General features: G+C 40.3%; 57 protein-coding genes (1 of these 57 cut by a window edge). 21 read left to right on the top strand and 36 right to left on the bottom strand.

The window, feature by feature from the left end; translation table 11 throughout:
- Positions 1 to 573 precede the first annotated feature (573 nt).
- The 9 genes from HMPREF9184_RS06215 (at position 574) to HMPREF9184_RS06175 (ending at position 9,808) form a co-directional block, all read left to right on the top strand.
- Positions 574 to 2,034, top strand: a complete 1,461-nt coding sequence (locus tag HMPREF9184_RS06215; RefSeq protein ID WP_001228364.1) for an aminotransferase class I/II-fold pyridoxal phosphate-dependent enzyme — start codon at positions 574 to 576, stop codon at positions 2,032 to 2,034.
- On the top strand, positions 2,035 to 2,895 hold the full coding sequence (gene speE, locus HMPREF9184_RS06210; protein ID WP_000366730.1) for a polyamine aminopropyltransferase: 861 nt from the start codon (positions 2,035 to 2,037) through the stop codon (positions 2,893 to 2,895).
- Complete coding sequence (locus HMPREF9184_RS06205; RefSeq protein WP_000088763.1) at positions 2,892 to 4,151, top strand: saccharopine dehydrogenase family protein; 1,260 nt, start codon at positions 2,892 to 2,894, stop codon at positions 4,149 to 4,151. Before speE ends, HMPREF9184_RS06205 begins: the two co-directional genes overlap by 4 nt.
- On the top strand, positions 4,151 to 5,278 hold the full coding sequence (nspC, locus tag HMPREF9184_RS06200; protein WP_001047589.1) for a carboxynorspermidine decarboxylase: 1,128 nt from the start codon (positions 4,151 to 4,153) through the stop codon (positions 5,276 to 5,278). Before HMPREF9184_RS06205 ends, nspC begins: the two co-directional genes overlap by 1 nt.
- Positions 5,275 to 6,360 carry an agmatine deiminase gene (gene aguA, locus HMPREF9184_RS06195; RefSeq protein ID WP_000969485.1) on the top strand — a complete coding sequence of 362 codons (1,086 nt, stop codon included), beginning with the start codon at positions 5,275 to 5,277 and terminating at the stop codon, positions 6,358 to 6,360. The genes nspC and aguA overlap by 4 nt, the downstream gene beginning before the upstream one ends.
- Before the next feature lie 9 nt (positions 6,361 to 6,369).
- Positions 6,370 to 7,245, top strand: coding sequence for an N-carbamoylputrescine amidase (gene aguB, locus HMPREF9184_RS06190; RefSeq protein ID WP_001246744.1), 876 nt, complete (start codon positions 6,370 to 6,372; stop codon positions 7,243 to 7,245).
- Positions 7,246 to 7,389: 144 nt separating this feature from the next.
- Positions 7,390 to 8,127: a TraX family protein gene (locus HMPREF9184_RS06185; protein WP_000759199.1), complete on the top strand. Its 738-nt coding sequence runs from the start codon at positions 7,390 to 7,392 to the stop codon at positions 8,125 to 8,127.
- A gap of 104 nt (positions 8,128 to 8,231) precedes the next feature.
- Entirely contained in the window at positions 8,232 to 8,933 is a 702-nt protein-coding gene (locus HMPREF9184_RS06180) for a response regulator transcription factor (protein ID WP_001062870.1), read from the top strand.
- Entirely contained in the window at positions 8,930 to 9,808 is an 879-nt protein-coding gene (locus HMPREF9184_RS06175; RefSeq protein WP_000639373.1) for a sensor histidine kinase, read from the top strand. The genes HMPREF9184_RS06180 and HMPREF9184_RS06175 overlap by 4 nt, the downstream gene beginning before the upstream one ends.
- A gap of 42 nt (positions 9,809 to 9,850) precedes the next feature.
- On the opposite strand, the gene HMPREF9184_RS06170 is transcribed toward HMPREF9184_RS06175, so the two are convergent.
- The 3 genes from HMPREF9184_RS06170 to HMPREF9184_RS06160 form a co-directional block, all read right to left on the bottom strand.
- On the bottom strand, positions 9,851 to 10,606 hold the full coding sequence (locus tag HMPREF9184_RS06170; protein WP_000581975.1) for an ABC transporter permease: 756 nt from the start codon (positions 10,604 to 10,606) through the stop codon (positions 9,851 to 9,853).
- A 10-nt stretch (positions 10,607 to 10,616) separates the two neighbouring features.
- Entirely contained in the window at positions 10,617 to 11,525 is a 909-nt protein-coding gene (locus HMPREF9184_RS06165; RefSeq protein ID WP_000859669.1) for an ATP-binding cassette domain-containing protein, read from the bottom strand.
- Between the two features lie 144 nt (positions 11,526 to 11,669).
- A complete protein-coding gene (locus HMPREF9184_RS06160; protein ID WP_000593609.1) occupies positions 11,670 to 12,479 on the bottom strand; it encodes a Cof-type HAD-IIB family hydrolase in 810 nt (269 codons plus the stop codon).
- 122 nt (positions 12,480 to 12,601) lie between these two features.
- Between HMPREF9184_RS06160 and rexB the strand changes: the two genes are divergently transcribed.
- The 3 genes from rexB to HMPREF9184_RS06145 all read left to right on the top strand — a co-directional run bounded on the left by rexB (position 12,602) and on the right by HMPREF9184_RS06145 (position 20,829).
- On the top strand, positions 12,602 to 15,877 hold the full coding sequence (rexB, locus tag HMPREF9184_RS06155) for an ATP-dependent nuclease subunit B (RefSeq protein WP_000772395.1): 3,276 nt from the start codon (positions 12,602 to 12,604) through the stop codon (positions 15,875 to 15,877).
- A complete protein-coding gene (gene addA, locus HMPREF9184_RS06150) occupies positions 15,874 to 19,527 on the top strand; it encodes a helicase-exonuclease AddAB subunit AddA (RefSeq protein WP_000991541.1) in 3,654 nt (1,217 codons plus the stop codon). Before rexB ends, addA begins: the two co-directional genes overlap by 4 nt.
- Positions 19,528 to 19,650: 123 nt before the next feature.
- Positions 19,651 to 20,829: a hypothetical protein gene (locus HMPREF9184_RS06145; RefSeq protein ID WP_001130894.1), complete on the top strand. Its 1,179-nt coding sequence runs from the start codon at positions 19,651 to 19,653 to the stop codon at positions 20,827 to 20,829.
- 33 nt (positions 20,830 to 20,862) lie between these two features.
- Here the strand turns inward: HMPREF9184_RS06145 and HMPREF9184_RS06140 are convergent, their stop codons facing one another.
- Entirely contained in the window at positions 20,863 to 21,219 is a 357-nt protein-coding gene (locus tag HMPREF9184_RS06140; RefSeq protein WP_000560805.1) for a type II toxin-antitoxin system PemK/MazF family toxin, read from the bottom strand.
- Positions 21,203 to 21,418 (bottom strand): type II toxin-antitoxin system PemI/MazE family antitoxin, encoded by a 216-nt coding sequence (gene mazE / locus HMPREF9184_RS06135; RefSeq protein WP_001098937.1) that lies wholly within the window; start codon positions 21,416 to 21,418, stop codon positions 21,203 to 21,205. The genes HMPREF9184_RS06140 and mazE overlap by 17 nt, the downstream gene beginning before the upstream one ends.
- A 209-nt stretch (positions 21,419 to 21,627) precedes the next feature.
- Here mazE and ylqF point away from each other — a divergent pair, with 209 nt between their 5' ends.
- The 8 genes from ylqF to xerS all read left to right on the top strand — a co-directional run bounded on the left by ylqF (position 21,628) and on the right by xerS (position 28,512).
- The gene (ylqF, locus tag HMPREF9184_RS06130) at positions 21,628 to 22,479 is read left to right on the top strand and encodes a ribosome biogenesis GTPase YlqF (RefSeq protein ID WP_000201287.1); all 852 of its coding nucleotides are present in this window, start codon (positions 21,628 to 21,630) and stop codon (positions 22,477 to 22,479) included.
- On the top strand, positions 22,466 to 23,245 hold the full coding sequence (locus tag HMPREF9184_RS06125; RefSeq protein WP_000207528.1) for a ribonuclease HII: 780 nt from the start codon (positions 22,466 to 22,468) through the stop codon (positions 23,243 to 23,245). Before ylqF ends, HMPREF9184_RS06125 begins: the two co-directional genes overlap by 14 nt.
- 16 nt (positions 23,246 to 23,261) lie before the next feature.
- Entirely contained in the window at positions 23,262 to 24,812 is a 1,551-nt protein-coding gene (locus HMPREF9184_RS06120; protein ID WP_000392524.1) for a ClC family H(+)/Cl(-) exchange transporter, read from the top strand.
- 142 nt (positions 24,813 to 24,954) lie between these two features.
- On the top strand, positions 24,955 to 25,398 hold the full coding sequence (locus HMPREF9184_RS06115) for a hypothetical protein (protein WP_001066075.1): 444 nt from the start codon (positions 24,955 to 24,957) through the stop codon (positions 25,396 to 25,398).
- Positions 25,398 to 26,654, top strand: coding sequence for a hypothetical protein (locus HMPREF9184_RS06110; RefSeq protein ID WP_000231745.1), 1,257 nt, complete (start codon positions 25,398 to 25,400; stop codon positions 26,652 to 26,654). The genes HMPREF9184_RS06115 and HMPREF9184_RS06110 overlap by 1 nt, the downstream gene beginning before the upstream one ends.
- Positions 26,636 to 27,028, top strand: a complete 393-nt coding sequence (locus HMPREF9184_RS06105) for a hypothetical protein (RefSeq protein WP_000439966.1) — start codon at positions 26,636 to 26,638, stop codon at positions 27,026 to 27,028. Before HMPREF9184_RS06110 ends, HMPREF9184_RS06105 begins: the two co-directional genes overlap by 19 nt.
- Positions 27,009 to 27,299: a hypothetical protein gene (locus tag HMPREF9184_RS06100; RefSeq protein WP_001148767.1), complete on the top strand. Its 291-nt coding sequence runs from the start codon at positions 27,009 to 27,011 to the stop codon at positions 27,297 to 27,299. The genes HMPREF9184_RS06105 and HMPREF9184_RS06100 overlap by 20 nt, the downstream gene beginning before the upstream one ends.
- 142 nt (positions 27,300 to 27,441) lie before the next feature.
- The gene (gene xerS / locus HMPREF9184_RS06095; RefSeq protein WP_000817866.1) at positions 27,442 to 28,512 is read left to right on the top strand and encodes a tyrosine recombinase XerS; all 1,071 of its coding nucleotides are present in this window, start codon (positions 27,442 to 27,444) and stop codon (positions 28,510 to 28,512) included.
- 68 nt (positions 28,513 to 28,580) lie between these two features.
- Here xerS and HMPREF9184_RS06090 read toward each other — a convergent pair whose 3' ends face one another.
- The 26 genes from HMPREF9184_RS06090 to eno form a co-directional block, all read right to left on the bottom strand.
- Positions 28,581 to 29,213 carry an ABC transporter ATP-binding protein gene (locus HMPREF9184_RS06090; RefSeq protein ID WP_000590109.1) on the bottom strand — a complete coding sequence of 211 codons (633 nt, stop codon included), beginning with the start codon at positions 29,211 to 29,213 and terminating at the stop codon, positions 28,581 to 28,583.
- Between the two features lies 1 nt (position 29,214).
- A complete protein-coding gene (locus HMPREF9184_RS06085; RefSeq protein ID WP_000825231.1) occupies positions 29,215 to 31,224 on the bottom strand; it encodes a DUF1430 domain-containing protein in 2,010 nt (669 codons plus the stop codon).
- Between the two features lie 18 nt (positions 31,225 to 31,242).
- Positions 31,243 to 31,494, bottom strand: a complete 252-nt coding sequence (locus HMPREF9184_RS06080) for a lactococcin 972 family bacteriocin (RefSeq protein WP_033585958.1) — start codon at positions 31,492 to 31,494, stop codon at positions 31,243 to 31,245.
- Positions 31,495 to 31,679: 185 nt separating this feature from the next.
- Entirely contained in the window at positions 31,680 to 32,669 is a 990-nt protein-coding gene (locus HMPREF9184_RS06075; RefSeq protein WP_000874000.1) for a lipoate--protein ligase, read from the bottom strand.
- A gap of 59 nt (positions 32,670 to 32,728) precedes the next feature.
- Positions 32,729 to 34,432 (bottom strand): dihydrolipoyl dehydrogenase, encoded by a 1,704-nt coding sequence (lpdA, locus tag HMPREF9184_RS06070; RefSeq protein WP_001162882.1) that lies wholly within the window; start codon positions 34,430 to 34,432, stop codon positions 32,729 to 32,731.
- A gap of 41 nt (positions 34,433 to 34,473) precedes the next feature.
- Positions 34,474 to 35,517 (bottom strand): dihydrolipoamide acetyltransferase, encoded by a 1,044-nt coding sequence (locus tag HMPREF9184_RS06065; protein ID WP_000752723.1) that lies wholly within the window; start codon positions 35,515 to 35,517, stop codon positions 34,474 to 34,476.
- Between the two features lie 328 nt (positions 35,518 to 35,845).
- On the bottom strand, positions 35,846 to 36,838 hold the full coding sequence (locus HMPREF9184_RS06060; protein WP_000448714.1) for an alpha-ketoacid dehydrogenase subunit beta: 993 nt from the start codon (positions 36,836 to 36,838) through the stop codon (positions 35,846 to 35,848).
- Positions 36,839 to 36,853: 15 nt separating this feature from the next.
- Positions 36,854 to 37,822: a thiamine pyrophosphate-dependent dehydrogenase E1 component subunit alpha gene (locus tag HMPREF9184_RS06055; RefSeq protein ID WP_000105364.1), complete on the bottom strand. Its 969-nt coding sequence runs from the start codon at positions 37,820 to 37,822 to the stop codon at positions 36,854 to 36,856.
- A 179-nt stretch (positions 37,823 to 38,001) separates the two neighbouring features.
- On the bottom strand, positions 38,002 to 39,342 hold the full coding sequence (locus tag HMPREF9184_RS06050) for an MATE family efflux transporter (protein WP_000283616.1): 1,341 nt from the start codon (positions 39,340 to 39,342) through the stop codon (positions 38,002 to 38,004).
- A gap of 41 nt (positions 39,343 to 39,383) precedes the next feature.
- Positions 39,384 to 40,652, bottom strand: coding sequence for a dihydroorotase (locus tag HMPREF9184_RS06045; protein ID WP_000924475.1), 1,269 nt, complete (start codon positions 40,650 to 40,652; stop codon positions 39,384 to 39,386).
- Between the two features lie 12 nt (positions 40,653 to 40,664).
- The gene (locus HMPREF9184_RS06040) at positions 40,665 to 41,129 is read right to left on the bottom strand and encodes an NUDIX hydrolase (protein WP_001135757.1); all 465 of its coding nucleotides are present in this window, start codon (positions 41,127 to 41,129) and stop codon (positions 40,665 to 40,667) included.
- Between the two features lie 9 nt (positions 41,130 to 41,138).
- Positions 41,139 to 41,792 (bottom strand): uracil-DNA glycosylase, encoded by a 654-nt coding sequence (locus tag HMPREF9184_RS06035; RefSeq protein ID WP_033585989.1) that lies wholly within the window; start codon positions 41,790 to 41,792, stop codon positions 41,139 to 41,141.
- A gap of 126 nt (positions 41,793 to 41,918) precedes the next feature.
- Positions 41,919 to 42,212 carry a hypothetical protein gene (locus HMPREF9184_RS06030; protein ID WP_000448759.1) on the bottom strand — a complete coding sequence of 98 codons (294 nt, stop codon included), beginning with the start codon at positions 42,210 to 42,212 and terminating at the stop codon, positions 41,919 to 41,921.
- Positions 42,213 to 42,235: 23 nt separating this feature from the next.
- A complete protein-coding gene (locus HMPREF9184_RS06025; RefSeq protein ID WP_001146407.1) occupies positions 42,236 to 42,928 on the bottom strand; it encodes a YjjG family noncanonical pyrimidine nucleotidase in 693 nt (230 codons plus the stop codon).
- A gap of 246 nt (positions 42,929 to 43,174) precedes the next feature.
- A complete protein-coding gene (locus tag HMPREF9184_RS06020) occupies positions 43,175 to 43,480 on the bottom strand; it encodes an immunity protein Imm33 domain-containing protein (RefSeq protein WP_000522676.1) in 306 nt (101 codons plus the stop codon).
- Positions 43,481 to 43,534: 54 nt separating this feature from the next.
- Positions 43,535 to 43,852: an Imm40 family immunity protein gene (gene imm40 / locus HMPREF9184_RS06015; RefSeq protein WP_000418848.1), complete on the bottom strand. Its 318-nt coding sequence runs from the start codon at positions 43,850 to 43,852 to the stop codon at positions 43,535 to 43,537.
- 200 nt (positions 43,853 to 44,052) lie between these two features.
- Positions 44,053 to 44,499 (bottom strand): hypothetical protein, encoded by a 447-nt coding sequence (locus HMPREF9184_RS06010; protein WP_001013109.1) that lies wholly within the window; start codon positions 44,497 to 44,499, stop codon positions 44,053 to 44,055.
- A 4-nt stretch (positions 44,500 to 44,503) separates the two neighbouring features.
- Positions 44,504 to 44,995 carry a hypothetical protein gene (locus HMPREF9184_RS06005; protein ID WP_033585988.1) on the bottom strand — a complete coding sequence of 164 codons (492 nt, stop codon included), beginning with the start codon at positions 44,993 to 44,995 and terminating at the stop codon, positions 44,504 to 44,506.
- Positions 44,996 to 45,290: 295 nt separating this feature from the next.
- Positions 45,291 to 45,833, bottom strand: a complete 543-nt coding sequence (locus tag HMPREF9184_RS06000) for a ClbS/DfsB family four-helix bundle protein (RefSeq protein WP_001137897.1) — start codon at positions 45,831 to 45,833, stop codon at positions 45,291 to 45,293.
- 138 nt (positions 45,834 to 45,971) lie between these two features.
- Entirely contained in the window at positions 45,972 to 46,886 is a 915-nt protein-coding gene (locus HMPREF9184_RS05995) for a hypothetical protein (RefSeq protein ID WP_001178520.1), read from the bottom strand.
- A 154-nt stretch (positions 46,887 to 47,040) separates the two neighbouring features.
- Entirely contained in the window at positions 47,041 to 47,448 is a 408-nt protein-coding gene (locus tag HMPREF9184_RS05990) for a hypothetical protein (protein ID WP_009444272.1), read from the bottom strand.
- Entirely contained in the window at positions 47,423 to 48,334 is a 912-nt protein-coding gene (locus tag HMPREF9184_RS05985) for a phosphodiester glycosidase family protein (protein WP_000866188.1), read from the bottom strand. The genes HMPREF9184_RS05990 and HMPREF9184_RS05985 overlap by 26 nt, the downstream gene beginning before the upstream one ends.
- Entirely contained in the window at positions 48,331 to 49,374 is a 1,044-nt protein-coding gene (locus HMPREF9184_RS05980) for a bifunctional glycosyltransferase family 2/GtrA family protein (RefSeq protein ID WP_001108589.1), read from the bottom strand. The genes HMPREF9184_RS05985 and HMPREF9184_RS05980 overlap by 4 nt, the downstream gene beginning before the upstream one ends.
- A 181-nt stretch (positions 49,375 to 49,555) precedes the next feature.
- The gene (locus HMPREF9184_RS05975; RefSeq protein WP_000972218.1) at positions 49,556 to 50,392 is read right to left on the bottom strand and encodes an AraC family transcriptional regulator; all 837 of its coding nucleotides are present in this window, start codon (positions 50,390 to 50,392) and stop codon (positions 49,556 to 49,558) included.
- Positions 50,393 to 50,555: 163 nt separating this feature from the next.
- Entirely contained in the window at positions 50,556 to 51,050 is a 495-nt protein-coding gene (locus HMPREF9184_RS05970) for a YkgJ family cysteine cluster protein (RefSeq protein WP_000031469.1), read from the bottom strand.
- A gap of 174 nt (positions 51,051 to 51,224) precedes the next feature.
- Complete coding sequence (eno, locus tag HMPREF9184_RS05965; RefSeq protein ID WP_000022821.1) at positions 51,225 to 52,529, bottom strand: surface-displayed alpha-enolase; 1,305 nt, start codon at positions 52,527 to 52,529, stop codon at positions 51,225 to 51,227.
- Positions 52,530 to 52,691: 162 nt separating this feature from the next.
- Here eno and HMPREF9184_RS05960 point away from each other — a divergent pair, with 162 nt between their 5' ends.
- On the top strand, positions 52,692 to 53,138 hold the full coding sequence (locus HMPREF9184_RS05960; RefSeq protein WP_000131083.1) for a DUF1694 domain-containing protein: 447 nt from the start codon (positions 52,692 to 52,694) through the stop codon (positions 53,136 to 53,138).
- Here HMPREF9184_RS05960 and HMPREF9184_RS05955 read toward each other — a convergent pair.
- The 5 genes from HMPREF9184_RS05955 to HMPREF9184_RS05935 form a co-directional block, all read right to left on the bottom strand.
- Positions 53,135 to 54,250, bottom strand: a complete 1,116-nt coding sequence (locus HMPREF9184_RS05955; protein ID WP_000706394.1) for a glycerate kinase — start codon at positions 54,248 to 54,250, stop codon at positions 53,135 to 53,137. The genes HMPREF9184_RS05960 and HMPREF9184_RS05955 overlap by 4 nt on opposite strands.
- Positions 54,251 to 54,259: 9 nt before the next feature.
- Positions 54,260 to 54,904, bottom strand: coding sequence for a phosphoserine phosphatase SerB (gene serB, locus HMPREF9184_RS05950; protein WP_000195444.1), 645 nt, complete (start codon positions 54,902 to 54,904; stop codon positions 54,260 to 54,262).
- A gap of 61 nt (positions 54,905 to 54,965) precedes the next feature.
- On the bottom strand, positions 54,966 to 56,399 hold the full coding sequence (gene glgA / locus HMPREF9184_RS05945) for a glycogen synthase GlgA (RefSeq protein WP_000697317.1): 1,434 nt from the start codon (positions 56,397 to 56,399) through the stop codon (positions 54,966 to 54,968).
- On the bottom strand, positions 56,396 to 57,535 hold the full coding sequence (gene glgD, locus HMPREF9184_RS05940) for a glucose-1-phosphate adenylyltransferase subunit GlgD (protein WP_000687023.1): 1,140 nt from the start codon (positions 57,533 to 57,535) through the stop codon (positions 56,396 to 56,398). The genes glgA and glgD overlap by 4 nt, the downstream gene beginning before the upstream one ends.
- Positions 57,525 to 57,671, bottom strand: partial view of a glucose-1-phosphate adenylyltransferase gene (locus HMPREF9184_RS05935; RefSeq protein WP_000787254.1) — the 3' end only. It continues 996 nt past the right edge of the window; only the last 147 of its 1,143 coding nucleotides appear in the window; the start codon falls outside the window, past its right edge; its stop codon occupies positions 57,525 to 57,527. The genes glgD and HMPREF9184_RS05935 overlap by 11 nt, the downstream gene beginning before the upstream one ends.

The raw sequence follows: 57,671 nt of genomic DNA, 5'->3' as shown, positions 1-57,671 counted from the left end.
TTTTAAATCATCATATGAAGAATAGGAGCTACCAAACCTAGTTCCTATTTTATTATTTAAAGGCAAATTTGAAATAGTTTTTAATTTTTAGATATATTAAAAATACGAACAAAAATTATTTTTTTAAAAAAAACTTTCACAAAATACTTTACAAACTTGTGTAAACATGATATAGTTATGAGGCTTAGAAAATGAGAAGATGTTTTCTAGCAAATATAAACCCGAGTAAAAAATGCCTACGGACAGGCAGGGTTGAATGCCGAAGCGTGGTTGAAAAGCCACATTATTGATAGGGTTAAAAGCCTACTTTTATAAGTTGATGTTAGGACACTTGTCCTAATTCATAAATTTTAGTGTGGTGAAAGCACACGTCATCTTGTGAAACGATCAATAAAGTACGTAATATTTGCTACTAGAGAGTTAGGAAACATCGGGAACAGACATACTCAACAGAAACCAAAATAAACACGTCAGAAGATTGCAGAGCAGGTGAAAACCTGCTCTTTTTTCATAAGTCAAGCTTTGGTCGCCTTCATCTTTTAAGGCTTTAAAAATATGGTAAAGGAGTATGTCTTGAGAAAGTTAGATCAGAATCAGGCACCTATTTATGAAGGTCTGATTAAGCTACGAAAAAAACGGATTGTTCCCTTTGATGTACCAGGTCACAAACGCGGACGGGGAAATCCAGAACTTGTTGAATTGTTGGGAGAAAAATGTGTTGGCATTGATGTCAATTCTATGAAACCCTTGGATAATTTAGGCCATCCCATTTCGATTATTCGGGATGCAGAGGAGCTAGCAGCTGATGCTTTTGGAGCAGCCCACGCATTCTTAATGATTGGGGGAACAACATCATCTGTTCAAACCATGATTCTTTCTACCTGCAAGGCTGGAGATAAGATTATTCTGCCGCGTAATGTCCACAAATCTGCTATTAATGCATTGGTTCTATGTGGTGCCATTCCCATCTATATCGAGATGAGTGTAGATCCTAAAATCGGAATTGCTTTGGGACTCGAAAATGACCGAGTAGCTCAAGCTATAAAGGAACATCCAGATGCCAAGGCTATCCTAATCAACAATCCAACCTACTATGGGATTTGTTCAGATCTTAAAGGTTTGACGGAAATGGCTCATGAAGCTGGCATGCTTGTTTTAGTGGACGAAGCCCATGGAGCTCATCTGCATTTTACAGATAAATTGCCACTATCTGCTATGGACGTTGGCGCTGATATGGCAGCGGTCTCTATGCATAAGTCTGGTGGGAGTTTGACCCAAAGCTCCATTTTACTTATCGGGGAGCAGATGAATCCTGAGTACGTTCGTCAGATTATAAATCTGACCCAGTCAACATCCGCCTCATACTTGTTAATGTCTAGTTTGGATATTTCACGTCGCAACCTGGTTCTTCGTGGTAAAGAGTCATTTGAGAAAGTCATTGAGCTATCCGAGTACGCTCGTCGTGAAATCAATGCTATCGGTGGTTACTATGCCTACTCAAAAGAGTTAATAGACGGAGTGTCTGTTTGTGATTTTGACGTGACAAAGCTGTCAGTTTACACTCAGGGTATTGGCTTAACAGGTATTGAGGTTTACGACCTCCTACGAGACGAATACGACATTCAGATCGAGTTTGGTGATATCGGCAATATCTTAGCCTATATTTCGATTGGTGACCGCATCCAAGACATCGAGCGTTTGGTCGGCGCTTTGGCTGATATTAAGAGACTTTATTCGAGAGATGGAAAAGACTTGATAGCTGGAGAATATATTCAGCCCGAGTTAGTACTGTCTCCACAAGAAGCCTTCTATTCAGAGAGAAGAAGTTTGACCTTAGATGAGTCTGTTGGACAGGTCTGTGGAGAATTTGTCATGTGCTATCCTCCAGGGATTCCAATCCTAGCACCAGGTGAACGCATTACACGAGAAATTGTAGACTATATCCAGTTTGCCAAGGAACGTGGTTGCTCCCTTCAAGGGACGGAAGATCCAGAGGTCAATCACATCAACGTCATTAAGAGAAAGGAGAACTAGATGGATTTATGGTTTTCTGAAGTTCATACTCCAGATGTGAAATTATCCCTGAGAACAGCCAAGCAACTCTACGCTGGTAAAAGTGAATGGCAGGATATCGAAGTCTTGGATACGCCAGCTTTTGGGAAAATACTGATTTTAAATGGGCATGTCTTGTTTTCAGATGCGGATGATTTTGTTTACAACGAAATGACCGTTCACGTTCCCATGGCTGTGCATCCCAATCCCAAGAAAGTCTTGGTTATTGGGGGTGGTGACGGTGGTGTTGCTCAAGTATTAACTCTCTATCCTGAACTGGAGCAAATTGATATTGTGGAACCAGATGAGATGTTGGTTGAGGTCTGTCGTGAGTATTTTCCAGACTTTGCTGTGGGGCTAGATGATCCTCGTGTTACCATTTATTATCAAAATGGGCTACGCTTTTTACGAAACTGTGAAGATGACTACGATATTATCATCAACGATGCGACAGATCCATTTGGACATACGGAAGGGCTCTTTACCAAGGAATTTTACGGAAACAGTTACAGAGCCTTGAAAGAAGACGGCATCATGATTTATCAGCATGGGAGTCCCTTCTTTGACGAGGATGAGTCAGCTTGCCGAAGCATGCACCGTAAGGTCAATCAAGCCTTTCCAATCAGTCGGGTTTATCAGGCGCACATCCCAACCAGTCCAGCTGGCTATTGGCTATTTGGATTTGCATCGAAAAAATACCACCCTGTTAAAGATTTTGATAAGGAAGGCTGGAAAAAACGCCAGCTTTTCACAGAATACTACACTGCAAACTTACATGTGGGAGCCTTTATGTTGCCTAAGTATGTAGAAGACATTTTAGAAGAAGAGGAAGGGAAAAAATGAGTCGTCTATTAGTTATCGGATGTGGGGGCGTTGCCCAAGTTGCTATTTCAAAGATTTGCCAAGATAGCGAAACATTTACAGAGATTATGATTGCTAGTCGTACAAAGTCAAAATGTGATGATTTGAAGGCTAAATTAGAAGGCAAAACAAGTACAAAGATTGAAACAGCTGCCCTTGACGCTGACAAGGTTGAAGAAGTGATTGCTTTGATTGAAAGCTACAAGCCAGAAGCCGTTTTGAACGTAGCTTTACCATACCAAGACTTGACCATTATGGATGCTTGTTTAGCAACTGGAGTCCACTATATCGATACTGCCAACTATGAGGCAGAGGACACAGAAGATCCTGAATGGCGTGCTATTTATGAGAAACGCTGTAAGGAGCTTGGTTTTACAGCCTACTTTGATTACTCATGGCAATGGGCTTACCAAGATAAATTCAAAGAAGCAGGCCTGACTGCTCTGCTTGGTTCTGGTTTTGACCCAGGGGTGACTAGTGTCTTTTCAGCTTATGCTCTCAAACACTACTTTGACGAAATCCACTATATCGACATTTTAGACTGTAATGGTGGGGACCACGGTTATCCATTTGCGACAAACTTTAACCCAGAAATCAATCTACGCGAGGTTTCTGCGCCAGGTTCTTACTGGGAAGATGGAAAGTGGGTAGAAGTCGAAGCCATGTCTATCAAACGTGAGTATGATTTCCCTCAAGTTGGACAAAAAGACATGTATCTCCTTCACCATGAAGAAATCGAATCATTGGCGAAGAACATTCCAGGTGTCAAACGGATTCGTTTCTTTATGACCTTTGGTCAATCTTATCTCACGCACATGAAATGCTTAGAAAACGTTGGTCTCCTTCGTACAGATGCGATCAATTTTAACGGACAAGAAATCGTTCCAATTCAATTCTTGAAAGCCTTGCTTCCAGATCCTGCAAGCCTTGGCCCACGCACTGTTGGTAAAACCAATATTGGTTGTATCTTTACAGGGGTCAAAGATGGTGTTGAAAAGACCATCTACATCTACAATGTTTGCGACCATCAGGAATGCTACGCTGAGGTTGGTTCACAAGCAATTTCTTATACAACAGGTGTTCCAGCTATGATTGGGACAAAATTAGTGATGGATGGCACTTGGAAACAACCCGGGGTCTATAACCTTGAAGAATTGGATCCAGATCCATTCATGGAAGCTTTGAATGAGTATGGTTTGCCATGGGTTGTGGTTGAAAATCCACAAATGGTGGACTAATGAATCTAGAACAAGTACCAACACCAGCCTATGTCATTGACTTAGCAAAGTTAGAAGCCAACTGCCGCATTCTACAATATGTACAAGAAGAAGCTGGTTGCAAGGTTTTGCTTGCCCAGAAGGCATATTCTCTTTATAAAACCTATCCTTTGATTAGCCAGTATCTCACTGGTACGACGGCTAGTGGTCTCTATGAAGCCAAGCTAGCTAGAGAAGAATTCCCAGGGGAAGTCCATGTCTTTGCGCCAGCTTTCAAGGATACGGACTTGGAGGAATTGCTGGAGATAACGGACCATATTGTTTTCAACTCGGAGAGACAGTTGCGTAAACACGGTCCCTGTTGCCGTGAGGCTGGTATTAGTGTGGGTCTGCGCATCAACCCTCAATGTTCAACGCAAGGTGACCACGCGCTCTATGACCCTTGTGCACCTGGCTCCCGTTTTGGAGTTACCCTAGACAAGATACCGAGTGATTTGCTGAACTTGGTGGATGGTCTTCATTTTCATACCCTTTGTGAGCAAGGGGCAGATGATTTAGAGACAACCTTGAAAGCAGTAGAAGAGCAGTTCGGTTCGTACTTACATCAAGTTAAATGGCTCAATATGGGTGGCGGACACCACATCACAAGAGAAGACTATGATGTGGATCTGTTGATTTCTGAAATCAAGCGTATCCGAGAAACTTACAATCTTGACGTCTATATCGAGCCGGGTGAAGCTATTGCGCTCAATGCGGGTTATCTAGCAACTGAAGTATTGGATATTGTAGAAAACGGTATGGATATCTTGGTTTTAGATGCGTCCGCGACATGCCATATGCCAGATGTACTTGAGATGCCCTATCGTCCACCTTTGAGAAATGGATTTGAGGCTCAGAAAAAAGCCCATACCTATAGACTTTCTTCCAATACCTGTCTAACGGGTGATGTGATTGGCGACTATAGTTTTGAAAATCCTGTCCAAATCGGTGACAGACTCTATTTCGAAGACATGGCTATTTACTCTTTTGTAAAAAATAATACCTTTAACGGTATTGGCTTGCCAAGTCTCTATCTCATGGACGAGCAAGGTAACTGCAGCTTAGTCAAAGCCTTCGACTATCAAGACTTTAAAGGGAGATTATCATGATGGACAGTCCAAAAAAATTAGGCTATCGTATGCCAGCAGAGTACGAACCACATCATGGAACCCTCATGATCTGGCCGACTCGATCAGGTTCATGGCCCTTTCAAGGAAAGGCTGCCAAAAAAGCATTTAGCCAGATTATCAAGACCATAGCAGAAAGGGAAAGAGTTTATCTTTTGGTGGAGCAGGATTATCTATCTGAAGCCCAATCTTATCTAGGAGACAAGGTTGTTTATTTAGATATTCCGACAAATGATGCCTGGGCGCGTGATACTGGTCCGACCATTCTCGTCAATGATAAAAGGGAAAAGTTGGCAGTGGACTGGTCTTTTAATGCTTGGGGTGGAGCTGTAGATGGTCTCTATCAAGACTATGAAGCAGATGACCAAGTAGCTAGTCGTTTTGCTGAGGCCTTGGAAATGCCCGTTTATGATGCTAAACCTTTTGTACTAGAAGGCGGCGCAATACATAGCGATGGTCAAGGAACGATTCTCGTGACTGAAAGTTGCTTGCTTAGTCCTGGTCGTAATCCTCACCTGACTAAAGAGGAAATCGAGAATACCTTATTAGAGAGCCTTGGAGCTAAAAAAGTTATTTGGCTTCCTTATGGTATTTATCAGGACGAAACCAATGAACACGTTGACAACGTTGCTGCCTTTGTTGGTCCTGCAGAGCTTGTCTTGGCATGGACAGACAATCAAAACGATCCCCAGTATGCTATGTCAAAAGCAGATTTCGAACTGTTAGAGCAAGAGACAGATGCAAAAGGCCGTCCCTTCACAGTTCATAAGCTTCCTATCCCAGCTATTCGTCAGGTTGTTACTAAAGAGAATTTACCAGGCTATACCTATGAAGAAGGGGAAGAGGAGCGTTATGAGGGCGAGCGTCTTGCAGCTTCCTATATCAATTTCTATATTGCCAACAAGGCTGTCTTAGTCCCACAGTTTGAGGATGTAAACGACCAAGTGGCCTTAGATATCCTCAGCAAGTGTTTCCCAGACCGCAAAGTTGTCGGAATTCCAGCCAGAGATATTCTGTTAGGTGGTGGCAATATCCACTGTATCACCCAACAAATCCCAGAATAGGAGAAAAAGATGAGAAATGTAAGAGTTGCAGCGATCCAGATGCAATGTGCTAAGGATGTGGAAACGAATATCCAAACAGCGGAACGTTTAGTTCGCCAAGCTGCAAAACAAGGCGCACAAATCATTCTCTTGCCGGAGCTGTTTGAACGTCCCTATTTCTGTCAGGAACGCCAGTATGACTACTACCAGTATGCCCAGTCGGTGACAGAAAATACAGCCATTCAGCATTTTAAAGTGCTTGCTAAAGAACTAGAAGTTGTTTTACCGATCAGTTTCTATGAAAAAGATGGCAATGTCTTGTATAACTCTATCGCTGTCATTGACGCAGATGGGGAAGTGTTAGGAGTTTATCGGAAGACCCACATACCAGATGATCATTACTATCAAGAAAAGTTTTATTTCACGCCTGGTAACACTGGTTTCAAAGTCTGGGATACGCGCTACGCTAAGATTGGCATCGGCATCTGTTGGGATCAATGGTTCCCTGAAACAGCCCGTTGTCTTGCGTTAAATGGAGCAGAATTACTCTTTTATCCTACAGCCATTGGTTCAGAACCAATTTTAGATACAGATAGTTGTGGTCATTGGCAACGTACCATGCAGGGGCACGCAGCAGCAAATATTGTTCCAGTCATTGCAGCCAATCGTTATGGTTTGGAGGAAGTCTCTCCTAGTGCGGAAAATGGTGGACAAAGTTCTAGTCTTGACTTCTACGGTTCGTCCTTTATGACGGATGAAACAGGAGCTATTCTAGAGCGAGCTGAAAGGCAAGGTGAGGCTGTTCTGTTAGCAACTTATGACCTTGACAAGGGAGCAAGCGAACGCCTCAACTGGGGACTATTTCGAGATAGAAGACCAGAAATGTACCAACGGATTACCGACTAGAAAGTAAATTTCATAATAAACTTTTGATATTCACGCCTGTCTTACAAAAATGTAAGATAGGCTTTTTAAATGTAAGATGGGTGTACGATTATACGTGGAAATGTATGCTATACTCTATGTAGATCAAAAAGAAAGAGGTTTATTATGAAAAAATGGAATGCGACGCAGTTGAAGTATCTGATGGCTGCAATAATGGTTTTAGACCATATTCCTCATATCACCGGAATTATTTCTCCTATGTGGGAAGGTATTCTTCACGCCTTGACCCGTTGTGTGGGAGTTTGGTTTGCCTATATGGCTATGGAAGGCTTCATCCATACTCGAAATTTGAAAAACTACCTCATTCGTCTCTGGAGTTGGGCGCTTATCATGTTCGCAGGCAATAGTCTGCTCAATGCCCTGTTTGCCTCTAAGGGAGTAATGGTTAATAATAACATTTTCTTAACTTTGTCCATCGGTGTCACCATGCTTTGGCTTGGTTTTCCTCGAAAAGAGATGAATCAAAAAGAGAGGTTATGGCGTCGGATTGGAGTTGCTGGTCTCTTGATTTTCGGTTGTCTTTTTACTGAGGGTGGCATTACCATGCTACCATTTCTCTTGATTAGTTACTCTTGTCGAAATCGTAAGGGATTGCGAAATCTCCTCTATACTCTCCTTTGGGCCTTCCTATTAGTGACTTCTATCCAAATCTATGACACATGGTATCAAACACTGGAAATGATGCTTTACAACTCTGACTGGCTCTTTATCACTGTTTTTCCTTTTATGGCCTTGTATAATGGGGAGCGTGGTGAACAAACTATATGGAATAAGTATTTCTTTTATATTTTCTACCCAGCCCATTTATGGATTATTACCCTGATTGCTTATTTGGTTAAATAGATTCAATTTATTAGCTCTTTCTTGCTTAAAATGTGAGAGGAGTTTTTCTGTATCTGGAATTCCTAATAAAACATGTTATAATAGTTTTAGAAAGGACGTTATTTATGGCTAAGATATTGGTTATTGAAGATAATAATGAAATTCAGGAGATTTTAAAAATCCTTCTTACTGAGGAACATGAGGTGATTCAAGCATTTTCAGGCACAGAAGGTATCATGCAATTTGATAAAGGTGGCATTGATCTCGTTTTGCTAGATATCATGCTTCCTGGGAAAAATGGTGACCAAGTCTTGCAAGCTATTCGACAAACTAGTCAGACTCCGGTCATCATGCTTACTGCTTTAGGTGATAAAAAGCTCATCAGCCAATATCTACTAGACGGTGCCAATGATTATGTAGTAAAACCTTTTGATTTGGACGAAGTCTTTGCCAGAGTCACCGTGCAATTACGCCAAAGTGGTGAACATCAGTCAGGAGATCGAAGAGAAATTGATAACCTCGTACAAAACTTTAAAAATATCCAGTTTGATGCAGATAGTTTTGAAATAAGTAGCGTAACTGAAACCATTCGCCTTGCAAAGAAAGAATGTCAAATTCTCCAAATCTTGCTCCATCATCCTAAAAAGATCTTCACAAAGGAAGAACTCTATGAATTGATTTGGGAAGAAAGTTACCTGCCTGGAGATAATACACTCAACACCCATCTAAGCAATCTCCGTAAAAAACTGCATCAACTGGATCCAAATCACGAATACATCGAAACCATTTGGGGAGTTGGTGTACGATTAAAAGGAGACAAGCAATGATTTATATTTTGCTATCTCTGGTGTTCCTCATTAACATCATTTTGTCAGTGTCTTTGATTCGCTATCATCTAGCAGTTAGAGATTTAAGCAGACAAATTGAAGAGAAGATTCGCTCTGGTAGCATGAAGAGGATCGGTGTAAATTTCTTTTCAAAGACTATTTTGCGTCTACATAACCAAATTGAAAATCTATTTCAAGAAGTGGAACAGAATCAGCTCATCATGAAGCAGGAAAAACGCACCCTAGATATGGCAATCAGTAACATCGCTCATGATATTCGGACACCTTTAACAATCGCTTCAGGATATACTCAGCAACTGATAAAAAATCCTGAACCTAATCCAGAAACGTTAAACAAAATAGCCCATCACCTTGATTTGGTTTCTAAACGTTTGGAGGCTCTCCTTGAATACCGTCATTTGATGGAAGGAGCAGTCAAACCGAAACTGGAAGAACTTGATTTATCAACTTTTATAACAAAGAAGACTTTAGCCTATTATGACGTTTTTCAGTCTTCACATATTGTTCTTGATTTTAACGTTGAACCAGGATTGAAAACGACGACTGATGAAGACTTACTGGATAGAATTTTACAAAACCTCCTTGGAAATGTTTTCAAGCACGGCAAGGAAAAGGCTCGGCTTTCTTTGAAAAAGGGAGAAAAAGGGATTGTTTTAGAAATCGATAATCTTGTTAAAAAACCTATCAAGAATATAGACAATCTCAGCAATCGTTTTTATTCTGAAAATCTATCAGACACAGAAGAATCCTCTGGTTTAGGTCTCTATATTACCGAGGAATTGGTTCATCTTCTTGGAGCGGAGATGAAACTGAGCACAGATGGGCAGTGGTTGTCGGTTTTCATTTATTTTTAACGAAAAGAAACCTCCTCTGTAGGCATAGAGGAGGTCATTTTTTTATAGACTTTTCTTTTTGAAAACTGTCAGTCCACTCATATTAAAGATTACAATAACAGCTAGGCTAACTATAAATGTGTAGAAAATTGACTCACTATTAGCAGTCATATCATAGGCGAATTGCAATGATAAATATGGTAAAATTTTGATATTTGGAAAAATGAGCATTGGCATAGAAAGTAAGATAGAGCTGACCAAATAACCAATAAATACCGCTAGATAAGAGTGACTAACATAGAGAATGAAGGAAACGATGGAAAGCCAAGCAAGGAGGCAAAGAAATTGAAGGGAAATGGTTATCAATAGATTGCCAATAAATCCATCAGGCATGGTTCCAAATCCATTTAAGATAGTTGCTGGAATAAAGGCAATAACAAGGCTAAGGATAAGTTGTAAGAAAGCGATACTTGCTAGAACAAAGGATTTAGCAAGGAAAAACTCTGTACGAGAAACGCCAACTGTCAAACTATTTTTATAGAGTTTGCCGATTAAATCAACTCCAAGAACGAGGCATGCCAGAATGATGCAGAGAAAAACGAGATTTGAACCATTGCTAGACGCGTTGATAAGAGCTTGGATGCCGTCCCAACCTTTTGTCGGAAATTCTGTTTCAGGTGTAGTATTTACTGACATCAGATGTCCTGTAGCGCCAATAGTAGCACCCATTAACATAAGTACAAAGAGAATGAATTCTGTAATCCAGAATCCTTTGGAGCGAAAGAGACGGTAAAAATCTGCTTGAATGGTGTGTATCATGATTTTTCTCCTATTCTACCAATTGTGTGAAGTATTCTTCTAGGTTTTGACGGGCAAAGTATATCTCATCAATAGCAACATCGGCCAAAGTTAGTTGCTTAAGAATCTGTTTGACATCTTGTTCATTACCAAAGATATGGATTTCATTTTCAGGATTGACAACCTTAAACTGGAGTTGGATTTGTTCTTTCAATACCTGACAAGCTCTTTCTTTGTCGCTTGTTTTAAGCACAATATAATCCTCACTCAGTGTTTCAAATTCAGCTTTACTGATTTCACGGATAATCTTACCTTGATCCAGAATACCAAAGCGATTAGCTAAGAGATAGAGTTCTGACAAGATATGGCTAGAGATGAGGATAGTTATGCCTTTTTCTTGATTGAGCCGGTGAATCATGAGACGAAATTCTTTGATTCCAATTGGGTCGAGACCATTAATGGGTTCATCAAGAATCAGGAAATCAGGTTTGGATAGGAGGGCAATGGCGATGCCAAGTCTTTGTTTCATTCCTAGTGAAAAATCACGAAAGACTTTTTTTCCTGTATCTGACAACCCAACATAGTCCAAAGTCTCATGAATCACCTTATCAGCATTTGGAATATGACGTATCATACAATAATATTTCAGATTCTGGTATGCTGTTAAGTGATTATGAGCTACAGGTGATTCGATAACCGAACCTACTCGAGATAGGGACTTGATCCACTCCTTTTCCGATTGACTAGAAAAGAGGGAAACAGTTCCTTTATCCGCAAACAGTAGTTGTGTAATTATTTTGATAAGAGTAGTTTTACCTGCTCCGTTTTTCCCAATTAGACCATAAATATCTCCCTCTTTTATCGTTAGACTAAGATCTTGAAGAATAGCTTGTTTGTCAAAGTTTTTGGACAATCCATGAATTTCAAGTACTGTTTTCATGATTATCTCCTTTTGATTTATTTTGATAACTTTAGTATAAAGCATAGAAATCAAGGAAAGCTCAAGTATTTCTAAAGAGTTTCTAAAGTTTTCAGATTTTTAAAATGTCAAAAACCCAGTTAAGGATTTAACTGGGGATTTTCTCTATAAAATATACTTCTCAATGGCACGCGCGACGCCGTCTTCTTCATTGCTTTCTGTAACGTCATCAGCTAGAGATTTGACATGGTCACTAGCATTTCCCATAGCAATACCAAGGCCTGCAAACTGGAGCATTTCGATATCATTATTAGCATCGCCCATAGCCATGATTTCTGAAGGCTCAATCTGCAAAATCTCTGCTAGTCGTGAAAGAGCAGTAGCCTTTGTGGTTCCAAGTGGCATGGCTTCATAAATGACAGGCTGCGAACGAACGCCGCTGAATCTTTGGCAGAGTTCCTCAGCAAAACGCTCTTCAAAATCGTCTGTTTGTTCTTTAGTGCCTAAAAACATGCCTTGGAACATACGATGCTTACCACTGGTGGCTTCCTCAAGGGAAATTTCAGTCAGGTCTGAAAAGACTAGTTTTGCATCGTTTTGAACGATTTCATTTGGCTTGCCACCAAGGACAAAATAGTGTTCCTCATCAAAAAGAGTCAACTGGACATCGCTTTTTTCAGCTAGGTCATAGAGGTATTCAATGTCAGCTGGACTGAGTTCTTGCCAGTCAACTAGACTCCAATCACTGGTCTGGTGGGTTGAGCACCCATTATTGACAATGACATACTCATTCTGGAGGTCCAGTCCCAATTTTTTGTAATAAGGAAGGACACCGAAAAGTGGGCGGCCCGTACAGAGAACCAGTTTTACCCCTTTCTCAATAGCTTGGTGAATGGCAGTAATGTGGGCTTGTGGGATTTTCTTGGCTTCATTGAGGAGGGTTCCGTCCATATCTAAGGCTAGTAGTTTAATCATAAGGCTTCCTTTTCTAGGTGTTTTTGCTTTTATTATAGCATATTTTGGTTAGAAAGAGGCAGAATCTTCGGCTAAATCATGGTATAATATAGGATAATGACAGAAAATGTAACGAGGCAGAGATGAAATTACTTTATACTGATGTTCGGACTTCTTTGACAAAAATCCTAACCAGAGAGGCAGAAGAGCTGGTTGCTGCTGGCAAACGGATCTTCTACATTGCCCCCAACTCTCTTTCATTTGAAAAGGAACGTGCCGTGCTGGAATGCTTGTCCCAGCAGGCTTCTTTTGCCATTACTGTCACGCGCTTTGCTCAAATGGCTCGTTACCTGGTTTTAAATGACTTGCCTACAAAGACCAGTCTTGATGACATCGGCCTTGGGATGGCCTTTTATAAATGCCTGGCTGAACTTGATCCCAAAAAGTTACGAGTTTATGGTGCTATTAAACAAGACCCTCAATTTATCCAGCAGTTGATTGAACTCTATCACGAGATGACGACTGCTCAGATGAGTTTTTTGGACTTGGAAAGTTTGACCGATGAGGACAAGCGAGCAGATTTACTTTTGATTTTTGAGAAAGTAACGGCCTATCTCAATAAAAGCCAGTTGTCTCAGGGAAGTCAGTTGTCCCATTTGATTGAGGCTATTGAGAATGAAAAGGTAAGTAGTGATTTCAGTCAGCTGGCTTTGGTTATCGACGGTTTTACCCGTTTTTCCGCTGAGGAGGAGCATGTGGTGGATCTGCTCCATCGTAAAGGTGTTGGGATTGTTATTGGTGCTTATGCAAGTAAGAAGGCCTATACCAGTCCCTTCGCTGAGGGCAATCTCTACCAGGCCAGTATAGAATTTCTTCATCATTTAGGTTCTAAATATCAAACGCCTGCCCAAGACCGCTCTCAGACTCATGAGAAAATGGATAGTTTTGACAAGGCCTCTCGTTTGCTGGAGTCTTCTTATGACTTTTCAGAAGTCACCTTAGATATCGATGACAAGGACCGTGAAAATCTGCAAATCTGGTCTTGCTTGACACAAAAGGAAGAGTTGGAGTTGGTAGCCCGCAGCATTCGTCAAAAACTACATGACAATCCAGACTTGAGTTACAAGCATTTTCGGATTCTGTTAGGAGATGTGGCTTCTTATCAGTTGTCCTTAAAGACCATTTTTGACCAGTATCAGATTCCATTCTATCTAGGTAAAAGCGAATCCATGGCTCATCATCACTTGACCCAGTATGTGGAGTCTATTTTACGATTAAAACGCTACCGTTTCCGTCAGGAGGATTTGATTAACCTCCTCAGAACCGGCTTGTATACTGATCTTAGTCAAGCTGATATCGATGCCTTTGAACAATACCTCCTCTATCTTGGTATCAACGGCTTGCCAGCCTTTCAGCAAACCTTCACCAAATCCCACCATGGAAAGTTTGATTTGGAACGTTTGAATGCCATTCGTTTACGAGTTTTGGCTCCTCTAGAAACCTTGTTTGCCAGTCGGAAACAAAAGGCTGAAAATCTCTTGCAAAAGTGGAGTACTTTTCTAAAAAATGCTGCTTTAAGCAAGCAGATGCAAGGTTTAACATCCACTATGGAAGCCATAGAACAGGAGAGACAAGCCGAAGTTTGGAAAGCTTTCTGTCATGTTTTAGAACAATTTGCGACCGTTTTTGCTGGTTCACAAGTAAGTCTGGAGGACTTCTTAGCCTTACTCCACTCAGGAATGACTTTATCTCAGTATCGAACCATTCCAGCGACAGTGGACACTGTTCTGGTGCAGAGTTACGATTTGATTGCACCACTGACTGCTGACTTTGTCTATGGCATTGGACTCACTCAGGATCATTTACCAAAAATCGCTCAAAATACCAGCCTTTTGACAGACGAAGAGAGAGAGACCTTAAACCAAGCGACAGAAGAGGGGGCTCAACTGCTGATTGCCAGCAGTGAAAATCTCAAGAAAAATCGCTATACCATGCTTTCCTTGGTCAATTCTGCCCGTAAGCAATTGATTTTGTCAGCACCAAGTCTTCTCAATGAAAACGAGAGCAAGGAATCTGCCTATCTTCATGAACTGGTAAGTTTTGGATTTTGCCGAAGAGAAAAGAGGATGAACCATAAAAATCTTAGCAAAGAAGATATGGGTTCTTATCACAGTCTCTTGTCTAGTCTGGTTGCCTATCATCAGCAGGCTGCTTCTAGTGAAAATGAACAAGATTTAACTTTTGTCAAGGTGCTGGCGCGTGTCATGGGGAAAAAACTTGACCAAAAAGGCCTTGCCAATCCTGCCCTCCCAACCAGCCCAAGCAGCAAGCCATTAGCAAAGGATACCTTGCAAGCTCTTTATCCAGCTGACAAGGAGTTTTATCTGTCTACCTCTGGTTTGACAGAGTTTTACCGCAATGAATATAGTTATTTCCTCCGTTATGTCCTTGGTTTGCAGGAAGAATTGCGCCTGCGTCCAGATGCTCGCAGTCATGGGAATTTCTTACACCGTATTTTTGAACGTGCCTTGAAACTGCCTGCTGAAAATTCGTTTGACCAACGTCTGGAGCAAGCTATTAAGGAAACCAGTCAAGAACGGGAATTTGAAGCCATTTATCAAGAAAGTTTGGAAGCCCAGTTTACCAAGGAAGTTCTTCTTGATGTCGCTCGGACTACTGGCCACATCCTTCGTCATAATCCAGCCATCGAAACCATCCAAGAAGAGGCAACATTTGGCGGCAGAGACCAAGCATTTATTCAGCTGGATAATGGTCGCAGTGTCCATGTGCGAGGTAAGGTGGACCGGATTGACCGCCTGAAAGCTGATGGAGCACTAGGGGTGGTAGACTACAAGTCTAGTTTGACTCAGTTCCAGTTTCCTCATTTCTTTAATGGGCTTAATTCCCAACTGCCAACCTATTTAGCAGCCCTAAAAAGAGAAGGGGAGCAGAACTTTTTCGGTGCCATGTACTTGGAAATGGCTGAGCCTGTCCAATCTCTCTTGACCGTTAAAAGTCTGGCAGGAGCAGTAGTAGAAGCCAGCAAGTCTATGAAATACCAAGGAATCTTTTTAGAGAAAGAAAGTAGTCATTTGGGCGAATTTTACAACAAAAACAAGGCCAATCAGCTGACAGATGATGAATTTCAGCTCCTACTGGACTACAATGTTCATCTTTACAAGAAAGCGGCTGAGAAGATCTTAGAAGGCCAGTTCGCCATCAATCCATACACAGAGAACGGCAGAAGTATTGCCCCATACGTGCAGCAACATCAAGCCATTACAGGATTTGAAGCCAATTACCATTTGGGTCAAGCTCGTTTCCTAGAAAAGTTAGACCTAGAGGATGGCAAACGTCTGGTCGGAGAAAAACTCAAGCAAGCTTGGTTTAAAAAAATGAGAGAGGAGTTGAATCGATGAATGCTATTCCCTTTTTAACTGAGGAAGAAATTCAAAAAATGCAAGAAGCAGAAGCGAATTCGAGTAAGGAACAAAAGAAAACTGCCGAGCAAATCGAAGCCATTTATACGGCAGGGCAAAATATCCTTGTTTCAGCGTCTGCTGGTTCAGGGAAGACCTTTGTCATGGCCGAGCGCATTCTTGATCAATTGGCGCGTGGTGTGGAAATTTCTCAACTCTTTATCTCAACCTTTACCGTTAAGGCTGCGACTGAACTCAAGGAACGCTTGGAGAAAAAAATCAGCCAGCAAATCCAAGAAACCGATGATGTTGATCTCAAACAACACTTGGGACGTCAGTTGGCGGATCTGCCAAACGCGGCCATCGGAACCATGGACTCCTTCACACAAAAATTCCTTGGCAAACACGGCTATCTGATTGATATCGCACCGAACTTCCGTATTCTGCAAAATGAAAGTGAACAGCTATTCTTAAAGAACGAAGTTTTTCATCAGGTTTTTGAAGACCATTACCAAGGTGAGAATAAAGAGAAATTTAGCCGTTTGGTGAAGAACTTTGCTGGGCGAGGCAAGGATGAACGAGGTCTGCGCCAGCAAGTCTACAAAATCTATGATTTTCTTCAATCCACCAGTAGCCCCCAAAAATGGTTGAGCAACTCCTTCCTCAAAGGATTTGAAGAAGCTGACTTTGCAAATGAAAAAGACAAACTAACTGAGCAAATCAAGCAGGCGCTTTGGGACTTGGAAAGTTTCTTCCGTTATCATCTGGATAATGATGCCAAGGAGTTTCCCAAAGCTGCCTATTTAGAAAATGTGCAGTTGGTTCTGGATGAAATTGGCTCCTTAAATCAAGAGTCCGATAGCCAGGCTTATCAAGCAATTCTTGCGCGTGTTGTTGCCATTTCGAAGGAGAAAAACGGTCGAGCTCTGGCTAATTCCAGTCGTAAGGCCGATTTGAAGCCACTGGCTGATGCCTATAACGATGAGAGAAAGACCCAGTTTGCTAAACTAGGACAACTGGCGGACCAGATAACGATTCTCGACTACCAAGAACATTATTATAAAGACACTTGGGAGCTAACTAAAACCTTCCAAACCTTTATGAGTGATTTTGTGGAGGCTTATCGTGAACGTAAACGTCAGGAAAATGCCTTTGAATTCGCTGATATCAGTCATTACACCATTGAGATTTTAGAGAATTTCCCGCAAGTTCGTGAGGCTTATCAGGATCGCTTCCACGAAGTCATGGTCGATGAGTATCAGGATACCAACCACATTCAAGAACGGATGTTGGAATTGCTGTCGAATGGTCACAATCGCTTTATGGTGGGAGATATCAAGCAGTCCATCTATCGTTTCCGTCAGGCAGACCCGCAGATTTTCAATGAAAAATTCCAACGCTATGCGCAAAATCCTCAAGAAGGCAAGTTGATTCTCCTCAAGGAAAATTTCCGTAGTAGTTCAGAAGTGCTATCAGCAACCAATGATGCTTTTGGACGCCTTATGGACCAAGAGGTCGGCGAAATCAACTATGATAGCATGCACCAGCTTGTTTTTGCCAATACCAAACTGACTCCTAATCCAGACAACAAGGCAGAATTTCTCCTCTACGATAAGGACGATAGCGGACAAGAGGAAGAAGAGAGTCAAGCAGAAACGAAACTAACTGGGGAAATGCGCTTAGTCATAAAGGAAATCTTGAAACTTCATCAGGAAAAAGGTGTTTCCTTTAAAGAAATTGCCCTTTTGACTTCCAGTCGCAGTCGAAATGACCAGATTCTACTCGCCCTGTCTGAGTACGGAATTCCTGTTAAAACAGACGGCGAGCAAAACAATTACCTCCAATCCCTAGAAGTACAAGTCATGCTGGATACCCTTCGTGTCATTCACAATCCCCTGCAAGACTATGCCTTGGTAGCTCTGATGAAGTCTCCTATGTTTAGCTTTGATGAGGACGAGTTGGCACGCTTGTCCCTTCAGAAAGTAGAAGATAAACTCCAAGAAAATCTCTATGAGAAACTGGTCAATGCTCAAAAACAAGCAACTAGCCAGAAAGATTTAATTCACAAGGATCTAGCTGAAAAACTCAATCAATTCATGGATATTTTGGATTCTTGGCGCTTATATGCCAAAACCCACTCTCTCTATGACTTGATTTGGAAGATTTACAACGACCGTTTTTATTATGACTATGTTGGGGCCCTGCCAAACGGTCCAGCTAGACAAGCCAATCTTTATGCCCTAGCTCTGCGAGCAGATCAGTTTGAAAAGAGTAATTTCAAGGGCTTGTCACGTTTTATTCGTATGATTGATCAGGTTTTAGAAGCCCAGCATGATCTCGCAAGCGTAGCCGTCGCACCGCCTAAAGATGCCCTGGAACTCATGACAATTCACAAGAGCAAAGGACTGGAGTTTCCTTATGTCTTTATCCTCAACATGGATCAGGACTTCAATAAACAAGACTCTATGTCAGACATCATTCTCAGTCGAAAAAATGGGCTTGGTGTCAAATACATTGCCAAGGTGGAAACAGGAGCAGTTGAAGCTCACTATCCTAAAACCATTAAACTCTCCATTCCTAGCCTTACTTATACGCAGAATGAAGAAGAACTGAAACTGGCTAGCTATTCAGAGCAGATGCGTCTGCTGTATGTTGCCATGACACGGGCTGAGAGAAAGCTCTATCTTGTCGGTAAGGGCTCTCGTGAAAAGCTGGAAGCCAAGGAATATCCAGCTGCTGAAAACGGAAAACTAGATAAAAATACCAGACTGCAAGCCAAGAATTTCCAAGATTGGATTTGGGCTATCACTAAAGTGTTTGCCAAAGATAATCTCAACTTTAGCTATCGCTTTGTTGGTGAAGACCAGCTGACCAGAGAAGCTATTGGTCAATTGGAAAACATGGGCCCTCTACAAGATAGTTCCCAAGCAAGCAACCGTCAGTCAGATACCATTAAAGAAGCTCTTGAAATGCTCAAAGAGGTGGAAGTCTATAATACTCTTCACCGTGCGGCTATTGAGCTCCCAAGTGTCCAAACACCGAGTCAAATCAAGAAATTCTATGAACCGGTGATGGATATGGAAGGGGTACAAATTGCTAACCAAACCAAATCACCAGAGAAACATATCAGCTTCGATTTACCAGATTTTTCAACTAAAGAAAAGGTAACTGGAGCGGAGATTGGTAGTGCAACCCACGAACTCATGCAAAGAATTGACCTCAGTCAGCAACCAACACTTGCTAGCCTGAAAGATACTCTCAAACAAGTTCAAACCAGCCAAGCTGTCAGAGGCAAGATCAATCTTGCTAAAATCCTAGCTTTCTTTGATACGCCACTTGGTCAGGAGATTCTCGCCAATACAAACCATCTCTATCGCGAACAACCCTTCTCCATGCTCAAACGAGACCAAAGGAGTCAGGAAGACTTCGTTGTCCGTGGTATCCTTGATGGCTATCTGCTTTACGAGGACAAAATCGTTCTGTTCGACTATAAGACAGACCGCTATGATGATCCAAGTCAACTCATAGACCGTTATCGTGGTCAGTTAGCCCTCTACGGAGAAGCTTTATCACGAACTTATTCGATTGAAAATATTGAAAAATACTTGATCTTACTCGGAAAAGAAGAGGTTCAAGTTGTAAAAGTATAATTTATACTCAATGAAAATCAAATTCAAACCACGTCAGCTTCACCTTGCCGTACTCAAGTACAGCCTGCGGCTAGCTTCCTAGTTTGCTCTTTGATTTTCATTGAGTATTAGAAAGGAGACCTCATGCCACTTCCAGTTAGAAAATCCCTGCATGATGCGGTGTTACAGGCTTCAAAAGCTGATACTTGGGATCAAGCTACCAAGGAATGGAATGAAGTTTCCTTGATTTTTAATGGTATTGGCCGTAGCAATTGTATCTGCGGAAATGCCATTAAATATGCTTACGAACTCTTTAACAATGTCACAGGTCAACGTCTCTTTCCTATCGGAAGTGACTGTGTTCGCCATTTTCACCGTATTAGTCTCGACCAGCAACTAGAAGAGGAAGAAAAACTTCTCAGAAAGCTCGAAAATCTGACTAGAAAGGTCAAGAAAAAGGAAAAAATCAAGGTCAATAAAAGCGATTTTGATGAACGACTTCTAAATTGGTTTTGGGAAAAAGGTGTTTTCAAAGCCAATCGTGGCAATCAATTTGCACCTGAGAAAGATTACCAGCTCTTCCTAGAAGTCTTTCAAGGTGGAAGTTGGACCAAGGCAGAGCCAAAGAAGAAGGCTCGTATGGAAGAAGTGCTGGAAAAGTGTATCAAACCTTTTTTACTTGGTAAGACCGACGACCAACTCTACCTTATCAGACTAGGTAAGGAGAAAATAGACTACGAGCAGAATTTACGGATTCAGGCAGAGAAAGAACGTAAGAAAAGAGATAAAATCGCCAAGCAATACGCAGATAATCTCATCCTAGCCATGGGGCCTGCTGAACGAGCTTATCAAGATTACTTCGGTTTTACAGAAACCCTAACCCAAGAAGAACGAAAGTGGGAGAAAATCCTTTTTGGTAAAAATAGAGAAGAACGGGTCATCAAGGCAAAGCAAAATCAAAAAGAGCTTGAAAAAGACCAGAGAATTGCAAATCAGGATCCTATTGAAAGAAAGCAAAAGCAGACTTGGATTCTTAATTCTTATTTTCGTGATTTACCAGATGAAAAAGCCAGATTCTCTCGACTCTTACTAGAATATCGAAAAACTGGAGAAGTGCCCTTTTCAGAAGATTACATGTCTGAGCAACTCGTCGACTTTTTCTACAAGATGAAAGCCTTTGAGTTTGAGATTGCTCCAGAACAAGTTCGAGATTTTCTAAAAGAATGCCTTCAGACAAAACATCTATCGTCAGCACAAGAAAGCTGGATTAGAGGGATTCTCCTCAATTGCCTTCACCCATTTTTAGATAGATTGCTCATATAGAAAAAATCCTACCTTGTCTATGCATGGTAGGATTTAAGCATCTCCAAAGATGTACTGGTAAAGTTGAACAACTTTCTGAAAACACTGAGTGTCCATTCTAGTTATTTTTTGAGCATTGCGCATCCGAAAATCAAAGGTATACAGTTGAAATGGGTTGACAGCACCATCTACCTTATCCAACGAGACAGGAACGAGCAGGCCTTTTTCTGCTAAATGCTGCTGACCATGGGTGATAGGACAGACAGCCACAAAACCAGTTTGCAAAGCATATTCTCTCCTAGACACAACCAAGGCAGGGCGCCGTTTTTGAATTTCCCGACCAACTGATGGATCAAAGTCCAGCCAAATGATATCTTGCTTTTCAGGAATATACTCAGATTTCGCTATCAAGTGACCTTACTCCTTCAAAATCATTTGCCATTCTTAAATCAGCAATCCCATCAAAAGGATCTTTTAGTTTCGGAGCCAAGACAATGACTCCGTCAATCCCTTTGTAGACAACCATTTCTTGACCTTCAGTCATCCCCAAATTTTTAGGAATGGTCACTGTGAGAGAATTTCCCACCTTCCGAGTCTTTACCGTATTCATCACTCCACCTCCACGAAATCGTATATACAAAGTATATACCAAACAGCAAATAACGTCAAGCAAACACTAACATACATAAATTAAGTTATGTATGTTAGTGTGATTTTATTTTAGTCAAAGCTTGTGCAAAAGCACCTAATTTATGATAGAATAGATGGTGAGAAAGAAAACGTTTTATTACGTTTTTTTAGTCGGAAGGGGAAAATATTATGGCTACTATTCAATGGTTTCCGGGCCACATGTCTAAGGCTCGGCGACAAGTTCAGGAGAATTTAAAATTTGTCGATTTTGTGACGATTTTGGTAGATGCACGTCTACCTTTATCTAGTCAAAACCCTATGTTGAACAAGATTGTGGGTGATAAACCCAAACTTTTGATTTTAAACAAGGCAGACCTTGCAGATCCAGCAATGACCAAAGAATGGCGTCAGTACTTTGAATCACAAGGAATTCAAACACTGGCCATCAATTCCAAAGAGCAAGTTACTGTAAAAGTTGTGACTGATGCAGCGAAAAAGCTCATGGCTGATAAGATTGCACGCCAGAAAGAACGCGGTATCAAGATTGAAACCTTGCGGACTATGATTATCGGAATTCCAAACGCTGGTAAATCAACCCTGATGAATCGTTTGGCTGGAAAAAAAATTGCGGTTGTCGGCAATAAACCAGGTGTTACCAAGGGGCAACAATGGCTCAAAACCAATAAAGACCTTGAAATCTTAGACACACCAGGTATTCTTTGGCCTAAGTTTGAAGATGATACTATCGCACTTAAACTAGCCTTAACTGGAGCTATTAAGGACCAGTTACTTCCAATGGATGAAGTGACCATTTTTGGTCTCAATTATTTCAAAGAACATTATCCAGATAAGCTAGCTGAACGCTTTAAACAAATGAAAATTGAAGAAGAAGCTCCTGTAATCATCATGGATATGACACGTGCTCTTGGTTTCCGAGACGACTACGACCGTTTTTACAGTCTCTTCGTGAAGGAAGTCCGCGATGGAAAGCTCGGTAACTATACCTTAGATACATTGGACGATATCGATGACGACGATTAAAGAAATCAGAGAACTTCTTGCTACTGTCAAAGACTTAGACAATCCCCTTTTTCTTGAACTGGAAAAAGATAGCCGAACTGGAGTTCAAAAGGAAATCAGCAAGCGGAAAAAAGCCATTCAGGCAGAACTGGATGAAGACCTTCGCTTGGAATCTATGCTTTCCTATGAAAAAGAGCTTTATAAACAAGGATTAACCTTAATTGCAGGCGTTGACGAGGTCGGCCGTGGTCCTCTTGCTGGACCTGTAGTCGCTGCAGCCGTTATTTTACCTAAAAATTGTAAGATTAAAGGCCTTAACGATAGCAAAAAAATCCCTAAAAAGAAACATGTGGAGATTTTTCAAGCCGTTCAAGACCAAGCCTTGGCAATCGGCATTGGAATCATGAATAATCAAGTCATTGACCAAATCAATATCTATGAAGCGACCAAACTCGCCATGAAAGAAGCAATCTCCCAGCTCAGTCCTCAACCTGAACACCTCCTGATTGATGCCATGCAACTTGATTTACCAATTTCCCAAACAGCAATTATCAAGGGAGATGCTAAGTCGCTCTCTATCGCAGCCGCTTCTATAGTTGCCAAAGTGACACGGGATAGTTTAATGAAGGATTATGACAACCAGTTTCCTGGATATGATTTCGCTGCAAATGCTGGATATGGAACAGCAAAACACTTAGAAGGTCTTGATAAACTAGGAGTTACTCCCATTCATCGGACCAGTTTTGAACCGATAAAATCACTGGTTTCAGCAAATAAAGAAAGTTAAGTTGGAGGAAATGATTATGGAGGAACAGTCAGAAATACTCCGGTCTAAGAAAGAATTTGCCTTTGCCTCAAGTACCATATTATCCCAAGTTGGGCGAGGAATTATCGTCGGGCTAGTTGTCGGGCTAATCGTCGGATCCTTTCGTTTCTTAATCGAAAAAGGCTTCCACCTGATACAAGGCCTCTATCAAGATCAAGCGCACCTAGTGCGCAATCTTTTTGTCCTTGTTCTATTTTACATACTCATCTGCTGGCTCAGTGCTAAATTAACTCGCTCGGAGAAAGATATCAAAGGCTCAGGAATCCCACAGATTGAGGCCGAATTAAAAGGACTCATGTCGCTTAATTGGTGGAGTGTTCTCTGGAAGAAATATATTCTAGGTATTCTAGCTATTGCCAGCGGACTCATGCTGGGTCGAGAAGGTCCGAGTATTCAACTTGGAGCAGTTGGTGGTAAGGGAATTGCTAAATGGCTCAAATCCAGTCCAGTTGAGGAACGTTCCTTAATTGCCAGTGGAGCAGCTGCTGGTCTTGCTGCAGCCTTTAACGCCCCAATAGCAGGCCTTCTCTTTGTAGTTGAAGAAGTCTATCATCACTTTTCACGATTTTTCTGGGTTTCCACTCTAGCAGCCAGCATTGTAGCAAACTTTGTCTCTCTACTCATATTTGGCCTAACACCCGTACTGGATATGCCTGACAATATCCCTCTCATGACTCTAGACCAGTATTGGATTTATCTTTTCATGGGTATTTTTCTCGGATTATCAGGTTTTCTTTATGAGAAAGCTGTACTAAATGTCAGCAAAGTTTATGACTGGCTTGGTCAAAAAATCCATTTAGATAGAGCTTATTATCCAATCTTAGCTTTTATCCTTATCATACCAGTGGGAATCTTCTTACCACAAATACTTGGTGGTGGAAATCAGCTGGTTCTTTCCCTAACTGAGCAAGATTTTAGTTTCCAAGTTCTATTAGCTTACTTTCTGATTCGTTTTGTTTGGAGCATGATAAGTTACGGAAGTGGATTACCTGGTGGAATTTTCCTACCTATTCTGGCTCTTGGTTCCTTACTTGGTGCCCTAGTTGGAGTTATTTGTGTCAATCTTGGTCTTGTCAGTCAGGAACAATTTCCAATATTCATCATTTTAGGAATGAGTGGCTACTTTGGAGCAATATCCAAGGCTCCCCTAACAGCTATGATCCTTGTAACCGAAATGGTAGGAGATATCCGAAATCTCATGCCCCTCGGACTTGTGACCTTAGTAGCTTACATTATCATGGATTTACTAAAGGGGGCCCCAGTGTACGAAGCCATGTTGGAGAAAATGCTGCCAGAAGAAGCGACAGACGAAGGAGAAGTGACTCTTATCGAAATCCCTGTTTCAGATAAAATAGCAGGTAAACAAGTCCATGAACTCAACTTACCACACAACGTACTCATCACCACGCAAGTCCATAATGGGAAAAGCCAAACCGTTAATGGCTCAACCAGAATGTATCTGGGCGATATGATTCATTTGGTTATTCCAAAAAGTGAAATTGGGAAAGTCAAAGATTTGTTGTTGTAGTATTTTGCATAACATAAATTATGTAAAATACTTTCTTAATGTATTTAGAAAACCGATTCTCAGTGATGAGATCGGTTTTTACTTCTTGTTTCGTTAAAATTAATTAAAATATTGTATAATAAGAAAAAGGAGAAAATCTTAAATGAACAATTCCAGCATCAAAAAAAGTCATAAAAAGCTACTAATCGTTTTATCACTCGTAATCATCACAGCAGGAGGTGTTTTTATGTTTAGTATGTTAGGGAAGTCTCAAGAAGAGCGTCGAAATAGAGAATATGAAGTTAGTCTGGTTAATGCGTTAAAGAATTCCTACCAAGGGATTGAGGAGATTAAGATTATGGATCCTTACTATAATGACAAACCGGGTTCGTGGTCTTGTGATATTTCAGTACAGTTCAATGATAGTCAAACTATTACTTATGGAATTAATCACAGATTAACCTATAAAGAAAATCATGATGGTCTTATGAAAGGAAATACTAATGAAGAAATTGATCAACAATGGTCGATACTTCAAAAACACATTGGTAAAACAGAATCTACAATATTAGTACGATATTCAAATGGTGAAACAGGAGAGCAATAATGGTATTTAATTATACTGATAATCAATTGAATAATTTAAACCAAGATTTTGCGGTCTATAGTGTTAATAAAGAGTTTTCAGAACGCAATAAAAAGAAATTTGTGACTGATAATCCAAATAATAAAAACGAAACCAACACTATAACCACCTCAGATAGTCAAGAATTCCGTGTTGTTGCCACTAAGTCTGACACTGAAACTGGTTTTGATGGGCTGGCGGTAGCTCCTATAGTCAATGGCAAACCAGATTATAAAAATGTAGCCGTGATTGCTGCTGGAACGGATCCTGATAGTCCAGTGAATAAAAATGTTTTCATTGCACGCGATGTCAATAGTGCCATAATTGCAAGGCAAACTTATTTATCTCCACAATATAAGGTTGCTGATCAATTTGTAAAAGAGATTATGGACGATCCCAGATATGAAGTCAGTCAACTATCAGGCTATTCACAAGGGGCTTATATGCTGAAAGTAGGGGCTAAATATCACATACCTACAACTACCTTTAATGCTTGGTTCAAATATGGAGCTCTCTCATTAAAAGAAAAAGCATTTATTGAAAGTAACCCTTCTATGTTTATAGATTACCGTAGAAAAAATGATGACGTAGTAGTCTGGAATGATTTCAACCATCCAGAATGGTATAATACTACCACTACAAATTCTATGCCTAATACGATTCACTGGCTTGATGGCTCTAGTCACAAAATTGCTGATTGGGAATTTGATCCTGTAACTGGTCAAGTTGTTGATGGTAAAGGAGGAAACCCCTTAATTAGTGGCGTTTATCGAGCTTATGCCAACAGTCTCCGAGGAATGGCTAGTTACAAGGACTTGAAATCAAAATGGTCATCAGATGGCATTAGTAGTTCTGAGGAAATATACTTAGATGCAGCCCAAGGTTCTATCTTATCATCATCTATGGCTACAGCAGCCAGAACTGGAGCTGATGAAGTAAGTGCCTTAGCAAAAAAAGCCAATCAAGAATTACAAGAAATTTGGTCCAAAATCGACTTTACGAGTTACACAGCATTAGCTCCCTATGAGGTTGAGGCCCTTTTTGCTAGCCAAGGTATCACTCAAGCACAGTTTATCAATACTTTTCAGGCAGAAACGGATCAAACAGTCACTAAGATGAATGCTTCCGCCCAAGCATTTGAAAATTTGGATAAACAATTACAGGAAGTCATCGAAAAAACAGTAGCAACAGACAAACAATTGGCCAAGGAGTTTCGACAATGGAAAGAAAAGATGTAAAATGGGAGGAAATCAGAGAGAAAAAGAGAGAACTGTTTAATCTAGAAGAACAATATTATCAACAAAAGAAAGAACTCGATAACAAAGTATTCGATTTAGACGAACGAAATGCAAATTTAGAAAAACTGATGTCCGAAGAAGTTGATAAAATGTATCAAGTCTTGAGGAAATTTGATTCAACTGCTGATGATGTTAGAGAGTACTTTACAGAAATAGAAAATCTGAGACACTTTTCAGATCAAGTATACCGAGAACATAGAATTAAACTCGAAGATGAGATAGAAAAATACGATAAGGAATTTCGCAAAAAAAGAAATGATTTAGATGAAGAATTTTACAGATTAAGGAGAGATTATGCAAGCACCAATGAATGAATACTACACAGATGAAGAATATCAATATGCACTGAAACAAATGTATCGAATGATGGAACGAAACCGAATTATTACGGAAGCAAAGTTAGCAATAACAGCAAAAAATAAATTAAAAGAAAACTTTAATAAGGCAGCTAAGAAAATTGCTACAGAAACCAAATCAACCATTACAAGCATAAACAGCCAAATGGACACTGCAATTCAAGGAAAAGTTCGCAAGAGTCTTGAAGAAAAGATTCCTAATATGTTGCTCAAGTATGATGAAATTTAATAAAGTGGTTCAGAGTGATGAATGCTTTATGGTTAGTTTTTTTAAAAGTTTCTTATATCATCTTTCCGAAAAACTATAATTTTCTTGAAAAATATATAAGTCTATGCTATACTACTAGTAGACTGATTTATGGAGAAAATAGATGAAACGTGAGATTTTACTGGAACGAATCGACAAACTAAAACAAATCATGCCCTGGTATGTTCTGGAATACTACCAATCTAAGCTTGCTGTTCCTTATAGTTTTACAACCTTGTACGAATACCTCAAGGAATATGATCGTTTTTTCAGCTGGGTTTTAGAGTCTGGAATTTCTAATGCTGAGGCTATTTCAGATATTCCCTTAGACGTTCTGGAACATTTGACCAAGAAAGACATGGAATCTTTTATCCTTTATCTACGAGAACGTCCTTTGCTGAACGCCAATACAACCAAACAAGGTGTCTCTCAGACAACCATCAATCGGACCTTGTCAGCACTTTCAAGTCTTTATAAGTATCTGACCGAGGAAGTCGAAAATGACCAGGGAGAACCTTATTTCTATCGTAATGTAATGAAGAAAGTTTCAACCAAGAAAAAGAAAGAAACCCTTGCTTCCAGAGCTGAAAACATCAAGCAAAAACTTTTTTTAGGTGATGAAACAGAAGGTTTTCTAACTTATATCGATCAAGAGTACCCTAAACAACTCTCTAATCGAGCTCTCTCGTCATTCAATAAAAATAAAGAACGTGATTTGGCCATTATCGCCCTTCTATTGGCGTCTGGTGTTCGCTTATCTGAAGCTGTTAATCTGGATCTAAGAGATCTCAATCTCAAAATAATGGTTATCGATGTCACTCGAAAAGGTGGTAAACATGACTCGGTCAATGTCGCTGCCTTTGCAAAGCCTTATTTAGAGAATTATCTAGCCATTCGAAATCAACGCTATAAGACGGAAAAAACGGATATAGCACTCTTTTTGACACTCTATCGTGGTGTTCCCAATCGTATCGATGCTTCCAGTGTTGAAAAAATGGTTGCTAAGTACTCAGAGGATTTTAAAGTCCGTGTAACACCCCATAAACTACGCCATACCCTAGCAACTAGGCTCTATGATGCGACTAAATCGCAAGTTTTAGTCAGTCACCAGCTAGGTCACGCCAGTACACAAGTCACTGACCTCTATACCCATATTGTCAATGATGAACAAAAGAATGCTCTAGATAAGCTCTGATTTACATAATTAAAATTATGTCATATACAGAAAATACTCTACGATTTTTAATCATAGAGTATTTTTACTTAGATAGTATTTAACCGAATCACTTCATCGGCCTTTTCCCAAATCACTGGATTATGAGTTGCAAGAATTATCAAGCGGTCTGGCTTTTTCAATGATAAAAGCAAGTTCATAATTTCTTGTGAAGTTTCTGGATCAAGTGCTGCAGTCAGTTCATCTGCCAAAATCAAAGGAGGATCCTTGAGGATGACTTTGGCCAAGGCGACACGTTGCGCTTCTCCGCCTGATAATTCATAGATCTTTTGATCGAGTGTGAGATAATCCAATCCCACCTTTTCTAAGACTTCTTCTTCTCGCTGCTTCTTCTCTTGTTTAGTCCATTTTTGACCAATCAATCCAAGTTCTAAATTGGAAGCCACGGTCTCATTTTCAAGAAGGCCAAAATTTTGAAAGAGATAGCCTAATTCATTTTTAAAAAAGTGATGAGATTTGATTTGCTTAAGTTCTTGCCCTCGATAGCTGATGCTTCCCTTTTCATAAGGTTCCAGCTTAGCCAGAATATTGAGTAGGGTTGTTTTGCCACAACCGCTATTTCCGATTAGGGCATAGACCTTTCCTGCTGCAAATTGCAGATTGATATCCTGAAAGACAGTCCGTTCTCCAAATGATTTTGCCAGATGTTCTATTTTAATCATATTAGGCTCCTTTCAGAATAATGGGCAAGAAATGCTCTTCTTTATGCGAGCGGTAAAGGAGAATCAGCCATGCATTAATCGTAAATAATAAAAGAGTGACGAGAGCGATCCACCATTCCTGTGTGAGAAAGAAAATCAGGACACTACCTAATAGCAGCATGGCAATCTCTGATATGAGCATACTTTTGTGAATTTTCAAAAAGTCCATACCCGCAATCTTCTTCAGGAAGATCGGTCTTCTAAACTCTTCAAAATAGAGGAAATTCATAGTGTTAAAGAGTAGAATGGAGGTCGCCATTCCGAAAACACCTCCAGCAATGGTCATGAGGTTCTCTAATTGAATGGATTGCATCATCTGCTGATAGACAGCTACTGCATAGTCATATTGACTAACGTTTTTTTCAAGGCCATTCTCAGCTACTAGCTTCTTGCTTTTTTCGAGTCCATCAAAATACAGATAAGAATTGAGGTGAGAGAAATAAGGATTGTCGTAGCCACCAAAGCTCCCAGGTCGAACAACAACTAAAATCGGGTCTGTCAGAAATTGCTGATAGTTCATCGGTGTATTATTATAGATAAAGCGTTTTTGGTTGTTAGGAAGATAGGTCACCCGTGCTTTCATAGGCAACTGGCTCTTTCCTTGATCATCTCTAGGAGTCAAATAATCTTCATAGCATTTTTTCAACTCCTCTTCTTGCCCTATCAACTTTTCAGGGAGCAAGAGTCCAAATTCTCCAGCTTGCAAGTGATTCAAGCGCTTTTTTTCCTCAGGGGAAACTGAGATCCTTTGGATATCAAGGTAATTTGGAGTGACATACAGGGTATTGGCAAGAGGATCGTAATCTGTGATCGAAAGCTCTCTCCCTGTTCTAGGATCGTTCATGAAGCCTTTTGAATTAAAAGATGCAAGCTGATGATAGACCAAGAGACCACCTTTTTCGATGCCAGACTCGATGAGCTTAGACCATTTGGCTCTGTTCTCAATTCGCGTCTCTTTGTTTGTACTCTGTGAAAAATCCTCCCGATTTACACCAATTTGAACCCAATTCGTCTCTTTAGACCAAGCCACTTTCCCCTCTTGGTAAGTCTGCCAGACAGAACCATAGATACTGACTCGATGGATAGCAAGGCCAATGAGAGCAACAGCGAGAAATTGACAGGTAAAGAGAAAAACTAAAATCCTTTTTACTGGAATTTTCCCTTTTAAAAGGTTAACCAAGTGCACCGTCTGGATGCTGAAAGCAAAGATAAAGGACAGGAGAGCTGATACGATGAGTAAGAGCATATTGTAAATGATACTACTCGTAATAATGAAGGAATAGGCAAAGGGGGTTAATTGTAAACAATAAATCAAAATGGATCCTAAGGCACTGGCTCCAATACATCCTAAAAGCAGCTCTCTGCTGTCTTCCATGAGAGAACGTCCAAAGAGTTGGTACCGTCTCATCCCTGCAATGTAACGAATCCCTGCACTCCTCAATTCAAGTGTTTTTTGAATAATGGCCAATGCACTAAAGCTAAGAATAAAAATAACCAAGGCTAAGGATTGGGAACCGGAACCAAAAAATGCCATAAAATTCTGCAAGAGATTAGGCTTATTCATGAAACTTTTTGAAAAACCAAGATCGTGGAGTTTTTGATCCAATTTTTCAAGGGTTAAATTCCCAGATAGTATATAGTAATTGGTAAGCAAACTTTCCTTTGCAGCGAATTCTTTCTCTTCTTTTTTGATGCCATTAGGAAGTGCTCCTTCTCCGTAGATATCATACGAAAACTTAACTTGCCCTTTAGAATCCGTTTTTTGAATCTGGCGAGCGATTACACTATTGCTTTCCCTTGCTAACTGATCTAAGTTGGCCGAAAGCTCCTCATTGGTGATATTTCTTTCTTGTTTAAGAACTCCTACCACAGGGAGGCTTCGGTAGATGACCGTATTTGGTGAAATAAAGGCAATCCAAAGCAGAAAGATTAGAATAAAAAGGTTCGAAAAAAGTATAAATAAACGTTTCATAATTCTACTCTTTCTAGTTTATCCTAAATTAAAGTATACAAATTCATCAAAACTTGTATTTATGAACGATTTTGATGTGTAATGAGCAGAAGCATAACCTACATTAGATTTGCTGTCACTTGCTCGAGCCACACTTGACCAATGCCAACGATAGTCGTGGAAATAACTTGAGAATGCTCCCCAATTGCCTGAATCATGATATCCTCCGTAACTCCAGTTACCACCAGATACCCAATCAGCAAAGACAGGACACGCTAAGCTACAACTCAACTTCCATAATTAAAAGCTTTATTTAACAATAAAATTATGAATTGCTCAAAATATAGTTTCCGTTTTTTTCTCCTTTCCAGAGCAACTCTTTACAACTGTATTATATCACTTTTTCAAAAAAATACAAATTATTATATATAAGATGACCAAAAAACGAAGCTGGTTCTGCAACCAACTTCGTTTGATTATCCTACTACTGCTTCAGCGATTTCTTCTCGGCTAATACCAGCGAAGTAGCGTGTAATATCAATAGTTTCTAGTGCCTTAAGGACATCTTCGCGTTCGTATTTCACTCCACGAAGGACATCTTCTACAGCTACAACGTCTTCTATACCAAAGAAGTCACCATAAATCTTGATGTCTTGGATTTTTGATTCGAGAACATTGGCAAAGATTTCGACTTTACCACTAGTGAATTTTGTTCCACGACGAATGTTAAATTCAGGTGATTTACCATAGTTCCAGTCCCAAGTTCCAAACTTAGTATCCTTGATGCGATTGATTTCAGCCAATTCTTGCTCAGAAAAAACGTATTCTGTCATTTCTGGGTACTCTTTTTTCATGTATTCCAATAGCAAATCACGGAATTCTTCAACAGTGATTTTTTCTGGTAATTCATTGACAATATTGGTTACTCGAGCACGGACGGATTTCACACCTTTTGATTCAAATTTATCTTTTGAAACCTTAAGGGCATTTGCTAGGACTGACAAATCAACGTCAAATAACAAGCAACCGTGATGCATGATACGTCCATTGATATAGGCTTGGGCATTGCCACAGAATTTTTTGCCATCAATCTCAAGGTCATTACGGCCTGTAAACTCAGCTTTAACGCCTAGTTGAGCCAAGGTATTGATAACTGGAGTTGAGAAGCTCTTGAAGTCAAAGGCCTTGTTTTCATCTTCTTTTGAAATGATGGTGTAGTTGAGGTTGTTTAAATCGTGGTAAACAGCTCCACCACCACTGATACGGCGGACTACCTCAATGCCATTTTCTCGAACATAATCACGGTTGATTTCCTCGATTGTGTTTTGGTGACGCCCAACAATGATAGATGGTTTGTTAATCCAAAGTAGGAAGATTTGATCCTCATCTAGTAAGTGTTTAAAGGCATATTCTTCCAAGGCGATATTAAAAGCAGTGTCGTTTGAATGATTGATAATATATTTCATGATATCCCTTTATACGATAGAGACTGGAAAATACCTTTCCAGTCTATTCTATCTTCGATTTATTTTTTCTTAGGTGAATGGATGGCCATTCCTAAAACATCTGCAAATGCTTCGTACATCACTTCAGAGTAAGTTGGGTGTCCGTGGATAGTCTTCAACATTTCTTCAACAGTGATTTCCATTTCGATAATGCTTGACGCTTCGTTGATCAATTCTGCAGCTGCAGGACCAATGATGTGAACACCGAAGATTTCTCCGTATTTCTTATCTGCAATGACTTTAACGAATCCTTGGGCCGCATCAGAAGCAATGGCACGTCCGTTAGCCGCAAAGTTGAATTTACCGATAGCAACATCGTATTTCTCACGAGCTTGCTCTTCTGTTAAACCAACTGCTGCTACTTCAGGGAGAGTGTAGATGGCTGCAGGAGTCAAGTTCAGTTTGGCAACAGCATGATTTCCTTTGAGGGCATTTTCAGCGGCAACTTCACCCATGCGGAAGGCTGCGTGCGCCAACATTTTAGTACCGTTGATGTCACCTGGTGCGTATATTCCAGGAACAGAAGTTTCCATATATTCGTTGACCTTGATACGTCCACGATCCAATTCAAACTCAACATCACCAATTCCTTCAAGGTCTGGCACACGACCGATTGAAAGAAGAGCTTTGCTAGCGATGATATCGTCTTTTCCTTCAACTTTGATACGAAGTTGACCATTTTCTTCGATGATTTCTTGCAATTTTGTACCTGTCAAGATGGTCATTCCTTTACGTTCAAGGATCAAACGAAGATTCTTAGAAACTTCCGCATCCATAGCTGGAACGATACGGTCCATCATTTCGATAACAGTTACTTTTGAACCAAATGTCATGAAGGCCTGACCGAGTTCGATACCGACAACTCCACCACCGATGATAACAAGGCTTTCTGGAACTTCGTTCATTTCAAGGATGTCATCACTTGTCATCACGAGTGAAGATTCCATACCAAGAACGTTAATCTTGCTGACTTTTGAACCACCAGCAAGGATGATTTTCTTGGTTTCAAGCAATTCCGAACCATTTACCAAGACATTCTTGTCTTTAGTGATGGTACCAATACCTTTATGTACAGTAACACCGTAGCTACGAAGAAGACCTGCAACTCCGCCAACCAAAGTATTGACGACCTTAGACTTGGTTTCAAGGAGTCTGTCCATATCTACAGTGAAGTTTGGATTTTCAATGACGATACCACGGTTTGCTGCATGACCGATGTTTTCGATGATTTCAGCGTTGTGAAGGTAGGTCTTCGTTGGGATACAGCCACGGTTCAAGCACGTTCCACCGAGTTCAGATTTCTCAACAAGGGCAACCTTCCCACCGAGTTGGGCAGCTTTAATGGCTGCAACATAACCAGCAGGACCTCCACCAATCACAACGATATCAAAGGCATCATCGCTCTTACCATCGTCGTTTGAGGTACTAGTTGCAGGTGCAGGTTTTGATTCTGGCGCAGCCGCTCCAGCAGTTGGGATGTTTTCCCCTTCTTCGCCAAGATAACCGATAACTTCAGTTACTGGAACAGTTTCACCATCTCCTTTAAGGATGGCAATCAAGTATCCATCTTCTTCGGCTTCCAATTCCATGCTGACTTTGTCAGTCATGATTTCCAAAAGGATTTCTCCTTCTTTTACAAATTCTCCGACTTTTTTATTCCATTGGACGATTTGTCCTTCTGTCATATCCACGCCGGCTTTTGGCATAATTACTTCTAAGGCCATGTCTTACTTCCTTCTAAATCTCTAAAATAACAATAGCTGACTTAAACCAACATTGAGATTGGATTCTCAATCAAGGCTTTCAAGTCTTTCATAAACTTAGCACCAGCCATACCATCTACGACACGGTGGTCAATGGTTAATCCTAGACTCATGATTGGGCGGACAACAATCTCACCATTGACAACAACTGGTTTCTCGATTGTCGAACTTACACCCAGAATAGCTGAGTTGGGTTGGTTGATGATCGGACCAAAGGACTGAACACCAAACATTCCCAAGTTACTGATAGTAAATGTTGAATTTTGAAGTTCACTAGGAGCCAATTTACCATCCAAGGTACGACCAATAACGTCTTTAAATGCGACTACCAACTCTGACAGACTTAGTTTCTCAGCATTGTAAACAACAGGTGTCATCAATCCATTATCCATTCCAACTGCCATCGCAAGGTTGACATAGTTGTGAGTGATAATAGTCTTGCCGTCTTCAGTCAATGAAGCATTAATGTAAGGGTGTTTCATCAATGTCTTAACAACAGCAAGTGAAAGAAGATCAGTAACCGTAATTTTCTTACCAGTTGCTTCCATGATTGGTTCAAGAATCTTCTTACGAAGAGCCAGCATTTCAGACATATCGACATCATAGTTGAGTGTGAAGGTTGGCGCAGTTAGATAGGATTCAACCATACGTTGGGCGATAACCTTACGCATTGGTGTCATTGGAATACGCTCAATCTCTCCATAAGGAGTGATATTATCTGGAACTTCTTCCACTTTTTCGATTTGAGCAGGAGACTTGATGGTGTCGTTTTCGATATTTTCAGGAAGGAAGGCCAAAACGTCCTTCTTCATGACCTTACCACGATGACCAGTTCCTTGGATTTCCTGCCAAGCAATATTATGTTCGAGGGCAATTCGTTTTGCAAGTGGCGAAATGCGAACCACGTTTGTGTCTTTATAAGTTTCCACGTCTTCTTTGTGGACACGACCGTTTGCACCTGAGCCAGAAACGTCGTAGAGATTGATACCTAGATCATCCGCTAACTTTCTAGCCGCAGGAGTCGCTCTTAGCTTGTCATCAGCCATGACCTCTCCAATTCTATTTATGATACTAAGGGCGTTTAAAAGCGACCGAAAAATAGGAAATCTACGTAGGCTTCGATGAAGCCAAGAAGATTTATCTTTTTTCCGAGTTTTTAGCCCGTGTTCTAATTTAAGATATTAAGGACGAAGAAAGCAATGAAAAATAGGAGATTGACGATGTGTTCGATGAACACAAGGAAATCTATCTTTTTTTTCGCAGACCTCTGTCCGAATTCAATTACAACTCTACAAGTAACTTGGATACAAAACATATCTCAAGTTACTAAAGTTAAAATCCAGAAATAGGTTACATAATTTATCTTATGTTGTTCTATTCTTTGTTATAAGTTTTACGGATGGCATCTTTGATGCTTTCAACTGTTGGGATCATTGCATTTTCTAGGTTTTGTGCGTAAGGCATTGGCACATCTTCTCCTGCACAACGGCGGATTGGTGCATCTAGATAGTCAAATGCTTCTGATTCTGAAATGATAGCTGAAATCTCTCCGATATAGCCACTTGTTTTGTGGGCGTCGTTGACCAGTACGACCTTACCAGTCTTCTTAACTGAGTTAATGATGATATCCTTATCAAGCGGTACAAGGGTACGTGGGTCAACAATTTCAACCGAAATTCCTTCTTCTGCCAATTCTTCAGCTGCTTGAACCACACGACGAAGCATTTTACCGTAAGTAACGACTGTTACATCCGTTCCTTCGCGTTTGATTTCCCCAACTCCAAGTGGGATTGTGTAATCTGGATCAACTGGCACTTCCCCTTTTTGGTTAAATTCTGACTTGTACTCAAGAATGATGACTGGGTTGTTATCACGGATAGAAGACTTGAGAAGTCCTTTCATATCCGCAGGCGTACCTGGTGCTACAACCTTAAGTCCAGGAATGTGAGTGAACCAAGACTCTAGAGATTGCGAGTGCTGGGCGGCAGAGCCAACTCCATTACCAGCTGCACATCGAACAGTCATTGGAACCTGTCCCTTACCACCAAACATATAGCGTGTTTTAGCAGCTTGGTTAACGATATTGTCCATGGCAATAACCGAAAAATCCATAAAGGTCATATCGACGATTGGACGAAGACCTGTCATGGCTGCTCCCGCTGCTGCTCCAGAGATAGCAGCTTCAGAAATCGGACAGTCACGGACACGTTCTGGACCAAATTCTTCAAGCATTCCGACAGAAGTTCCGAAGTCTCCTCCGAAGACACCAACGTCTTCTCCCATCAAGAATACATTTTCATCGCGACGCATTTCCTCAGACATAGCAAGGATAATGGTGTCACGGAACGACATTGTTTTTGTTTCCATTTTATCTCTTTCTCCTTAGTCTGCGTAAATATCTTCAAAGGCTGATTCTAGTGGTGGGAATGGACTCTCTTCCGCAAATTTAACAGAAGCTTCTACCGCTTCCTTGACTTGCGATTGGATTTCTTCCAATTCTTCGGCACTTGCAATGTTGTTTTCAATGAGGTACTTGCGAAGGTTTTCGATTGGGTCTTTTTGTTTCCACAATTCTACTTCTTCACGGGTACGATATTTACCAGGGTCAGATGATGAGTGACCAAGCCAGCGATAAGTGACACTTTCGATCAAGACTGGGCCATTGCCACCACGAACATGGTCTACAGCTTTCTTAAATCCTTCATAGACATCGATGACATTATTTCCATCTTCGATAAACATTCCAGGGATTCCGTAAGCTGCGCTACGGTGATGGATATGTTCCACGTTAGTCATTTTCTTGATATCCGCAGAGATACCGTAACCATTGTTAATACAATAGAAAATAACGGGAAGGTTCCAGATAGAAGCCATGTTAACTGCTTCGTGGAAGACACCTTCGTTGGTCGCACCATCCCCAAAGAAGCAGACGACGATTTTTCCAGTGTTCTGCATTTGCTGACTGAGGGCTGCACCGACAGCGATTCCCATACCACCACCTACGATACCATTGGCACCGAGGTTACCAGCATCAAGGTCTGCAATGTGCATGGAACCACCTTTTCCTTTACAAGTACCAGTGTACTTACCAAGGATTTCAGCCATCATACCGTTGAGGTCGATTCCTTTGGCGATAGCTTGACCATGACCACGGTGGTTAGAGGTAATCAAATCATCTGGGTTGAGAGCCAGCATAGCTCCGACATTAGCAGCTTCTTCACCGACAGAAAAGTGAGTCATACCTGGAACTTTTCCCTTTTTCACTAACTGAGCAATTTTTAAGTCCATGCGACGGATTTCTTCCATCTTACGGAACATCTCTAGCAAAAGATTTTTATCTAAAGTTGACATAATCTTGCCTTTCTAACTTTGTACTTACTCTTACTATTTTACCTTTTTTAGTATACACTGTCAAAGTATATGGCCTATAAAAATTCACAAAATAGAAAAAAGAAATCCCCGAGGAAATAGGGATTTTCTTTAATTAGAATATTTTTTCACAAAGTATTTTTCAATTAATTTTCCAAAAATTAGTTGATTTTTTTCATAATTGTTTGCAAACGCCATTGATAGAGGATAGCACTAACGACTAAACTCGCTATTAAACCAATCCAGTAAGAATAGCCTCCCAAAGTTGTCACATGATCTAGGAATAAGCCTAATGGAATGGACACAGCCCAGTAAGCAATTACCCCAAGATAAAAGGGAACAACCGTATCCTTATAACCTCTCAGAATTCCTTGTAAAGGAGCAGCAACGGTGTCAGCTAATTGGAAAAATAGACTATAAGTTAGGAAGGTAGATGTTAGTTCAATGAAGTCAGGATTATTTCCATATAAACTGGCTACGACATCTCTCAAGATATAGAGGAAGCTTAAGGTAAAGCCTGCAAATATCAACGCTATCCAACGACCAATCTTGATATAGGTCTTGGCATCATCAAAACGCTTAGCCCCAACCTCATAAGAAACAACTATGGCCATGGCAGAGGAAATACTCATAGGAAAAGCATACATGAGACTCGAAAAATTCATGGCTGACTGGTGGCTGGCAATAATCATAGACGAAAATTTAGCCATAATCAAACCAACGACTGAAAAAATAATCACCTCAGCAAAAACAGTACCACCGATTGGTAAGCCCAAGCGAATCCCTTCTTTGATTTTTACTAGATCAAGCGGAAGCGGTTTTTCCAAATGAAACTCTTTTAACTTTTCCTGCTTTAAAAGGATGATGACAGAGATTCCAAGGAGGCACCAGTAAGCTAGGGAAGTGCCTAAGCCTGCTCCTACTCCACCTAACTCTGGAAACCCAAAGGCTCCGTAGATCAATAAATAGTTAAATCCACAATTTAAAGGTAGCAATAAGAGCATGAGGTACATGGATAGCTTGGTCAATCCAAGAGAGTCCAATAAAGATCGAATGACACTAAAAAGTAACAAGGGAATAATTCCGATAGACAGATACCAAAGATATCGAACCGAAACAGCTGCCACTTGGGCTTCTAGTCCGATATGGTTTAAGACTGGGGGCGCTAGAAAAAGCACCATGCCAAGCAAAACCAAAGACAGCCCCAAAGCTAAATAGATGAATTGGTAAAAGTCAGATGCCACTTCGTTTTTTTTCCCCCGTCCTAGGTGATGGCCTATGATGGGAACCATAGCCGAAACAATCCCTGTAAAAAAGGTGAAAAAAGGATTCCATAGACTCGTTGCAGTTGAAACACCAGCCAAGTCCATGGTGTTGTACTGCCCCGTCATGGTTGTATCGACAAAGGAGGCAGAATAATTGGCAAACTGATAAATCAGGATAGGGAAAAATATCTTAAGAAATAAGACAAACTTATCTTTAAATTGATGGGTTGGATACATAAACGCTCTCTATTCTTTTCAATTCCAGAGCAGAGTCCCATCTAGTTTTGGTAGACGATTTGTCCCTTACAGATAGTATATTTGACCTGCCCTTTTAAGGTTTCGCCGATAAATGGAGAATTAGCTGATTTTGAAGCAAAGTTTGGACCAACAGTACGATCAGCCTTGTCATCAAAGATGGTGATATCCGCTGGCCCATTTTCAACCAAGTATCCTGCTTCAAAATCATACAGTTTAGCTGGATTGCAGGTCATTTTTTCTAGTAATTCCATCAAGGTCAACTCACCAGCTTCAACCAAGTAAGTCAGTCCAAGTGAAAGTGAAGTTTCAAGACCTGTCATACCAGATGGTGCCTTGGTGATGTCCTCGACATTTTTCTCATCGGCGTGGTGAGGCGCATGGTCGGTCGCGATAACAGTAATAACGCCAGACTTAAGTCCTTCGATAACTGCACGACGGTCTGACTCTAGACGTAGCGGAGGATTCATCTTAGCATTACTTCCTTGTGTCAAAAGGAGTGCTTCGGTTTTAGAAAAATGCTGTGGCGCTACTTCTGCTGTGACTTGCGCACCTAGCCCCTGAGCAAACTCCACTACCTTGACACTTTCTTCCTTAGACAAATGCTGGATATGAACATGGGCCTTAGTTGCATAGGCAATCATAACATCACGCGCAATCATAGCATATTCTGCTACACCTGTCGCACCACAAATCTTGAAGTGATCTTTAGCGATGTTTTCGTTGAAGCCAAGAATACCATTTAAGCCTGGATCTTCCTCGTGAAGACAGAAAAAAGTACCTAGTTTCTTGGCAGTTTCCAAGGCTTCTTTGAGAACCTTGCTACTTTCAAGCGGAATACCGTCATCAGAAAAACCAACGGCTCCAGCTTCTAAAAGCGCCTTAAAGTCAGTCAAGTCTTTACCATTAAAGTTCTTGGTAATAGTTGCAACCGTCTTAACATTGATTTTCTCTTTAGCAGCTGACTGAAGAACTTCTTGCAAAGTCTCCACGTCTGAGATGGTTGGATTGGTATTAGCCATCATGACAACCGTTGTGAAACCACCTGCAGCAGCTGCTAGAGCACCAGTATGGATATCCTCCTTGTGGGTCTGACCAGGCTCACGGAAGTGAACATGAATGTCCACTAAACCAGGCGCTACTACTAGACCAGTCGCATCTAGGACTTGCGCTCCGTCTGCCTTGATTTCTGGAGCAATTTCAACAATTTTTGTGTCTTTAACCAAGACATCACATACTTGATCCAAACCAGACTTAGGATCCATCACACGACCATTTTTAATTAATAACATATCTTATCTCCTTTATTCATAGAAATCAACTTGGGTATCCAACAATTTATCCCCATCATAAACAAACTTGGCTGAAAAGAAGGGTTTATCCTCTAAAAGCCACTCAACAAAGGTGTGATCCCCCTCCCAAGTCGGCTTGCTTAAGACTTCATCATAGGGAACCCATTCTAAGGTCCCCTCATTGCAGTCAATCAATTCTCCCTCGAACTCGGTCACTTTAAACACATAGGTGTACCAGTCTAAATCAGGCGTAAACTCAGGAAAAGTGATGACTCCTTTAAGGACTGGCTTGGCTTTTAGACCTGTTTCTTCGAGGATTTCACGCGCTGCGCATTCCTGAGGCGTCTCTCCACGCTCTAATTTACCACCCACACCAATCCATTTACCCGCATGCACATCATTGGGCTTTTTATTGCGATGGAGCATGAGTAGTTCTTTCCCGTTATCAATGTAGCAAATCGTCGCTAACTGAGGCATATTCTCTCCTTATCTAAGCCAATCGATTGGCTCTTGTCCTGTCTCTGTTAAGAATGCATTAGCCTTGGAAAAAGGCTTGGAACCCCAAAATCCTCTATAAACTGACAAAGGACTGGGATGGGCTGATTCGATAATCAAGTGATGAGGATTTGTAACCAAAGCCTTCTTCTTACGTGCATAGGCTCCCCAGAGTACAAAAACGACTGGTCTGTCTAGATGATTGACCACCTGAATCACAGCATCTGTAAAAGGCTCCCAAATCTGCCCAGCATGACCATTTGCCTGACCAGCAGGAACAGTCAAACAAGCATTGAGAAGTAAAACTCCTTGCTCAGCCCAAGCTGTCAAATCATGGGATGCTTTAACTCCGATATCATCTGCTAATTCTTTCAAAATGTTTTGCAAGGATGGTGGAGCTGGAATAGCATCTGGAACCGAAAAACTCAAGCCCTGCGCCTGACCTGGTCCGTGATAAGGATCCTGACCCAGAATCACCACCTTAACCTCTTCAAGTGGTGTAGTCAATAGAGCCTGGAAAACTTTTTCCTTAGGCGGGTACACAGTTCCTTGAGCATAGACTTGCTCCATAAACTGATTGATTTTCCCAAAATAACCCTCAGGTAATCGCTCCTTAATCAAAGCATGCCAAGATGAGTGTTGCATCGCCAACTCCTTCATGTTTACTGCCTCTATTATAGCAAAAAGTGGCTATTGAAACCACTTTTTACAGTTCTTATATAATGTTATTCATCCTAGTATTGGACATTAATATTTACATGAAAGAGAGGATTAATCAGCTATTAAAAACTTTTCGATTGTATCAATAGCATAGGAAAGTTGATTATTTACAGACATCATCCGTTCAAGATTAGCGTCCATATAGTAGAGTTCAGATAAACCACCCCTAGGGAGAAAGAGTGAATAGTGGATATTCATCTTCTCTCGAGTACTTAACTCTATATGATTGCTTATGATATACTTTAACTCTTTTAACGAATTTACTTGAGCAACCACACCTTTTAACTGATACTGCTCAATGAGGTTTAGTAAGTTATCAATCTCTTCAATGACTTTTGTTTCCATATCATCCCCTCTTAGGAAAAGCACTAGATAGCATCCAAACAATCCAGCAAGTCTTGGTAGGAATGGACTTCGTAAGTCGGCTGAGCTTGCGTCTTATTTTTCAGGTGATGAGGGTTGTACCAGATAGTATTAATCCCAGCATTATTGCCACCTTGAATATCAGCTGTTAGGGAATCTCCAATCATCAGGGCTTTTTCTTTGCTAAAACCTGCAATCTGCTGACCAATTTTTTCATAAAATAGTGCATCAGGTTTTTGAGTTTGCAACTGTTCAGAGATAAAGACTTGGTTGAAATAAGGTGCCAGACCTGATTGAGCCAAACGACCCGTCTGAATGGCAGTAATGCCATTTGTCGCAGCATACAGCTCATAATCACGCTCAATGAGACAGTCCAAAAGTTCATGAGCTCCCGAAAGGGTTTGTCCCTGCTGGGCTAGAAAAAACTGGTAACGCTGGGCCAGTAACCTACCGTCTTTCTCCAGTCCAAAATGAGCAAACAAACGTGAAAAGCGCGTGTTAACCAGTTCTTGTTTACTGATTTTCTTTTGCTCCAAGTTCTTCCAGAGAGCCTTGTTCATAGGAACGTAATAGTCTTTATAGGCTTGAATATCCGCAACTCCTTCTTCTTTTAGAAGTTGTGTCAGAGCCAAATCCTCAGCAGTATCAAAATCAAGCAAGGTGTGGTCGAGGTCGAAGAGTAGAAATTTGTAGGGCATTGAGTTTCCTTTCTGAAAATTCATTAAGAATATTATAGCATAAATGAAAATATCTAAACATAAAACTCTCTAAGAAATTCATCCTCGAGAGTTTTATGTATGGTTCTATTAAAGATGGATAGGTTATTTAAAATATATCAGATTCTTAAGTAAAATTTTAATTATTATAAAGTGTCATAATAAACTAGGTTTTCAATGAGAGATTTATATTAATTTTTCAATATCCTTAAATCTATACCAATTCTATTAAAAAATTTTTTCGCCAGTATTTGAATCTAAGAAATACTTCTTCTCACCTTCGTAAATAAGTATGAGTTCTGTTCCAATAGGCACGTTAAAAATTGATAATACCGCAGATTCTATTTCAACAATTGTACTCCAGTCACATACTGACATATTTTCTGAATGTGATAGATACTCTTCAGTATCTATTTTGGAAAAAAAACGCCATCCATTATCTAGTTCATCAACGGAATCCTCTCGGAATATCCATTTTATATTCGCCTTATTTCTTAAAATATTATTAGACACTATTGAAGCACCTAATCCCATTCCTGTTTTACTAATATTTATGACCTCTAATTGCTATTATACTATCAATTCCATCTATTCTGAAGTAACTACTGTAAAATAAAAATGTTTTCCATTGCTATCTACATACTGGTTGATATAATCTTTTGCTACAGAAATTGACTGGAGTAAGTCGCTATCATTATTTTTAGGAGAGTAATACCAGCTATCATAGGTCAACTCAAGTCCCCCATCTCTCTCTACATAGACATCGCCACCAAGAATCATAAACTTTTTCAACTCTATCCAGTCTATATAGGCCAACATATCTTGATATGTATATGCATAACTTGCAACACCCAATTCTGCTAGCGACTGACCTCTATTTTCAAAATTAAATTTACCTAGTTCCATATGATTGGACTCCTATTTTGCTATCAATGAGAGTAAGTCGACACTCTTGAGTCAGTTCGATATTTTTATAATGTATTTGTAAAACAATAGTTCTCATTTATAATCTCCAAAATTTAAATTAAACTATTTCATATGATTTCTCTTTTAAAATAATTTCTTTAATATTTATCTTTAAAACCTTATTAAATTTTTCAATTCTACTAAAAATATGGATGCAATTTAATTTCCTTATCAGAGTTTTGCGAAAATATTCTAGGTAAATTGTTTCTGAAATACTTAAAATTTTCCAATTGAGTATTTACATAGAATTTACAACGATGCAAACCATTTTCATTGTCAGCAATTTCCATGTCCACTTCAATTTTTAATTCTTCTTTTAAGTTGATGGGAGTTAGTAAGAAACTAAAATACCCACTTCCCCTCTCACTATCGTCTCCGAAAATAATCTTTTTTGTTTGATGAGGATTTTTTATATATTCATCTATAGCAATATATACCTTGCTCATCTCCTCTTCAAAAATGTAGCATACCTGATAAATTGTTAGATATTTTGTCTCACAATCCAGTCTTATTTCACAAAATTTTTCTATTTCGTCGAACCACTCAGTTCGTAGAATTATATTATCCAATCCATTTCCTCCATTCATTTCCCTACCTCAACTCCTTGGCTATTCTGCTTTTTTCAAGTTTTCCCTTAGTAATTCGTTTCCATAAAACAAGCGGGTTCAAACTATAAGATAGGCGTACGAGGAAATAATTAAACCATTCGATAAAGGCAAAAAGCTCTATCAACGTGGCTAAAACAGCCACTTGGACACTTTGCGTGTTCCAGACAATAAAAGGAAAGCCTGAAATAAGTAAAACAAGGTCTAGTATTCTGAAACCACCATATATTTTCCGCACATTTCCACTTCCGAACTGAGGATTTGACAGTCTTCTAATCAAAATCGCCCAATAGGTTGAACCTTGAAGCAATATAAATGTCAGTAAAGACAAAGGATAAAGAATAGAGATCAAACAATTCCAATCACCAAGCCTATTTTTCAAAAGGAAAAAACACAACCAAAAGGATAGAGCGGCTGCAAGCTCTCCCAAACAGAGGGACACCAACTCTTTTTTAACTTTATCTTTTTGTATGTTCATCATCTCACCTCTACCTATTATCCTATATCAGAAAAAAAGCTATTCGAATCATTTTCTAGTCAACATTTCTCAGAATCAAGCTATTCTAAGCATCGAGCAGCTCAACCCCTTTAATATCAGTGTGATTCTAAACTTAGAATTGCATTGATATAAATGTTTTAGTGCTATTCTAAGTTTATGATAACCCTAAATTTTAATTTTAGAAGGATTCTAAAGCTAGAATAGCTCAAAAATCACGAGAATGAAGCTATTCGAAGCTTAGAAGACCATTTTCTAAACTTCATACTCACTTTAACTAGTATGACTTACAATTTTTCTGATGAGCTTTAAGTTTTTTGATAGCCCAATCATAGTGACTGGAGGTGCTACTGACAAAGTAGGAACCTAGACTTGTCCCACCCGTCCATTTATAGATACCTTTGGTAAAGAGTTGGTCATTACTGAAGCCTTCCATCAACTCTAAAACCTCTCTATGCGATTGATTGAGGAGTTTGGTCGCTTCTTCTAAGGACGTTCTCTGGTGCTTCTTCCAAAAAGCGACATTCATTTCCCCATAAGTTTTCCAATTATAAGGCTCAGGGAGAAAAGGTCTTTCATGACCCTTTTGATTACAATAAACCCAGGTCAAAAGTAACTGCTGCCATTCATAGAGATGGATCAGGACATCCCGTAGATTTTTATCTCTTTTCCAGTGTGCTTCTTTTTTCTTTTGGTCTTTTGAAAAATCAAAAGGAGTCTGTAGCTCATCTTCACTTAACTGAGAAATTAGGTGATTAAGTTTTTCATAGTTTTCCTTAGAGGCTAACACTAGCTCCTCTTTTGTTTTTGGTCTAGGCATGGGCGTTCTCCCTTCATTTTCAAGTAGAATAATCTATTTTTTTACTTCATTATACCATAATCAAAAAGCAGTTCTTCATTTTACGAACAACTGCTTTTACTGGCTAATTTTTAAAGTTTAAGAACATCTCTAGTCCTGCTACTTTACATATAAATCTCTAAAGCGACCATCCACTTCAGCTATCTGATAGAGCAAGTGGGATAGTTCTTGGTAATCTTCTTTTAAACATGAAAGGTGGGCCTGGCCAAATAGAGTAGCCAATTCTTCTTTTAATCGTGCCCCTTCGGGTTCATGGCTTTTTAAAAATCGACTGAGATAGAGATTTCGAACAGCAGCAAGTTTAAAGCTAAAATACTGATGCAATTGCTTTTGATCTGTATTTAAGCCATTTTCAGCAACTGCTTTTGCATAGCATTCCAACACGCTACTTTGACCATTCAGATATCGGGTCTTCATGATCCTTGCTGTTTCTTGATAGATTTCAGTTTGACTAGGACTCTTGACCTTCTTAAAATTTCCCCACATGGAGTAAGCTCCACGCTTATAGTCAATAGCCTCCGCCTTCCAAGCTTCTAAAATGTCATTAAAAGCAATCTTCATACAGGCAAAACCAGCTGGATCATGCAAATATAGATACTGACCATCAACAGCATACACAGATACAAAGTGATCTACACCATGAAGGATTGTGTGATTGGGATTGTAAGTCAAGTGGCCCATATCAAGAGGACCCAGTACGACAGGTCCATTGGACAGAAACGATTCCAACTTACCTTTAATCTCTTCCAAATCTACTTCCACTCCATCTTTTAAATAGAAATCCTCATAGTCAAACCCTAGTATTTTTAAGGAATGAGAGATGGAAAGATCTGGCATTCCATTATCAAAGAATACTAGAGGGTGCTGCTCATCTTCCTTTACGATACTAGCACCATTTCCCATCACCATAATTGCCTCTAAAAACTCTGCTTTAAAGTCATAACCATAGGCGTCGAGTGCCATTGCCAATGAATAGCTATAGCAAAGTGACACATCTCCAAAATACATCTGCATATTCTGCCTCCTTATCTTATATAAGTCTATTATACCGAGATAACCTTACTCATACCCCATAAAATCCAAACAAAAAATAAGGTATGTTTGCTTTTCGGAAATGAATGTCCACAAAAAAACTGGCTGTTTTTCTCAACAACCAGTTTCTTCATTTTTAAGCTAATTTCTTACTATTCTTCTGAAGGAAAAGCGATACTATAGCCAGCAATGCAAAGGCAAGACCAACATACCAGTAGGGTTGATCGAGTGTCGTTGAACGACCTGATAGGTTGACGATTCCGCGAAAGAGCATTCCAGCCGTTAAGACTGCAACTGCCGAGTTCCACAAGTTTAGGCTGAGTCGTGCTAAATTTGGAATGATTATCAATAGAATTGCCAAAATGATACCCCCTACTAAAGGGACCACAAAGAGATAGTGCATATAAAGCGAGGTCTCCCCAAAACTAAAGGACTCGTAGATACGGCTAAATGCTAAGAAGAAAATAGTGAGAAGGCTATAACCAACAAGTGTCTTTTTGAGGCGTTTGTTTTTGTTTTTAATAACCGAAGTAGACAATATCACTCACCGCCCTTTCTGATATTTTGCTTCCACCTGTGGTCGGTTTGTTGATCACCTGACCGTTAAAGTAGAGAGTGGAAGATCCACCACCATCAAGATTGTAGGCTGTCTTCACTCCGTAAGATTTCATCACTTCTGCCATCTGGTACAGTGACAAGCCCTTGCTTTCAGAGGTACGACCATCCGAAACGACGATGATGTAGTGGTTTTCATCGATAATGCCGATAGCTGTACGAGGATTTGAAGCCATAGCCTGGCCAACTTCTGCATTAGTGCTGACAGAGATTTCCCCATTCTCAACTAGAGAAGGGCCAAATGCCAGTAGATTGACCACACCGTCCTCAACCAACTGATTGGCTGAAATTTGATCCTCGTAGATGATTTTAAAGGAGCCGTCCTTGTAAATCGCAAGGTCGCCATTACTTGCATCTTCACGGACACTATCACGATAGGCAACCCCATTTCGGATAACGTAACCGGAACTATTGGCTCCATAGTAGTCACCGTTGACAGCAAGAATAGCATTATTTTCAGCAGCTGTTACAGAGGTTTTGGCTGTGACGTTGGTTCCATAGGAGTTTTGAGCTAGGGCTGTCTTCAGATAATCTGCAGAGCTAAGAGTCACGTCTGCCACATAGACTTGCGTTCCATTCACAGTCTTTTCAGTTAGGTTGACACTGATATTTCCATCTGAATAGCTGGTATCCGTTACTTGGGCATTTTTAGCTGCCTGACTAGCTGCTACGGTGTCAGATGTGGAGCTGGTATTGGATACTGTCGAAATCGTTTCAGCGAGTACAAAGGTCTTCAACATCGAATAGGTAAAGGAACTTGTTAGAAGCAAGCCCAAGACTGATGCGTATAGATAAGGTTTCTTTAAAACTTTCATAATGGGCTACAAGTCCTTTCTTTGAAAATAAAGCGAGTTTGAACTGTCCAAGAGAGGATGAAGAGCATGATTCCGACAAGAATCTTTGCAATCAGCAAGTCAACTCCAAGACCAGAATTAAACAGTCGAATCAAAATGGTGTCTAGGATAAAGAGACCAATTGCTAGTCCAAAATAACCTGACCCTGTTTTAAGACTGCTAGCCTTGTTCTTAAAGACCAATTTTTTATTGGTAGAAAAGTTAAAGATGGAGCTGGTTACACGGGCCAAACCATTTGAGAGGAGAACACGCAAACCTGTCGGAATAAAACTCAAGCATAGAATAGAGAGAGCATAGACAACATAGTCTACGATAAAACTACTAAAAGACGAAAGGGCAAACTTTAAAATATTTTTATAAATCATCAAGCCATCCCGTACAGGACGGAAGTGAGAAGCCGCATTATCGTTAATATAAACCGTTTCAATCGGAACTTCCAAGATTGGGTAGGCTTGGCTTGCTTCGAGGAGCATGTTCATCTCGTATTCATACCGTTGGCCTTCTATCTGGATCATGAAGGGAATCATATCTGTTGAAAAGGCACGTAATCCTGTCTGTGTGTCGGATACAGCGACACCCGTTTGCAGTTTAAACAAGATACGAGTCAAGCTATTTCCAAAACGACTACGCAAGGGAACCTTGCCTGTAAAGGCACGGACACCAAGAACAAGTGTATTAGGATTTTCATTTGATTTTGTCAAGACACGAAAGATGTCCCAGATCCTATGTTGACCATCTGCGTCAGCTGTGACCACCGTTCCAGGCATATTGAGTGACTGAATGTACTCAAAGGCTGTTTTCAGTGCTTGACCTTTCCCTTGATTTACCTGGTGACGAAGGATTGTCGCAAAGCGTTCTGCTTTGGAAAAAATGTCTTGGCATTCTGCCGAACTTCCATCATCAATGACAATGATGTAAAAATCGCTCTTATTGTGAATCTTTTCAATCAATTTAATAAGATTGTAGTCAGGTTCGTAAGCTGGAATAACTAGATAGTTCATATTTACACCTCTTTCTTTGATGATTGGAAAAAGTATACAGATAAATGCTTAAAAATTCCTTATAATTAAATTGTAATTCTCTTACTTCGTATAATTTATTCTTTAAAACAAAGAAAAAACTCTGCAAAAGGTATCTTTTACAGAGCTGTGTTTGCATCTTTATAAAATATCAGAAAATGATTTAGTCCTTGATTACTGGTATCCAGAGTTCCATTTGATAGTCAGGTGACGACATGTCTCCTTCAGTATAGACTTCAAAGTCTGGCGCTCCTGAGTGGCGATAGCCAGTTTCTGGGAAAAAGATCTCCAAAACATATTTCCAAGCATGATGGATGCTTTCTGGTATTGGGCCTTTGACTGGTACGATAGCATACTCGGCTACTGGAATGTCTTTGATTGATAGTCCTAGTTCTTCTGCTCTAGCTTTATCTGTAACATCATAGGCAGCCATATAGTTGATGATTTCGCCTTCTTTGACATCTGAGCAGACGCCAAAGGATTGGCCACTTCCCAGACTTTCTAGGCTTTCAAAGCTGTGATTTGCATAGAGCTGCTCCCATGCAGAAGGGCACTGGCTATTGTCAATAGCTTCCAACAGGACACCTGCCACGGTAAAAGCAGGTTTCTTTTGGATCTTGATATCCATATTCTTTCCTCCTGTAATCTTTAAGGATAATTGAAGTCTAGGAAAGACCCGATAAGGTTTTCCATTTCGAACTTCTGAGGGAGTTGCCCCATGGAATTTCTTGAAGGCTGCACTGAAAGCATCCGCAGATTCATAACCGTATTTCAGAGCTATATCAATGACTTTCTCTGAGCTTTCCCGCAAGTCTGTCACTGCTTCTGACAGCCTGCGATTGCGCAAGTATTCTGCTAAAGTCATATCTGCTAGGATGGAAAAGAGCCTGCTAAAGAGAGCATAAGAATAGCCCGATAGCTGCTGAAATCTTTTCATATCCACTTCTCCAGTCAGTTGCTGCTCCAAATAATCCATGGTTTGGTTGAATTGATGCATCATCTTTTTCTTCTTACCTCCACAAGATACAAAGGTTGTTAAAAGTAAAGTGAAAAATTGTCTTTTTCGCACAGCTTTTAGGCCGTGTTCAATTCTAACTATAGTCTAACAGAAATCTGCTATTTTCACCCTAGAATCTTTGTACAAGATTTAGAGGTGTAAACTTCTATAACTTATCCTTTAATTTCTCAACAAAGAGATAAGCTGCTGGGCAGGTCAAGGTATTCTTAATCGTCAAATGGTTGATTTGATGGATTTTTTTACGGTCTGTATGGGGAAATTCCCGGCAGGCCTTTGGACGAACATCGTAGATAGTACAGAGATTATCTCCTCCTAAAAAAGGACAGGGCATGGATTTAAAAACCTTATCCCCATCTTCATCTACCTGCAGAAACTCTGCTTCAAAGGCTGGTAATTTCATCTTGAAATACTTGGCAATGCGAGTAATATCTGCTTCTTTGAAGTCGGGTCCCAATGTCTTACAACAGTTAGCGCAGGCAGTGCAATCAATCTCAGAAAAAACTTCTTCATGAATTTGCAGGGCTATCTTATCTAAGTTTTTAGGAGGTTTTTTCTTTAGATTGGCTAAGACTTTTCGATGCTCCTTTTGTTTTTGCAAGGCTAACTGGTGGTAATACTCAATATCAATTTCTTTAGACATAGTTACTTTCTAATACAAGTGTTTTTATCTATTATACCATAAGTTATTTTCCATTTTTGAGTATTGCACATAAAAAGCCCTTCGGAAGAAATCCGAGGGGCTTAAAACGTTGTCAAATCAACGACCGAACTTTTGAATTTCAAGGTTCGGGATAAAATAGTTCACTGAACTATTTTATTTTTTCAAGTTGTAGAATGATTTCAATCCACGATATTCAGCTACTTCACCAAGTTGGTCTTCGATACGAAGCAATTGGTTGTATTTAGCGATACGGTCTGTACGTGAAAGTGAACCAGTCTTGATTTGTCCTGCGTTAGTTGCAACTGCGATGTCAGCGATTGTTGAATCTTCAGTTTCACCTGAACGGTGTGATACAACTGCAGTGTAACCAGCTTCTTTCGCCATTTCGATAGCGTCGAATGTTTCAGTAAGAGTACCGATTTGGTTAACTTTGATAAGGATTGAGTTAGCAGCACCTTCTGCAATACCTTTTTCAAGGTAAGAAGTGTTTGTTACGAAGAAGTCGTCACCAACCAATTGAACTTTACCACCAAGACGTTCAGTAAGAGCTTTCCAACCGTCCCAGTCGTTTTCGTCCATACCATCTTCGATAGTGATGATTGGGTATTTGTTTACCAATTCTTCGAGGTAATCGATTTGTTCTGCAGCAGTACGTACAGCAGCTCCTTCACCTTCGAATTTAGTGTAGTCGTAAACTTTACGTTCTTTATCGTAGAATTCTGATGATGCACAGTCAAATCCGATAAATACATCTTTACCTGGAACATAACCAGCAGCTTCGATAGCAGCAAGGATAGTTTCAACACCGTCTTCAGTTCCTTCAAAACGAGGAGCAAATCCACCTTCGTCACCTACGGCAGTTTCCAAACCACGAGATTTAAGGATTTTCTTAAGAGCGTGGAAGATTTCAGCACCCCAACGAAGAGCTTCTTTGAATGATGGTGCACCAGCAGGTACGATCATGAATTCTTGGAAAGCGATTGGAGCGTCAGAGTGAGAACCACCGTTGATGATGTTCATCATTGGAGTTGGAAGAACTTTAGTGTTGAATCCACCAAGGTAGCTGTAAAGTGGGATTTCAAGGTAGTCAGCAGCAGCACGAGCTACAGCGATAGACACACCAAGGATTGCGTTTGCACCCAATTTACCTTTGTTAGGAGTACCGTCAAGAGCGATCATAGCACGGTCGATAGCTTGTTGATCACGTACATCGTAGCCGATAATTGCTTCAGCAATGATGTTGTTTACGTTGTCAACAGCCTTTTGTGTACCAAGACCACCGTAACGAGATTTGTCACCGTCGCGAAGTTCAACTGCTTCGTGTTCACCAGTAGAAGCTCCTGATGGAACCATACCACGTCCGAAAGCACCTGATTCAGTATAAACTTCTACTTCAAGTGTTGGGTTACCGCGTGAGTCTAGGACTTCGCGAGCGTAAACATCAGTAATAATTGACATTTTTTACTCTCCTTTGAGTTAAATTTTTTACACCTCTATGATACCTTAAAAATAAGCGTTTTTCAAGAAAAAACGTTATCTTTGTGCAAATTTTCCTTAACTTTATAAAGTAATCGCTTTCTTTCGTCTGTTTTCTTTTGTTTTTTGTGATATACTAATTTTATGACAGATTTATCAAAACAACTACTAGAAAAAGCTCATGGTGGGCCAAAATTAAACCCAGATGAGCAACGTCGCTTTCTTGGTACTTTCGAGGAAAGGGTTCTAGGCTATGCAGATATCGAGACAGCCAATAGTCTTCAGCTGCAAAAGGGATTTCTAACGATTTTGGAAAATTTTCAAGAAAAGGCAGAGGTGCTTTTTGTGAAGATTTCGCCAAACATTGAGTTTGACAAACAGGTATTCTACTTAAAAGAAGCTAAGAAAACCAATAGTCAAGCTACGATTGTATCAGAGGATCACACTTCTTCTCCTTTAGGCTTAGTTATCCATTCGAACGAACCTGTTCAAGTGGATGAAAAGGATCTTCGACTGGCTTTTCCAAGCTTCTGGGAGGTAAAACAGGATGAACCAGTTAAAAAATCCATCTGGAAAAAATGGTTCGGCTAACCCTTCCTCAACTGTAATAAACGACCAATATTAGCTGCTGTGTGTTCCAAATAGAGGCTTGCTTTTTTCAGACTGTCTTCTAAAGGCTCACATTTCTCAAGGATAGAGAATGCTGCTTGTATATTTTCAAATGGTAGGGGAGGTAAATCCTCGGAAAGACTACCGCAAATAGCGATAACTGGAACTCCGTTAGGGGTTCTTTTTGCTACACCGATGGGAGCTTTCCCAGCAAAGCTTTGGCTGTCCAGTCTGCCCTCTCCAACGATAACCAAGTCAGCATCTTCAACTTTCTTGTCAAAGTCTACCAAATCTAAACAAGTGTTAATCCCAGATACGATACTGGCCTGTGCAAAGGCGAAAAGTCCAGCTGCAATGCCACCTCCCGCTCCCGCTCCTTTAAGAGATAAGGTTAAAGGTGAGAATTTTTCATAAAACTCCTGTATGGCAAAATCTACAGTTTCAAATAAACTGGGATCCAAACCTTTTTGTCTGCCAAATGTATAGGTTGCTCCTTGATGACCACATAAAGGGCTCCCAACATCTGCTAGAATGCGAATTTTCACATCTTCAGGAATCCTGTATAGGTCATCTTTGGAAACTGACTCAAACTCAAGCAAAGTCTGACCACAAGCAGGCAATTCTTTTCCATTCTTATCATAAAAGTGATAACCCAAAGCAGTTGCAATGCCAATTCCGCCATCATTACTTGCCGTACCGCCAACACCGATATAGATTTCTTTCATTCCAAGATCAACGAGGTGGCGAATCAACTCTCCGATACCACGAGTCTGGATGTGGAGAGGATTTCGTTTCTCCTGCGGAATCTTTCCTAATCCAACCAAGTCAGCTACTTCAAAGAGTGCTAGTTCCCCTTTTTGAAAATAGCGCATTGCTTCTTTAAGTCCAAAAGGTCCCGTCACCTCTTGCCATTTTTCTTCGAGGTCAAGAGAATGTCGAATCGCATCTACAGTTCCTTCGCCTCCATCACCAACTGGGCAAAGAGAACAAACTACACTAGGAATCGCTTTCTCAAAACCTCTTTTTATAGCTTTGGCGACCTCTTCTGCCGTCAAACTTTCTTTAAAAGAATCAGGTGCAATTACAATTTTCATAGTTCCCTCTCATTCTAAGAAATCAATCAAAGGTAGAACTTCTAAAAGATCCCTCGTATCTACATGACAAGCTATCTCAGCTTTTACGACCTCCTTGGCACAAAAGGCTATACCGTGACCTGCTGACTTTAACATTAAGAGGTCATTAGCCCCATCACCGATGGCAATCGTTCTTTCTTTGGGAAGTTCTAATTCCTTTCTCCATTTCTCAAGAGTAGCTTTTTTTACTTGATCTGTTACAATCTCACCAACTAGCCGTCCTGTTAAAAAGCCGTCTTTGACTTCCAACTGGTTGGCGGAGAAACAGGAAATACCTAGGTACTTTGCTAGTCTCTCAACAATCGGACTAAATCCACCAGACACTAAACCAACTAGAATGCCATTCTTTTGGAGAATGGAGATAAATTCCTGTGCATTTTGGGACAGATGAATGGATTTGAAAACTGTATCCAAAACTGAAATCGGAAGACCTTTTAACAAAGCGACTCTCTCTCGCAAACTCCTTTCAAAGTCCAGTTCACCTCGCATTGCTTGCCTTGTAATCTTCGAAATTTCTTCTTCACAACCTGCTTCTCTTCCTAGAAGATCAATCGCCTCTTCTGCTATCAAGGTGCCGTCAACATCCATGACACACAGGCCCTTTACTTGGGTCATTACTTCTCCTATTTTCTAAACAGCCCAAAAATCGTATGAAAGAATCATACGATTTTATCTATTAGTTGACTAGACTATGGTACAAGTCAAGATAAGACTTGCAAGCTGTATCCCATGAGAAATCACATTCCATAGCTTGTTTTTGTAAATTTCTCCAAACGTCTGGCTGGTACTTATAAACATCCAAGGCTGTTTGAAAACTCCAGTTGAGCCAGTATGGTGTTAAATTATCGAAGCTAAATCCAGTACCAGTTCCTTCAATCGGATTGAAGGATTGAACTGTATCACGCAAACCACCAACCTCATGAACCAATGGTAGAGTTCCATAGCGCATAGCCATCATTTGAGACAAGCCGCATGGTTCAAAACGACTTGGCATGAGGAAGAGGTCACAAGCTGCGTAGATTTCTTGAGCAAGTTTGACGTCAAAAGTGATATTTGCTGATAGCTTGTCAGGATAGACTTGAGCAAACCATGAGAAAGAATGTTCAAAAGCAGGATCCCCTGTTCCTAAAAGAACGATTTGAACGTCCTCTTGTAAGAAACGATGCAAGCTTTCTACAACGACATCAAAACCTTTTTGGCGTGTCAATCGAGAGACAATCCCAACTAGTGGAACATCTGCTCGTACTGGTAGACCAACTCTCTCTTGCAATTTTGCTTTGTTTTGAGCTTTTCCAGACAAATCTTCCTTATCAAAATGATAGTCTAAAAGTGAGTCTGTTTGAGGATTATAAAGATCTGCGTCAATACCATTGACAATACCTGAAACCTTACCTGACTCCATGCGAAGAATCTGATCCAAGCCACAACCGAACTGGCTAGTCATAATCTCATGTGCATAGCTAGGCGATACGGTTGAGACACGATCCGCGTAGAGAATACCTGCTTTCATCCAGTTAAGACAGTCATTCCAACGAAGGGTTCCATCAGCGTAACGTTCAAAACCGACTCCAAACAAATCCCACAACATTCCTTCAGAAAATTGACCTTGAAATTCCAAATTATGAATAGTTAAGACGGTTCTGATTCCTTGATATGCCTGAATCCATCTGTATTTTTCCTTCAAGAGAAAAGGAATCATAGCGGTGTGATAATCATGGGCATGGAGAATATCTGGAATGAAATCAATTCGCTCCATGGCTTCAAGAGCAGCCAGTTGGAAGAAGGCAAAACGTTCACCATCATCGAAATCTCCGTAAACATGACCTCGGAAGAAATACGTTTGATTGTCTACGAAGTAGAAGGTAACACCATTCAAGACGGTCTTCTTAATACCACAGTACTGTCTACGCCATCCTACACTCACTTCAAAGTGAAGAACATCCTCAATCTGGTCGCCGAACTTAGCCTCTACCATGTCATAGTAAGGTAAGACAACCGCAACTTCATGCCCTGCCTTTACCAGTGATTTGGGCAGAGCGCCAATGACGTCTCCCAAACCACCTGTTTTTGAAAAGGGCGCACCCTCTGCTGCTACGAATAAAATTTTCATGAATGAATATCCTCTGTAACTTTTTCGCCTTTTTTGACTACAACTGGGTGTTCTGCAGTACCGCGAATAACGACACCGTCAGCAACTTCAACCCCTTTGTCCAAGATTGCATACTCAACTTGGGCACCTTGACCAATCACAACACGTGGGAAGAGAAGGCTGTCTTTAACTAGACTATCCTTATGAACGTAAATATTACGTGATAGAACAGAATTAGCTACTTGACCTTCAATGATACTACCAGATGCAAACTGAGAAGTGCTTACCTTAGATGTGTTAGCATAATAAGTCGGTTCTTCATTCTTAACCTTGGTATAAATTTTTTGGTTAGGTGAGAAGAGAGAGTAGAATTTTTGAGACTCCAGCATATCAATATTGGCTTGATAATAGGATTGAACAGAGTGAATATTGGCTAGGTAGCCAGTGTATTCATAAGCAAAAGCCCCTTCTTTAGCTGCCAACTCACGTAAAACATAGCGTAATTTTTCTGGGTATTCTTTTTGAACTTCTTCTTCCAAACGCTTAATCAACCACGGAGTATCAACGACGAATATATCTGTAGACATGTTGAAAAGTTCATCTGTTGATTTGGCATCAAAAAGTTTATGAGAAAGAACATGGTCTGTTTCATCCACTTCCAAGATGGCATTAACATCTGAAATATCCTTTTTAGGTAATTTCTTATAAACAACTGTAATCGGACGACCGGCAGTAGTATGTAAATGGAATACTTGATTAAGGTCAATATTCACCACGACATCGCAGTTAAGTGCAACCGTCTGATTTGACCCTGAACGTTTCAAATAAGTGAGAAGCTGTTGGTAATATTCTTTCCCAACTGTGCTACTTTCAACACGCGTACTATAAATACCTAGATAGTAGTGACTGAGAAGGGTGGATAAGCCCCACTCACGTCCTGAACGAATGTGATCAAAGACTGAACTGATATTATCTTGTTGGAAAATCCCAAAGACACTACGAACACCAGCATTTGCAAGGCTAGAAAGAGGGAAGTCAATCAAACGATATTTTGCTCCAAATGGCAAGCTGGCTACTGGACGATGATCCGTCAAAGTTGACATATCGTGAAAACCAACGGTGTTTCCTAAAATGGCTGAATATTTATCAATCTTCATCTGTTGCTACCCCCACTACTTCATCATATCCTACTACTTGTACTTCGTCTGTTCCATCAATTTCGACACCTTCAGAAATAACAGCACCTTCACCAATAATGGCACGTTTAATTCTTGCACCTTTTCCGATAATGGC

This window comes from Streptococcus sp. oral taxon 058 str. F0407, from assembly GCF_000235485.1.
Lineage (GTDB): Bacteria > Bacillota > Bacilli > Lactobacillales > Streptococcaceae > Streptococcus.
Note: the sequence above shows the minus strand (reverse complement) of the source record. Positions and strands in the feature narration are given on the sequence as shown.

Bases quoted from the DNA above. Each gene is read 5' to 3' on its own strand.
- HMPREF9184_RS06170 (WP_000581975.1), bottom strand. From the start codon at position 10,606: ATGATACACACCATTCAAGCAGATTTTTACCGTCTCTTTCGCTCCAAA.
- rexB (WP_000772395.1), top strand. From the start codon at position 12,602: ATGAAATTACTTTATACTGATGTTCGGACTTCTTTGACAAAAATCCTA.
- glgA (WP_000697317.1), bottom strand. From the start codon at position 56,399: ATGAAAATTTTATTCGTAGCAGCAGAGGGTGCGCCCTTTTCAAAAACA.
- HMPREF9184_RS06110 (WP_000231745.1), top strand. From the start codon at position 25,398: ATGGTATTTAATTATACTGATAATCAATTGAATAATTTAAACCAAGAT.
- HMPREF9184_RS06055 (WP_000105364.1), bottom strand. From the start codon at position 37,822: ATGTCAACTTTAGATAAAAATCTTTTGCTAGAGATGTTCCGTAAGATG.
- HMPREF9184_RS06060 (WP_000448714.1), bottom strand. From the start codon at position 36,838: ATGGAAACAAAAACAATGTCGTTCCGTGACACCATTATCCTTGCTATG.
- HMPREF9184_RS06125 (WP_000207528.1), top strand. From the start codon at position 22,466: ATGACGACGATTAAAGAAATCAGAGAACTTCTTGCTACTGTCAAAGAC.
- lpdA (WP_001162882.1), bottom strand. From the start codon at position 34,432: ATGGCCTTAGAAGTAATTATGCCAAAAGCCGGCGTGGATATGACAGAA.
- HMPREF9184_RS06035 (WP_033585989.1), bottom strand. From the start codon at position 41,792: ATGCAACACTCATCTTGGCATGCTTTGATTAAGGAGCGATTACCTGAG.
- HMPREF9184_RS05970 (WP_000031469.1), bottom strand. From the start codon at position 51,050: ATGTCTAAAGAAATTGATATTGAGTATTACCACCAGTTAGCCTTGCAA.
- speE (WP_000366730.1), top strand. From the start codon at position 2,035: ATGGATTTATGGTTTTCTGAAGTTCATACTCCAGATGTGAAATTATCC.
- xerS (WP_000817866.1), top strand. From the start codon at position 27,442: ATGAAACGTGAGATTTTACTGGAACGAATCGACAAACTAAAACAAATC.
- HMPREF9184_RS06165 (WP_000859669.1), bottom strand. From the start codon at position 11,525: ATGAAAACAGTACTTGAAATTCATGGATTGTCCAAAAACTTTGACAAA.
- HMPREF9184_RS05975 (WP_000972218.1), bottom strand. From the start codon at position 50,392: ATGATGCATCAATTCAACCAAACCATGGATTATTTGGAGCAGCAACTG.
- HMPREF9184_RS06075 (WP_000874000.1), bottom strand. From the start codon at position 32,669: ATGAAATATATTATCAATCATTCAAACGACACTGCTTTTAATATCGCC.
- HMPREF9184_RS06185 (WP_000759199.1), top strand. From the start codon at position 7,390: ATGAAAAAATGGAATGCGACGCAGTTGAAGTATCTGATGGCTGCAATA.
- HMPREF9184_RS06050 (WP_000283616.1), bottom strand. From the start codon at position 39,342: ATGTATCCAACCCATCAATTTAAAGATAAGTTTGTCTTATTTCTTAAG.
- ylqF (WP_000201287.1), top strand. From the start codon at position 21,628: ATGGCTACTATTCAATGGTTTCCGGGCCACATGTCTAAGGCTCGGCGA.
- HMPREF9184_RS05995 (WP_001178520.1), bottom strand. From the start codon at position 46,886: ATGCAGATGTATTTTGGAGATGTGTCACTTTGCTATAGCTATTCATTG.
- mazE (WP_001098937.1), bottom strand. From the start codon at position 21,418: ATGAATACGGTAAAGACTCGGAAGGTGGGAAATTCTCTCACAGTGACC.
- eno (WP_000022821.1), bottom strand. From the start codon at position 52,529: ATGTCAATTATTACTGATGTTTACGCTCGCGAAGTCCTAGACTCACGC.
- HMPREF9184_RS06020 (WP_000522676.1), bottom strand. From the start codon at position 43,480: ATGGGATTAGGTGCTTCAATAGTGTCTAATAATATTTTAAGAAATAAG.
- HMPREF9184_RS06160 (WP_000593609.1), bottom strand. From the start codon at position 12,479: ATGATTAAACTACTAGCCTTAGATATGGACGGAACCCTCCTCAATGAA.
- HMPREF9184_RS06030 (WP_000448759.1), bottom strand. From the start codon at position 42,212: ATGGAAACAAAAGTCATTGAAGAGATTGATAACTTACTAAACCTCATT.
- addA (WP_000991541.1), top strand. From the start codon at position 15,874: ATGAATGCTATTCCCTTTTTAACTGAGGAAGAAATTCAAAAAATGCAA.
- HMPREF9184_RS06040 (WP_001135757.1), bottom strand. From the start codon at position 41,129: ATGCCTCAGTTAGCGACGATTTGCTACATTGATAACGGGAAAGAACTA.
- HMPREF9184_RS05960 (WP_000131083.1), top strand. From the start codon at position 52,692: ATGACAGATTTATCAAAACAACTACTAGAAAAAGCTCATGGTGGGCCA.
- aguA (WP_000969485.1), top strand. From the start codon at position 5,275: ATGATGGACAGTCCAAAAAAATTAGGCTATCGTATGCCAGCAGAGTAC.
- aguB (WP_001246744.1), top strand. From the start codon at position 6,370: ATGAGAAATGTAAGAGTTGCAGCGATCCAGATGCAATGTGCTAAGGAT.
- HMPREF9184_RS06065 (WP_000752723.1), bottom strand. From the start codon at position 35,517: ATGGCTGATGACAAGCTAAGAGCGACTCCTGCGGCTAGAAAGTTAGCG.
- HMPREF9184_RS06010 (WP_001013109.1), bottom strand. From the start codon at position 44,499: ATGAATGGAGGAAATGGATTGGATAATATAATTCTACGAACTGAGTGG.
- HMPREF9184_RS06090 (WP_000590109.1), bottom strand. From the start codon at position 29,213: ATGATTAAAATAGAACATCTGGCAAAATCATTTGGAGAACGGACTGTC.
- HMPREF9184_RS06145 (WP_001130894.1), top strand. From the start codon at position 19,651: ATGCCACTTCCAGTTAGAAAATCCCTGCATGATGCGGTGTTACAGGCT.
- HMPREF9184_RS06025 (WP_001146407.1), bottom strand. From the start codon at position 42,928: ATGCCCTACAAATTTCTACTCTTCGACCTCGACCACACCTTGCTTGAT.
- imm40 (WP_000418848.1), bottom strand. From the start codon at position 43,852: ATGGAACTAGGTAAATTTAATTTTGAAAATAGAGGTCAGTCGCTAGCA.
- HMPREF9184_RS06205 (WP_000088763.1), top strand. From the start codon at position 2,892: ATGAGTCGTCTATTAGTTATCGGATGTGGGGGCGTTGCCCAAGTTGCT.
- HMPREF9184_RS06120 (WP_000392524.1), top strand. From the start codon at position 23,262: ATGGAGGAACAGTCAGAAATACTCCGGTCTAAGAAAGAATTTGCCTTT.
- glgD (WP_000687023.1), bottom strand. From the start codon at position 57,535: ATGAAGATTGATAAATATTCAGCCATTTTAGGAAACACCGTTGGTTTT.
- HMPREF9184_RS06005 (WP_033585988.1), bottom strand. From the start codon at position 44,995: ATGAACATACAAAAAGATAAAGTTAAAAAAGAGTTGGTGTCCCTCTGT.
- HMPREF9184_RS05980 (WP_001108589.1), bottom strand. From the start codon at position 49,374: ATGAACTATCTAGTTATTCCAGCTTACGAACCTGACTACAATCTTATT.
- HMPREF9184_RS06100 (WP_001148767.1), top strand. From the start codon at position 27,009: ATGCAAGCACCAATGAATGAATACTACACAGATGAAGAATATCAATAT.
- HMPREF9184_RS06115 (WP_001066075.1), top strand. From the start codon at position 24,955: ATGAACAATTCCAGCATCAAAAAAAGTCATAAAAAGCTACTAATCGTT.
- HMPREF9184_RS06000 (WP_001137897.1), bottom strand. From the start codon at position 45,833: ATGCCTAGACCAAAAACAAAAGAGGAGCTAGTGTTAGCCTCTAAGGAA.
- HMPREF9184_RS06105 (WP_000439966.1), top strand. From the start codon at position 26,636: ATGGAAAGAAAAGATGTAAAATGGGAGGAAATCAGAGAGAAAAAGAGA.
- HMPREF9184_RS06175 (WP_000639373.1), top strand. From the start codon at position 8,930: ATGATTTATATTTTGCTATCTCTGGTGTTCCTCATTAACATCATTTTG.
- serB (WP_000195444.1), bottom strand. From the start codon at position 54,904: ATGACCCAAGTAAAGGGCCTGTGTGTCATGGATGTTGACGGCACCTTG.
- HMPREF9184_RS05985 (WP_000866188.1), bottom strand. From the start codon at position 48,334: ATGAAAGTTTTAAAGAAACCTTATCTATACGCATCAGTCTTGGGCTTG.
- HMPREF9184_RS06085 (WP_000825231.1), bottom strand. From the start codon at position 31,224: ATGAAACGTTTATTTATACTTTTTTCGAACCTTTTTATTCTAATCTTT.
- nspC (WP_001047589.1), top strand. From the start codon at position 4,151: ATGAATCTAGAACAAGTACCAACACCAGCCTATGTCATTGACTTAGCA.
- HMPREF9184_RS06180 (WP_001062870.1), top strand. From the start codon at position 8,232: ATGGCTAAGATATTGGTTATTGAAGATAATAATGAAATTCAGGAGATT.
- HMPREF9184_RS05955 (WP_000706394.1), bottom strand. From the start codon at position 54,250: ATGAAAATTGTAATTGCACCTGATTCTTTTAAAGAAAGTTTGACGGCA.
- HMPREF9184_RS06045 (WP_000924475.1), bottom strand. From the start codon at position 40,652: ATGTTATTAATTAAAAATGGTCGTGTGATGGATCCTAAGTCTGGTTTG.